Genomic DNA, 57671 nt, shown 5'->3' on the forward strand with positions numbered 1-57671 from the left:
CTCGAGAACCGTGGGTCGGCCGTGCCGGTCGACGGCGGCGAGTTCGCGGGCGAAACCAACGGTTCGGCCAACAGTCTGGCTCCCGCTTCCTTCGCCAAGGGCGGCAAGTAAACTGGTTCCCGGGTCGCGCGACGCAGCGCGTCGCGTGATTCGGGAACGCCCAGTTTCGTCGGGCTGCTCGGTTGGCTTTGGGAGTCACCATGCTCGTCTTGACGCTTGTTCTTGCGGCAATCGGTTTCGCACTGTTGGTCGCAGCGCTCGCCACCGGTTCGGTGGTCTGGGCGTGGGGATGCATTCTGATCTGTGTGGTCGGTGCCGCGAGTTTGCTCGTGAGCGCACTGGCCACCCGAAAACCCGAGAGCGAAGCGGCCCCACCCGGCCGACACGCCCGGCGGAACTGAACGGGCGCGAAATATCGGCTGGACGCGCCCGGTTAGAATATCGGTACACATGACGTTGATCCGGCTATCACCGGGGAGTCTTCGGAAGAACAGCGTTCGCGCTCAGTAGAACCGAACGGGTGAGCCCGTCACAGCTCACACAACGAGAGGCCCGGCCTGTTCCTTCGGGAAAAGGCCAGGCAAACGGGGTGGTACCGCGGTACGGCGCACCGGCGCCGACATCGTCCCCGTGCCCACATTCCGCGCTCACGGCGCGGCGGCACGAGGAGCAATCCGCGATGGCGGACGAGACAACTACCGGTAGCGCATACCCCCGGGTCGACTTCGGCGCGGCCGCGGGCGCGTCCTTCCCGGAGCTCGAAACCCAGGTGCTCGACTACTGGGCCCGCGACGACACCTTCCGCGCCAGCATCGCCAACCGCGACAGCGACGAGGAGTTCGTCTTCTACGACGGACCCCCGTTCGCCAACGGCCTGCCGCACTACGGCCACCTGCTGACCGGCTACGTCAAGGACCTGATCCCGCGCTTCCAGACCATGCGCGGCAAGAAGGTCGACCGCCGTTTCGGCTGGGACACCCACGGTCTGCCCGCCGAGATCGAGGCCGAGAAGCAGCTCGGCATCACCGACAAGGCCCAGATCGAGCAGATGGGGCTGGCCGAGTTCAATGCCGCCTGTAAGTCCTCGGTGCTGCGCTACACCAACGAGTGGCGTGAATACGTCACCCGCCAGGCCCGCTGGGTCGACTTCGACAACGACTACAAGACCCTGGACCTGGACTTCATGGAGTCGGTCATGTGGGCGTTCAAGTCGCTGCACGAGAAGGGCCTCATCTACCAGGGATTCCGCGTGCTGCCCTACAGCTGGTACGAGCAGACGCCGCTGTCGAACCAGGAGACCCGCCTCGACGACGCCTACAAGATGCGTCAGGACCCCGCGGTCACCGTCGACATGGTGCTGTCCGTCCCCGCCGAGCACCCCCTCGCCGCCCTGGACGGCGCGAACGCGCTGATCTGGACCACCACCCCGTGGACCCTGCCGTCCAACCTCGCGATCGCGGTCCACCCCGACGTGCGCTACGTGCACGTGCGCGGCGCCGACGACAAGCGCTACCTGCTTGCCGCCGAACGTCTTTCGCACTACAGCCGCGAACTGGGCGACGAGCCCGAGGTGCTGGGCGAGTACGACGGTGCGGCCCTGGCCGACCTGTCCTACGCCCCGCCCTTCGACTTCTTCGTCGGCCACCCCAACGCGCACCGCGTGCTCACCGCCGACTACGTCACCACCGACTCCGGCACCGGAATCGTCCACCTCGCACCGGCTTTCGGTGAAGAGGACATGGATGTCGCCACCGCCAACGGCATCGAGATCGTGCAGCCCCTCGACCCGGCGGGCAAGTTCACCTCGATGGTGCCGCCGTACGAGGGCCTGATGGTGTTCGACGCCAACCCGGTGATCATCAAGGATCTCAAGGCCGCCGGAAAGCTGTTGCGGCACGAGACGATCGAGCACTCCTACCCGCACAGCTGGCGTTCGGGCCAGCCGCTGATCTACATGGCCGTGCCGTCGTGGTTCGTCGCGGTCACCAAGTTCCGTGACCGGATGGTCGAGCTCAACCAGCAGATCAGCTGGGTGCCCGAGCACATCCGCGACGGCCAGTTCGGCAAGTGGCTCGAAGGCGCGCGCGACTGGAACATCAGCCGAAACCGCTACTGGGGCAGCCCGATCCCCGCCTGGGTGTCGGACAACCCGGCCTACCCGCGTGTGGACGTGTACGGGTCGCTGGACGAACTCGAAGCCGACTTCGGCGTGCGCCCCACCGACCTGCACCGCCCGCACATCGACAACTTCACCCGGCCCAATCCCGACGACCCCACCGGGCAGTCGACCATGCGCCGGGTACCCGAGGTGCTCGACTGCTGGTTCGAATCGGGCTCGATGCCCTACGCCCAGGTGCACTACCCGTTCGAGAACAAGGAGTGGTTCGACAGCCACTTCCCCGGCGATTTCATCGTCGAGTACAACGGGCAGACCCGCGGCTGGTTCTACACCCTGCACGTGCTCTCGACCGCGCTGTTCGATTCCCCGGCGTTCAAAACCGTTGCCGCGCACGGCATCGTGCTGGGTGAAGACGGCCTGAAGATGTCGAAGTCGAAGGGCAACTACCCCGACGTCAACGAGGTGTTCGACCGCGACGGCTCCGACGCCATGCGCTGGTTCCTGATGAGCTCGCCGATCCTGCGCGGCGGCAATCTCATCGTCACCGAGCGTGGCATCCGCGAAGGCGTGAGCCATGCGATGCGGCCGCTGTGGAACGCGTGGACTTTCCTGCAGCTCTACGCCTCGAAGCCGGGCGTGTGGCGCACGGATTCGCCGAACGTGCTCGATCGCTACGTCCTCGCCAAGCTGGCGGTCACCCGCGACGTGGTCACCGAGGCACTCGAGACCTACGACATCGCCGGTGCCGCCGACGAGCTGCGTGGTTTCGCCGACGCGCTCACCAATTGGTATGTGCGCCGGTCGCGTTCGCGGTTCTGGTCCGAGGACCGCGACGCCGTCGACACCCTGCACACGGTGCTCGAGGTGGTCACCCGCCTGGCCGCACCTCTGCTGCCGCTGATCACCGAGGTGATCTGGCGTGGGCTCACCGGCGAGCGTTCGGTGCACCTCACCGACTGGCCGACCGAGACCGAGCTGCCGCACGACCCCGAACTGGTCGCCGCGATGGACGAGGTGCGCGTGGTCTGCTCGACCGTGCTGAGCTTGCGCAAGGCCCAGAACCTGCGGGTGCGCCTGCCGCTGGCCGAGGTCACCATCGCCGCGGCCGACGCCGAGCGGTTGGCACCGTTCACGGACCTGATCGCCGACGAGGTCAACGTCAAGAAGGTCGACCTCACCACCGACGTGTCCGCGCACGGCCGCTTCGAACTGGTCGTCAACGCGCGTGCCGCCGGTCCGCGCATCGGCAAGCAGGTCCAGACGGTGATCAAGGCCGTCAAGGCGGGGGAGTGGAGCGAGTCCGCCGACGGAGTAGTGTCCGCCGCCGGGATCACCCTGCTGCCCGAGGAGTACACCCAGCGCCTGGTGGCCGCCGAACCCGAGTCCACCGCCGCCCTGCCCGGCAATGCCGGCCTGGTGGTGCTGAACTCGGTGGTCACCGAGGAACTGGAAGCCGAGGGCTGGGCCCGCGACCTCATCCGCGACCTGCAGGAGACCCGCAAGTCGCAGGGTCTCGAGGTGTCCGACCGGATCAGTGTGGTCCTCGACGTTCCCGCCGAGCGGGCCGAGTGGGCCGCGACCCATCGCGACCTGATCGCCGGGGAAATCCTCGCCACCGCACTGACTTTCGGTGACGCGGGCGCCGATGCCGCCGAGATCACCGGCGGCGTCAAGGTTTCGGTCGCCAAGGTCTAGATCGGCACAGCGAAACAGGGGCGAGACCACACGGTCTCGCCCCTGTTTTCGCGTGAAAAGCGTTACTCCACAACCAGTTCCACCGGGATGTTGCCCCGGGTGGCATTGGAGTACGGGCACACCTGGTGGGTGGTCTCGATGAGCTGCTGCCCCTGCTCGTTGTGTAGGTGCTCGGGCAGCTCCACTCGCAGCACCACCGAGAGCCCGAACCGGCCGCCCTCGAGGGGATTCAATCCGACCTCGGCCGTCACCGACGCATCGTCGGCATCGACCTTCATCCGCTTGGCGACCAGCTGCAGCGCACTGGCGAAACAGGCCGAATAGCCGGCCGCGAAGAGCTGCTCCGGGTTGGTGCCCGCGCCGTCGCCGCCCATCGCCTTGGGGCGGGCGAGCGTCAGATCGAGCACGCCGTCATCGGTGTACGAACGGCCGTCGCGGCCGACCGAGGTGGCGATCGCGGTGTAGATGGGAGCCATGGGTGTCCTCCTAGACAGACTTGTCTGTTCACTTGCGATCGAGAGTAGACAGACCTGTCTGCTACTGTCAAGGAGTGAGCGCAGCCCGTGTCCGTCTACTCGAAACCGCCACCCGGTTGTTCTATGCCGAGGGTGTGCACACGGTCGGCATCGACCGGATCATCGCCGAGGCCGGTATCGCGAAGGCCACGTTCTATCGGCACTTCAAAACCAAGGAAGACCTGGTCGTCGCCTATTTGGAGCGTGAATACGGGCGCCAGCGCGAGGCGCTGGAATCGGTCGAGGCGCACGGCTTCGACGGCATCGTCACCATCTTCGGCACGCTCCGCGACATCAGCTGCGGCCCCGGTTTCCGCGGCTGCCCCTTCCTCAATGCCGCCGTCGAATTCCCCGACCCGACCCATCCGGTCCGCCGCGTCGTCGACGACTACCGCACCTGGTTCCGCGAGCTGATGGCCGAACGTCTCCGCGCGGGCGGCCATCGGGCGCCCGACGAAGCCGCCCGTGTCCTGCTCATGACCCGCGACGGCGTCACCATCAGCGGCGGCGTCGGCGACAGCGAGACGGTCCGCGCGGGCATCACGGCGGCGATGAACCAGATCGCCTGATCGCGGGCGCGTCGCTTCCAGTGGAAACACTTGCGCGGCAGCGGTTTCCGGCGAATTCGCGCAGCGGCCGATGAATTCTCGCCGTTGGGCGCGTCAGAACGTGCATGACGACGCACACACTCGAACTCCCCGACGCAACGCTCACCTACGACGTCCACGGGCCACTCCCGACCGCCGATGGGCGCCCGCCGCTGGTCATGATCGGTCTGCCGATGGACGCGAGCGGCTTCACCGCGCTCGCCGCGCATTTTCCCGATCGGACGGTCGTCACCTACGACCCGCGCGGCCTCGGGCGTAGCGTCCGCACCGACGGTGAGGTCGACAATGTCCCCGCCGTCCACGCCGGCGACGTGCACGCCATCATCGAGGCCATCGGCGCCGGTCCGGTCGAGATGTTCGCCAGCAGCGGCGGGGCGATCGTCGCGCTGGCGCTCGTCACCGACCATCCCACGGATGTGTCCACCCTGGTGGCGCACGAACCGCCGCTGCTGACGGCACTCCCCGATGCCGCGGCGGCCGACCGCGCCGCGTCCGGATATCGCGACGCCTACGCGGCGAAAGGCTTCGGCGCGGGCATGGCGACGTTCATCGCGATGACCTCCTGGCAGGGCGAATTCACCGAGGAGTACTTCGACGCGCCCGCCGCGGACCCCGCGCTGTTCGGCCTGCCGGTCTCCGACGACGGCGTCCGTGACGACCCGCTGCTGTCGCAGCGTTCCCGACCGGTTCTCGGCTACCGCGCCGATATCGCGGCGCTGACCGCCGCACCGACCCGGATCGTCCTCGGCTACGGGGAGGAGTCGAAAGGCACGGTCACCGAACGCACCTCGTCGGCACTCGCCGACCAGCTCGGCCACCAGCCGGTGCTGTTCCCCAGCCACCACGGTGGCTTCACCGGTCCTGAGTCCGGCTACCCGGGCCGGCCGGAGGCTTTCGCCCGCACCCTCCACGGCGTCCTCGACCGGATCAACTGATCTTGTCCGGATCCCTCACCAGCGAAGAGTCGCGACGAAGCGAAAATGATGCTGGAAAGTTGCTGAACTTTGTGACATCGGCGAACGTATCCGGCACAATCGTGATGTTACTGCTGATGCGCATGGAACCGCTGAGGTGACAGTAACTGCTCGTGACGATTGTCCTGTGGAAACGGTGCCGCGCCGACGGTAGTGATACCTCGGCGCGCCACCGGATCAGTGGGTGGTCCATTCGTGAATCAGGCGATGCCGCCCGATAGCCGACCAGCCGGAAGCCTTGCTACCGGCCGTGAGGAAGGGCGCGCACTTGAAGCGAAAAGTTCTGCGACGATTAGCCTTCGGATTCGTCGCCACCATCGCCACCACTCTTTTGATGGCAGGCCCCGCGTGGTCACAACCCGGTAGCTCGTCGGGTTCGGGCGAATCGGGCTCGTCATCGGGCAGCTCCAGCGGCTCCGGCATGATCCCGTTCCCCAGCGCCACCGGTATCGGCGCGCTCACCGCCGCCATGACCCAGATCGGCAAACCCTACGAGTGGGGCGCCAACGGCCCACACGCCTGGGACTGCTCCGCCCTGGTCCAGTGGGCGTTCCGCCAGGTCGGCGTCACCCTCCCACGCACCACCTGGGAGCAGGCGAAAGTCGGCCTCCCGGTCACCTTCGGCGGTCTGGCCCCCGGCGACGTCGTCATCCTCAACGGCGACGGCTCCCACGTCGGCATCTACGCAGGTGGAGGCCAACTCCTGGACGCCCACGACTGGGGCGTGCCGGTCGGCCTACATCCTCTGCGCGAATTCGACATCTTCGCGATCAGAAGGTTCTGAATTCTTGGCGGCTGGCCCCGCAATCGCGGCCCTTCGGGCCCCGATTCTTCCCTCCCGGCGGGCACTCCTTCGTCGCACCCTCTCCTCTGGTCAGTCCAGAATCGGGCGGGCCGCGAGAAAGACCTCAGTCCACCAGCGCGCGCAGTAGCGGCCCGTATTCGGGGTGGGCCAGGGCCGAGGCGAACTGGGCCACCAGGTAGTCGGCCGGGTTGCCGGTGTCGTACCAGCGACCCTGGATGACCTGGCCGTACACCGCGTGCTCGGCGGCGTAGTTGTTGATCGCGTCGGTGAGATACACCTCGCCGGTCTGGTGGGTGTACCAGTTCTCGGTCTGGGTGCGCAGTTCATCGATGATGCCCGGCGTTACCACGTACCCGCCGATCGCCGCGAAGGCCGACGGCGCGTCCTCGGGCTTGGGCTTCTCCATCAGGCCGGAGATGCGCAGCAGCCCGTCGTCGAGGTCCTCGCGCACCACCGGCACGCCGTAGCGCTGCGACTCACCCGGCGACATCGGCAGCAGCGCCAGCACGGGACAACCGGTGGATTCGTAGGCGGTGATCAGCTGCTGGGCGCGCGGTACCTCGGCGACGAACACGTCGTCGGGCCACAGCACCAGCATCGGTTCGTCGCCCAGATGCCGTGCGGCATTGAGCACCGGCGTGCCGTTGCCGTAGGGGCCGTGCTGGTCGAGGTAGGTGATGTGGCCCTCCCTGGAGAGCTCACCGACCTCCTCGACGGCGTCGGCGTAGGCGGACTTGCCGTCGGCGCGCAGCTGGGCGACGAGCGCCGGATTCGGCCGGAAGTGATCCTGGATCAGCGACTTGCCGCTGCTCACGACGATGGTGATGTCGGTGATCCCGGAGGCCACCAGCTCACGCACCGTGTGCTCGATGACCGGTTTGTCGCCGACCGGCAGCATCTCCTTCGGCGTCGCCTTGGTCAGCGGAAGCAGCCGGGAGCCGATTCCCGCCGCCGGAATGACAGCCTTGCGGATCTTCATCCCTCGATCATCACATATTCCGCGGTGTCATCGGTGTGCCACGGCTGGTAACGGCCTGCGCGGAGTTGTCGGTGGCCCGGCGTAGATTGCGCCTCGTGAGCATCCACACCCCGGCCGCCGGCGCCCCGGCCAGGCCCGATGCGGCGGTGACCGCCCGTCGCTGGGTGCTGCACATCGATATGGACGCCTTCTTCGCCTCGGTAGAGCAGTTGACCAGACCCACACTGCGTGGCCGCCCGGTCCTCGTCGGCGGGGCCACCCAGCGCGGGGTGGTCGCGGGGGCCAGTTACGAGGCGCGGGTCTACGGCGCGCGTTCGGCGATGCCGATGCATCAGGCCCGGCGCCTGATCGGTGTGTCGGCCGTGGTCGTGCCGCCGCGTGGCGCGCTGTACTCGGTGCTGAGCGGGCAGGTGTTCGACGCGCTGCGCAGCTGTGTTCCGGTGCTCGAGACGCTGTCGTTCGACGAGGCCTTCGCCGAACCTGCCGAACTGGTCGGCGCGAGTGTCGCCGAGGTCGAGGACTACTGCGCGATGCTGCGCGCGCTGATCCTGTCGCGGACCGGCCTCACCGCCTCCGTCGGCGCGGCCACCGGAAAACAACTCGCCAAAATCGGCTCTGGCCTGGCCAAACCCGATGGGATGCGGGTCATTTCACCCACGGAGCAGGGCGAACTACTCGCCGCGCTGCCGGTGCGAAAACTGTGGGGGATCGGCCCGGTCGCCGAGAGCAGGCTGCGCAGCCTCGGCATCGAGACGGTCGGCGCGTTCGCCGCATTGCCGGAATCGGAGGCCGCCTCGATCCTGGGTGGCAGCATGGGTGCCGCTTTGCATCGGTTGGCGCGCGGGATCGATGACCGACCCGTCACCGAACGTGCCGAGGCCAAACAGATCAGCGCCGAGAACACCTACGAGCGCGACATCGTCACCATGGCCGAATTGCGTGCCGCCGTCACCGCGATGGCCGCGTCGGCGCATCGCAGGCTCGAACGTGACGGCCGCGCCGCCCGCACCGTGGTCCTCAAACTCAAGAAGTCGGATATGGGCATCGTGACCAGGTCGTTCACCCTGCCGTACGCCACCGCCGACCTGACCACCCTGGCCGCGGCCGCGCAACGCTCCGCGATCGACCCCGCCGAGCTCGGCCCGATCCGCCTCGTCGGCGTCGGTTACGGCGGATTGTCGTTGGTGCGCCAGGAATCGCTGTTCCCCGAACTGGATCAGGCCGTGCCGGAGGATCTGGGAACCGTCACCGAACCACCGCCGGAAGAACAGCCGAATCTGCCTGCGGGACTGTGGTTTCCAGGCATGGACGTGAATCACCCGGAATTCGGGCACGGCTGGGTGCAGGGCGCGGGCTACGGCGTGGTGACCGTGCGTTTCGAGACCAGCTCGACAGGTCCCGGTGCGGCGCGTACCTTTCCAGCCGACGACACGGGGCTGACACGGGCCGATCCGCTCGCCAGTCTCGCCTGAGGAGTAGCCTCGGCTACCGCGATGGAACGACTCCCCCTCGAACGCAAAGGACGAGCAGTTGAAGCTTCGTACGACCGGACGTGTAGCGATCGCCGGACTGGCTGTGGTCGCCGCCCTCGGCCTGAGCGCGTGCAGCGACGACAAGGGTGACAAGCCCGCCGCCAAATCCACCACCAGCATGAAGACATCGGTCGCGCCGACCGCGGAGCTGCCGCCCGTGCCGACCGTGGAGCAGCTCAACGAGCAGCTCAACACCGCGCTCGACCCGTCGATCCCCAACGATCAGAAGCTGGACTTCGTGCAGGGCGGCGAAGCCGACCCGGAACTGCCCAACCGCCTGGCGCAGGCCGCGAAGGACGCCAATGTCCAGGTCCAGGTCACCGAGGTGACCTCCTTCGGTGACAGCGTCAACGCGAAGGCCAACTTCACCGTCAACGGCCAGACCAATGTCGTCGACGTGCCGTTCGTGGCCGAAAACGGCAAGTGGAAGGTCCAGAAGTCGTGGGCCTGCACCATGCTGACCAACTTCGGGCAGACCTCGGTCGCCTGCCCCTGATCCACCCCGCTCGAGCCCCGTTCGGACGTTTCCGGACGGGGCTTTCGCGTACCGGTCGCGATGGTGTTTCGCCTGCTGTCGACGACGCGGCTACTATCGGGCCCCGTGGTAGAGACGATCGTGCGGCAGGGGCATCCGCCCAGGGATGTATCGGAGCCGGCGCGACGTGATCGCGCGGGATGGGCGCGCATCGTCGCGATCGTCGCGGGACTGATCGGCATTCTCAGTGCCGCGGTGATCCCGTTCCTGCCCGTCCGGGTCGACGCCGCCACTGTGTCCTGGCCCCAGCAGGGCTCGCCCGCCGCGGTCGAATCCCCGCTCATCGCCTACGCACCCGCCGCCCTGACTGCCACGGTGCCGTGTGCCTCGCTGAGTTCCCTCGCGGCCACCGGTGGTGTCGCGGTCTCGACCGTGCCGCGTCAGTCGGCCGACATGGAGAAGTACGGCTTCGTTGTCAAGGTGGTCGCCGATACCGCCGAACGTCCCGGCCGGGTCGACGTCGTCTCGCGCTCGACGCTGATCTGGACGGCACCGCTCGCGCAGGTGGTCGGGAACTCCTGCGCGCTGGCGATCGCGATCACGCCGCAGGAATCCACCGTCACCACAACAGGTCTCGGTGAAGGCGCCGCCGTGGCCACCGATCTACGTCCCCAGGTCGTCGGCGTGTTCAGCGAACTGACCGGCGCCGCCCCCGCCGACCTCGCGGTCCGCGTCGACGTCGACGCCCGCTACACATCGTCGCCGACCTGGCTCAAACTCGCCGCGATCGTACTGTGCCTGCTGGCCACGGCGCTGTCGCTGTTCGCCCTGCACCGCCTCGACACCCTCGACGGCCGCGCCGCGCGCCGATTCCTGCCGCAACGCTGGTGGCGGCTGCGCCCGGTCGACTGGCTGGTGTTCTCGGTCCTGGTCGTCTGGCATTTCATCGGCGCCAACACCTCCGACGACGGCTACATCCTCGGAATGGCAAGGGGCGCGCAGAGTTCGGGCAACATGTCCAACTACTACCGCTGGTTCAGCGTCGACGAAGGCCCGTTCTACACGCCCTACGTCGACATCATCGGCTGGCTCACCCACATCTCCGCGGTCAGCCCGCTGGTCCGCCTGCCCGCCCTCGGCGCGGGCATCCTCACCTGGTGGTTGATCAGCCGCGAAGTCCTGCCCCGCCTCGGCGTGGCGGTACGCCGCGAACGCGTCGCCACCTGGACCGCGGCCTTCGTCTTCCTCGCCTTCTGGCTGCCCTACAACAACGGCCTGCGCGCGGAATTCGTTGTCGCGCTGGGTGTTCTGGTCACCTGGGTCTGTGTGGAACGAGCGATCGCGACCCGTCGCCTGCTGCCGTTCGCCTTCGCGGTGATCGTGGCCGCGTTCACGCTGACCGGTGCGCCCTCGGGCCTGATCTGTCTCGGCGCGCTGGTCGCCGGTGCGCGCATCGTCACCGCCGTGATCGTGAAGCGAGCCGAGACGGTGGGCTACCTCGCGCAGTTGCTGCCGATTCTGGCGGCGGGCGCGGTCGTGATGACGGTCGTGTTCGCCGACCGGACGTTCGCCGGTGTGCGCGAGATGTTCGCCGTGCACGCCGTGATCGGTCCGAGGGAATCCTGGTTCATGGAGTTCATCCGCTACCAGTACCTGCTGCAACTCAACGCCGATGGTTGGTTGACCAGGCGATTCGGCGTCTTCACCATGCTGATCGGCATCATTGTCTGCATCGCCGTCATGTTGCGACGCGGCGGCCATATTCCCGGCATCGCCGTCGGCCCGACCCGGCGCATGCTCGGCATCACGATCGCCGCGATGGTGCTGATGATGTTCTCGCCAACCAAGTGGACCCACCAGTTCGGTGTCTTCGCCGGTCTGGCCACGTGTGTCGCCGCGGTGACCGCGGTCGCGGTGAGCTCGGAAGTGCTGCGGCCGATGCGTAATCGCGCGCTGTTCGCCGCGGGTATATTCTTCGCGCTTGCGATGACCTGGGTCGGCGCCAACGGCTACTGGTACGTCTCCTCCTGGGGCGTCCCCTGGTGGGACAAGCCCCCGACCGTCGCCGGTTACGGTGTCTCGACCTTCTTCGTCGGCCTGACCGTCCTCGCGCTCGCTGTCGCCGCTTGGTTCCACGTTCACCCGAACCCGAGCCGGAAGACGACGGCCAGGGTGGGGCGGCTGGCTGGGTTGCCCGTTCTCGCGGTCGCGGCCGCGATGATGGTGCTGTTCGAGTTGGCCACCTTCGCCAAAGCCAATGTCTCCCAGCACCCCTCGTACTCCCTTGCCGGCTCCAACTTCGCCGCAGCTTTCGCGGGTGGGTGCGGAATGGCCGACGAGGTGCTCGTCGAAACCGACCCGAACGGCTCGATGCTCGCCCCGCTCGCCGGTGACATGACCACCACTATGACCGGCGAGTCGACCGGCTTCCGGTCCGACGGCGTCGCACCGGTCCTCACCTCCGACGAGGTGGAATCGACTACCGGCCAAGCGAATTCGGTGTCCGACGATCCCGACAAGCTTCGCGACGCCTCCACCTCCGCAGGCTCGGAATCCCGCCAGGGCTCCCTGCAACTCCCGTTCGGCCTCGACCCCGCCACCACTCCCGTCCTCGGCAGCTACCGCGCAGGCGACCAGGAACCCGCCGCCCTGACCACCGGCTGGTTCCGCCTGCCCGAAGGTCCGCGCGGCCCACTGCTCGCGATGTCGGTGGCCGGCCGAATCCGCACCGTCGACTCCGACGGAATCGTCCACCCCGGCCAGGAACTGGCAGTCGAATACGGCACCGCAACCGACGCTGCCGATGTCGCCGTGACCGGCCAGATCGCGCCGATCGATATCGGCCCCGCCCCGATGTGGCGCAACCTGCGCGTCCCCCTCGACCAGCTCCCCGCCGAGGCGAATGTCGTCCGCCTGGTCGCCGCCGACAAGGACCTCGGCCCCGACCAGTGGCTCGCGGTCACCCCGCCGCGCATGCCGCAGACCACCACCCTCAGCGCCCTGGTCGGCCGCGACGCACCGGTCCTGCTGGATTGGGCTGTGGGACTGCACTTCCCGTGCCAGAACCAGATGCCCACCTACAACGGCATCGCCGAACTCCCCGAGTACCGCATCCTCCCCGACCGCAACGGCGCCACCATCACCAACCTCTGGCAAGGCCACGACGGCGGCGGCCCCCTCGGCTGGACCCAACTCCTCTTCACCGCCCGCACCCTCCCCACCTACCTCAACAACGACTGGGACCGAGACTGGGGCTCCCTCGAGCAATACCTCCCCCTCGACACCACCGCCACCCCCGCAAAAGTCGCAGTGAACCCCCAAACCCACTGGGGCACCTGGACCCCCGGTCCCACCATCACCGCCTGGTAGGCCACATTTCAAGATCACCATGTAATGGTGCTGTTCGGCTCTCGGCCGATTCTCGCACCATTACATGGTGATCACACGTCCAGCTGAGCGCCTCGGGATGCGAGGGCGGTGTGGACTCGGTCCAGGAGGATGTGGGGGCGGTTGCGGAGTAGGTCGGCGCCCACCCGGATGATCTGCCAACCGTGGTCGGACAGGGCTGCGTGTCTGTCGATGTCTTCGGTTCGTTGCCTGGTGTCGGTCCAGTGTTGGGCACCGTCGTATTCGACGGCTACTCGCCACCGTTCCCAGCCCATGTCGAGTCGGGCGATGAATTCACCACCGGTGGTTCGGACCACGAGCTGGGTGGTGGGTGCGGGTAGACCGTGATCGACGAGGAGTAGCCGGGTCAAGGACTCGGGGGGTGATTCTGCACCGGGATCGATCAGCGGCAGCAGTGCGCGCAGCTGCCCGCAACCGCGCGCGCCCGGGTGTTCATCGGCGAACACCGAGACCGTGTTCGGTGTCAATGTCGTTGCCCGGCACAGTGCGTCGATGATCGGGACGGCGCGGTCGCGGGGGAGCCGACGTCCGAGGTCGAACGCGGTCCGCACCGGCGTCGTCACCGCGAACCCGTCCACCTCGCACCGTTCGTGCCGGGCGATCCGCGCCTGGATCACCCGGATCCCCGACGGTGCCTTGCGCGATATCGGCAACGCCACCTCGGCCGGCGAATCCGCCTCGATCCACTTGGTCCCCAACACCGCCGCCGCCGACAACCCGACCAGAACCCCAGCCCCCTTGGTCCAATGCACCGCAGCCTGTGCGCGCCCCACCGCGTCCAGCGCTACCCCCCGCCGCGCATAGACATCGGGTGCGATCCGCAAGAAGTCGTGCACCAACTGCCACCGCGTAACCATGCCCGCCGCAACCGCCCATGACCCCACAAATGGCCCCACCAATTCCCCCATGCGGCCCAATAGTGCCCCACCCTACCGACACTCCACCCGCCGCCGACACTGGACATTTGATCACCATGTACTGGTGCAAGCATCGCCCGAGAGCGAAACTGCACCAGTACATGGTGATCGGTGGTCCAGCTGGATTGCCGCCCGGTCAGTGGGAGTTGGTGGCTATGCGGAGGGCGAGGTCGGGGAGGTCGGCGCCGGTGAGGCCGGGGTAGCCGTGGAGGAGGGCGCGCCAAGGGGCGGGGACGGCGGAGGCTCCCCAGCGGGCGCCGAGGAGGCCACCTGCGATGGCGGCGGTGGTGTCGGTGTCGTTGCCGGCGCGGACACACGCTTCGAGGGCGAGCGGAAGGTGTTCGGGTGTCGACTGGTCGGTGTTCGTGATCGCCCACCACGCGGTCTGCAGCGCGTGCACCACCCATCCGTTGTTCGGGAAGTCGGCGGGCGTGCCCTTCTCCGCCTCGTCGAGTCGCTCGGTCCAGTACGCGGATTGCGGTGAGCCACTCAAGTATTCGCGAACCCCGTCGAAATCAGCGTTCAGCACAGCGTGCCGGATCGCATAGGTCCACATCTTGCACGCCTCGACCGCATGCTCGTCATAGTGCGTGAGCAACCCGACCCGCCCGGCCGCCGCCACGCATTCATCGGCATCATCGAGATAAGCCAACGCCACCGGCGCCGTCCGCATCAGCGACCCGTTACCACCGGTTCGCCCCGTCAGCGACATCGCCACGGCTTGCATATCCAACGCGGAGGAAGGCCTGGCGGACAACACAGTTCGAGTCTGATTCCCGATGTCGGGCGGCTTCGAGTCGAACCAGGACACGAACCCCGCCGCGACCGCATCGAGATCGATCCCCGGTCCACCCGCAGCAGCCACTGCGACCGCCAAAGCCATCGACGTATCGTCGGTCCACTCACCCGGCGCCCAGTCGAACACCCCACCACCGACCATGTCGATCACTACATCCGCCCCCGGATGCGTGAACTCGTACCCAGCCCCCAACGCATCACCCGCCGCAGTGCCCACAAGCACCCCGGCAACCCGATCCGTGTACCCCGCGTCATGCACGAAAACCCACCCCTCTCGGGCGCCCACTATCCGATTGTCCGAGTGACAACCCTACCGGTCGGCTTGTGCGCCCGACCCGTTCCAGACCGGGTGATACCAACTTGTCGCGCGCGCGTCACCGGGGAATCGGCCGTGAACCTGCCAAGGTGAGTGCAACCGACCACCGGAGGTCACCGATGTCCGAGCCCGTCTCGCTCGAGGTTCGCGCCGCCATGGAACGTCTGGAGTTGCTGTCCGCGCTGGATGTGGTGCTCGGCGACCTCTCCGGCTTTCTCGGACTCGTCGCCGATTGTGACGATCAGGACGAAGCGATGGCGCGGCTCGCTGCGGCTTACGGGTTCACCGAGCAGCAAGCGCTCGTTGTCCTGGATATGCAGGTCCGGCGCCTGACCCGACACGACAGAGCCAGAGTCGCCGAGCAGCTCGCCGTACTCACCGACCAGGTGGGGCGCCACACTACGCAGCCCCGGTCGGCGCGCAGCACCTACACCATCGACCTCGCCACACCCGAGCTCTACATCGAACCCGCCGACTACCCCGCACCGCCGACCGTCGACAGGCGGGGACCCGGCACGCTGCTCGGGGTCCAGCGTGACGAGCTCGGCAACGAGAACGCATGCATCTGGGTGGGCTGGACCTACGGTGTCGTGGAGGTCAGCGTCGAAATATCCTCCGAAGCACCGGCATTCGACGATCTCGACAGCTGGGAGACCGTTGAGGTGGGGACTATCGACCTGCCTGCCTCGGCAGTGCTGACTCGGGTCGCCGAGGACTCGACGTGGCCGCGGGCGGTGGATCACGTGGTGCCGTTACCCGAAGGACGACACATCATCGCGGTGAGTGCGCGCGGTCGCGACCGGCACCGAGCCGACGTGGCGATCTCGATTCGGCTATGGCCCACCCGGATGCCGGTGGCCGTTCGGCCGGTCAAGCGCGGAGATACCTTCGACCTGGGTGTCTATGACAGCAGCCGGGCAGCGATCGTTCGTCACACCCCGGCGCAGACCGCTGAGGCGGCGAACATGTCGACCCGGATCCCCGCATCACAGACCGCGGCAACATCATTGACGGACGCCTGGTCGCGGATCCGGCGAATCATCGAGCAACGATGTGATCGCTCGGTATGGCCCATGTTGGCAGCAGGCGGCGTCGGCTGGGCCGCGATCGAGGATGCCGAACAACGCAGCGGCGTCATCTGGCCCACCGAACTACGGGAATGGTTCACGCTGCACGGTGCCGGTACCGGCGAACTGCTGCCCGGCATGTGGTTGCTCGGTCTCGGCGAGATGCTCGAGATCCATACGATGCAGTGCGAGATCTGGGCCGACATCGACCCGGATCCGACCGACCCCGCGCCCGCCGGGACAGAAGCCGGTCGATTCCTACCGCAGTTCATCCCCATCGCCGAACGCGACGGCACGATGCTGATCTGCGATACCCGCCCCGGCCGATACCGCGGATGTGTCACCGAATTCGGCAAGGACACCGCCGACATGTCCGCCCCTGGCTGGGAATCGTTGAGCGCGTTGATCACCGACCTCGGCGACAGCCTCGAGCACGGTACGCCGTTCGCAGTGCACTACACCCCGTCGCTCGACTCGGACGGGATCAGCTGGGAGTTCCATGAAGGCCCTACCGGGCAGTGACGTCGCCGACAGGCTCGGATGCCGGCCGGTCCAGACGAGTCCGGCGCGCTCGCAGCAGGGCGTCGGTGGTGAATACCGCGAGGGCTGTCCAGATCAGGGCGAAGCCGGCCCAGCGGGAGGCGGGCATGGGTTCGTGCATGACCGCTACGCCCCAAGCCATCTGGAGGGCGGGGGTGAGGTATTGGAGGATGCCCATGGTCGAGAGGGGGACTCGTTTGGCGGCGACGGCGAACAGGAGCAGCGGGAGCAGGGTGACGGGGCCGGTGGCGAGCATGAGGCCGAAATGGGCGGGGCTGGAGGTCATTTCGCTGCAGCCGGTGGCCATCAGGACGATCAGGAACGCCAGCGCGAACGGCACCGCCACGATGCCCTCGGCCGCGATGCCGGGAAGCGCGTCCAGGCGGATCACCTTCTTCACCAGCCCGTAGGTGGCGAACGAGCAGGCCAGGATCAGCGCGATCACCGGCGGCCTGCCGTAGTCGACGGTCAGTACCACCACTGCCAGTGCGCCGAGCCCCAACGCCACCCACTGCGCCCTGGTGAGTTTCTCGCGGAACAGCAGCACGCCGATGGCGACGGTGACCAGCGGGTTGATGAAGTAGCCGAGCGCGCATTCCACGATGTGGCCGGTGGTGACGCCGAAGACGTACACACCCCAGTTCAGCGACAACGCCGCCGAGGCCGCTGCGGCCAGCCGCCAGGTCCTGGCATCGATTCCGCGCAGGCTGCCCAGCCGTCCGGTCAGCGTGAGCACGGCCAACACCACGACCAAGGTCCAGACGATCCGTTGCGCCACCACTTCGGCGGGTGAGGCAAACGCCAGCAGCCCGAAGAAGGCGGCGAACGACCCCCAGATGAGATAGGCCCCCGCACCGAAAACGACACCGGGCGGGGACGGGCTGCGCTGCATTCATCCCATGATACGACCGACTAACCTGACGGTCATGTCCATTTCCGTGCAGGAGCCCGCGGCCGCCGGGCTCACCGCCGCACAGGTCGACGAGCGCCGCCGCGACGGGCGCACCAACGACGTCCCGGCCAGGGCGAGCCGTTCGGTCGGCGAGATCGTCCGGGCGAATGTCTTCACCCGCATCAATGCCATCCTCGGTGTGCTGTTTGTGCTGGTCCTGTCGACCGGTTCGATCATCGACGGCATGTTCGGGCTGCTCATCGTGGCCAACAGCGCGGTCGGCATCATCCAGGAGGTGCGGGCTAAGCGGACCCTGGACGAGCTGGCGATCGTCAGCCAGGCCAAGCCGACGGTGCGCCGTGACGGGGTGGCGAAGCAGGTCGCGCCCGGCGAGGTGGTCCTCGACGACCTGATCGAGCTCGGCCCCGGCGACCAGATCGTGGTCGACGGCGAGGTCGCCGAAGCCGCCGCACTGGAAATCGACGAGTCGCTGCTCACCGGCGAGGCCGACCCGATCGACAAGGGCATCGGCGCGCCGGTGATGTCGGGCAGCTTCGTGGTGTCGGGTTCGGGCGCCTACCGCGCCACCAAGGTCGGCAAGGACGCCTACGCCGCGAAACTGGCCGAGGAGGCCAGCAAGTTCACGCTGGTGCACTCCGAACTGCGCTCGGGCATCGACAAGATCCTGAAGTTCATCACCTACCTGCTCATCCCCGCAGGCCTGCTCAGCATCTACAACCAGCTCGTCTCGAGCGGCGAATCCTGGCGTCCGGCCGTCACCGGCATGGTCGCCGCGCTGGTGCCGATGGTCCCCGAGGGCCTGGTGCTGATGACCTCGATCGCCTTCGCGGTCGGTGTGGTGCGCCTTGGCAAACGCAAGTGCCTCGTGCAGGAACTGCCCGCGATCGAGGGCCTTGCCCGGGTCGACGTGGTGTGCGCCGACAAGACCGGCACCCTCACCGAGAACGGCATGCGACTGGCGCAGGTCGAACCCCTCGGCACGTTCGACGAAGCACAGGTGAAGGCGGTCCTGGCCGCACTCGCGAGCGACGACCCGCGCCCGAACGCCAGCGTCCAGGCCGTCGCCGAAGCGCTGCCCGACTCGCCCGGCTGGTCGCAGACCGCCATCGCCCCGTTCTCCTCGGCCAAGAAGTGGAGCGGCATTTCCTATGGCGCCCACGGTGATTGGCTGCTCGGCGCCGCCGACGTGCTTCTGGACCCCACCTCCGCCGACGCCGCCCATGCCGAGCAACTCGGCTCCTCGGGTCTGCGCGTGCTGCTGCTGGCCCGCAGCGACCGTCCGGTCGACGCCGACGACGCGCCCGGTCAGGTCGAGCCCGCCGCGCTGGTCGTCCTCGAACAGAAGGTCCGTCCCGACGCCAAGGAAACCCTCGAATACTTTGCGAGCCAGCAGGTTTCGATCAAGGTGATCTCCGGCGACAACGCGGTCTCGGTCGGTGCGGTCGCCTCCTCGCTCGACCTGCCCGGCGGTGACCATGCCGTCGACGCGCGCACGCTGCCCGACGACCAGGCAGCCCTGGCCGACGTGCTCGATCACGAAACCACCTTCGGCCGTGTACGTCCCGACCAGAAACGCGCCATGGTCGGCGCCCTGCAGTCGCGCGGCCACACCGTCGCCATGACCGGTGACGGCGTCAACGACGTGCTCGCGCTCAAGGACGCCGACATCGGTGTCGCGATGGGCGCGGGCAGCCCGGCCACTCGCGCGGTGGCGCAGATCGTGTTGCTGGACAACAAGTTCGCGACCCTGCCGTACGTGGTGGGGGAGGGCCGCCGGGTGATCGGCAATATCGAACGCGTCTCGAACCTGTTCCTCACCAAGACCGTGTACTCGGTGCTGCTGGCGTTCCTCGTCGGCATCGCGGGCGTCGGTTCGCAGATCTTCGGCTACGACCCCATCGGCTATCCGTTCCTGCCGCGCCACGTCACCATCGCGGCCTGGTTCACCATCGGCATCCCCGCGTTCGTCCTCTCCCTCGCTCCCAACAACGAACGCGCCCGCACCGGCTTCGTCGGTCGGGTGATGCGGCTGGCGGTGCCCTCGGGCGTGGTGATCGGCATCGCGACATTCGTGGCCTACCTCATCGCCTACGCCGGCCCCGAAGCCACCGAAACCCAGAAGGTGCAGGCGGGCACCACCGCGCTGATCACGCTGATCATGATCGCGGTCTGGGTGCTCGTGCTGGTGGCGCGGCCGTACGTGTGGTGGAAGGTGGTGCTGATCGCGGTCTCGGTGCTGGCCTACGTGGCGCTGTTCACGATCCCGTTCACCCGCGAATTCTTCAAACTCGATCCCTCCAACCCGCGGCTCACCCTGGCCGCGGTGGTGTGCGGTGTGATCGGCATCGCGCTGGTCGAACTGGCCTGGTGGGTGCAGGCGCGGCGCACCGCCGGTGCGGGCAAGCTCTTTCCGCCGGTGGGTGCGCAGGGGGCGTGATCGATCGCTGACCCGGACCGGAGCGTCTTCGAGAACCCTTGCGCCGGACGAACATTCGGTGTTGGAGTACCTTTGCCGGTTATGGAGGTAACGCTGTCGTGCTCGCACCGTCTCGGGACCACCCGGTGACCCCCGACGAACTGGACGATCTGTTCTCCGACCTCATCGGACAGATCGATCGACTCGACGTCGATGCGCTGGAGTTAATGGCGGCGGCTTACGACCAGGCCGGCGATGTGGACCGGGCGCGTGCGCTGTGGGAGCTCGCCGAGACGCGCCGCGTGATCTGAGCGGACCGGGGTGCTGTGCGGGCCGATGTTTCAGCGGTGCGGGGGCTTTTCGGCAGTGCGGTGATCCGCGTTCGAGCATGTCCGACTCGGCGATGCGGCGCAAGACTACTCAGTGGGAACAGGTCCGTCGTCCGGATTGGGCGTCACGACGTCGCTGCTGCCCGGCAGGAGCGCACTCACCGCGAACCGCCCCGCGATGGCGTCGGACGGTAACGCCTGCACCGCCCGGACGTCAGGTTGTGTTGCGAGATCACGCAATTGGATCAAGGTGCCGCGCACCACGATCCCGGCCGTGCACGCGCAGCTCGCGCGCAGCCGGCTCTCGGTCACGCGGGCGATGTCGGCGCTGCGCTGATCGCGGAACTGTTGGGTCGCAACCAATCCCGCGGCCGCCTCGCCGGATCGCACCGCCGGTTCGTCACCGCCCGGCGTCGCGACGGTGATCACCGGTGTCTGGACGCGATCGATCGGCACGTGCTGGATCACTCCGGAGATGCGTAACCCGTCGGACACAGTCGGAAGCTGTTGGGGCGTCACATATTCGGTGAACGACACCAGTGCCCAGTGCTGGTCGGTGTCGCCACCGTCGAGGGAGGCGCGTGCGTCGGCCAGGTACTGCTCGACCTGCTCGCCGGGTGCGGGCCCCAGCCGATCGGTGGCCACCGCCGAGGCGGGTGCGGGTTCGCGGAACGCGACAACCAGCAGGATCACCGCCCCGATCGCCGTGATCGCGTAGATCACCGCGTTACGCGGCGAAACCCGTCGCGGCTCCGAGTCCTGCTCCACGGCAGCCGACTCCGCCGGCATGTTGCCGAGCGGCTCGCTGTTCGCCGGGAGATCTTCGGCCGGTGAGGCCCCGCGGTCGTCCGGCGCCGTATCCGGCGCCGGTTCGGACGACCGCGGGTCGTCAGGCATTACGTAATACGTCCAAGGCGCCCGCCAGATCGGCGGGGTACTCGCTGGTGATCTCGAGCCAGCGACCGTCGGCGGGATGGTGGAAGCCGAGCTGACGCGCGTGCAACCACTGCCGTTCCAGGCCGAGACGCTTGGCCAGCGTGGGGTCGGCGCCGTAGGTGAGGTCACCCGCGCAGGGGTGGCGCACCGCCGAGAAATGCACGCGGATCTGGTGCGTGCGGCCGGTTTCGAGGTGCACATCCAGCAGACTGGCCGCCTGGAACGCCTCGATGGTGTCGTAGTGGGTCACGCTGGGGCGACCGTCGCCGGTCACCGCGAACTTCCAGGCATTGCCCCGCGCACGCCCGATCGGCGCGTCGATGGTGCCGCTGCTCGGATCCGGGTGTCCCTGCACGAGTGCATGGTATTGCTTGTCGACCGTGCGTTCCTTGAAGGCGCGCTTGAGCATCGTGTAAGCGTGTTCGGATTGTGCCACCACCATCACACCGGAGGTGCCCACGTCGAGCCGATGCACGATGCCCTGGCGTTCGTGCGCGCCCGAGGTGGAGATGCGGTAACCCATCGCCGCCAGCCCGCCGACCACGGTCGGACCGGTCCAGCCCACACCGGAGTGCGCGGCGACGCCGATCGGCTTGTCGACCGCGACGATGTCGTCGTCGGCGTAGAGGATGTTCATCCCCTCGACCGGGGTGGCCTCGACGGTGAGTTCGCGCTTGGGTTCGGGGAAGATCACTTCCAGCCACGCGCCCGCGGTGAGCCGGTCGGACTTGCCCGCGGCGACCCCGTCGATCTGCACCGAGCCGTCCTCGGTGAGCGCGACGACCGCGGTCCGCGACAGCCCGAGCAGCCGGGCCAGACCGGCATCCACCCGCATCCCGTCGAGTCCGTCGGGCACGGGCATGGTCCTGGTTTCTCTCAATGGGTCTCCTCAGAATGTTTGCGACCGCTGCGGGTGCCGTCCGGTTCGAAACCGAACACGGTGAGCGCGACCAGCAGGATCGCCCCGCACACGATGGCCGAGTCGGCGACGTTGAAGACCGGCCACCAGCCGATGGCGACGAAGTCGACCACATGGCCCTGCAGCGGGCCCGGGTAGCGGAAGAGCCGGTCCACCAGGTTGCCCAGCGCGCCGCCGAGGACCATGCCGAGGCCGATGGCCCACCACAGCGAACGCAGCGTGCGCCCGATCCGGATCACACCGATCACCACCGCGGCGGCGATCAGGGTCAGCAGCCAGGTCATGCCGGTCGCCATCGAGAACGCCGCGCCCGGGTTGCGCACCAGGGTGAACCGCGCGAAATCACCGATGATCGGCACCGATTCGCCCGGCTGGATGAAAGCCACCGCGAGACACTTGGTCAGCAGGTCGAGCCCGAACAGCACGGCGGCGATGATCAGCAGCATCGGCAAACGGCGGCGACCAGCGGGTTTCGCCGTCTCGGTGGCCTCGGGCACAGCAGCGGCCGACTGCGGGGCTGCGTCGTCGCCGGTCTCGGGGACGGCAGCGTGGTCGGTTGGCCGGTCTTCACTCACGCGTCCATCATTCCCTAGTGCTGATCTGGCCTGCGCCGCGGTGCCGAGGAGTCCCAGGTATTACTCAGGAAGCGGTCGTACCCTGATGCCTGTGACGGTGTTGTCTAGATCTCGCTTACCCCGCATCGCGCGCCCCGGGGTGTTACTCGTGGCGCTCGTGCTCGGGTTCGCGACCTTCGGCGCCGGGTGCGCCGACCGCTCGGCCCCCGCCGCGGAGGTCGACGGCACCGAACCGCTCGGCATCGGCAAGGAAGTGACCGTGCCGATCTCGGCGGCGGTCACCACGATGATCTCGCCCGGCGAGGAGCCGCGCGAGTTGCTGCGCCCGCGCTACGGCGCGGGCACCACCCAGCAGGTGACGCTGCGCACCGACTACCGCATCCAGCAGCAGGTCAACGATCAGCCCGTGCGCGACTTCTCGCCCGCCGCGCTCACCATCCCGATGACCGCGCGCGCGAGCGCCGGTGGCGTCGACCTCACCGTCGGCGCGGTCACCACCCCCGACCCCGCGCTCAACAAGGCGTTCACCGCCGCCGACGGTTCACAGGCCGGGCTGGGGATGAGTGACCTCGGCGCGATCACCGAACTACGCATGGCTCCGTCGCCGGATACCCCGAACAATGCGCGGGCCGCGCTCGAGCAGGCCTTCTACCAGGCGGTGTACCAGTCGATCGCGTTCCCGGACCAGCCCGTCGGAGTCGGTGCGGTGTGGACGGTGCATCAGAAGATCACCGGCGGGGTCACCCTGGACCAGATCGCCACGGCCACCCTCACCAGCCGCGAGGGCGACCGGCTCACCATCGATCTGCAGGTGAGCCAGACCCCCACCGACCTGGTGTGGGAGCTGCCCAACGACGCGGGTGAGCTCGATATCGCCGGTTACGTAATGGAAGGCGTCGGGTCGATCACCATCGATCTCGGTATGCCGCTGCCGGTTTCGGGTTCGATCGAGATCGGTGGTCAGCAGACCTATCGCGACGCGCGCAGCGTGAGCACCCTGGTGCAGACGCAGTCGACGCGCGTTTCCTGGGCGGAGTAATGCGGGGGAGTGCGCTGCGCGCGAGCGCGGTTGTTTCGGCGTGCGTGGGTTTGTCGGTGCTCGCGGGCTGTGGATCCGACTATGAGGAGTGTCCCTCGGGGGCTGCGTGCGTGCCGTGGACCGGGCCGGTAACCGCTGCGCCCGGCAACGGCAATGTCGTGCGGGACCCGGCACAGCTGTCGGCGGGCCTGCTCGCCGCGACGGATCTCCCCGGTGATTTCGCCGTGGTGCCGCCGAGCACCGAGCCCGACGGGCCCGCGGTCCCGGAGAAGGCGCTGACCGACCCGCCGGACTGCGCGCGTCTGCTGTCACCGATTTCGCAGCAGTGGCCCGGATCGGCTGCCGCCGCGTCGGTGCAGTTCGCGGGACCGAGTTTCGCCACCATCGACATCGATGCCGCGAGCTATCCGGACACTGCCTTGGCACCCGCGTTCGACGCGCTGCAAGCCCAACCTCGGCGCTGTGCCAGCTATTCGGGTGAAGACGAGGATGTGCGCATCGAGTATCGGGCCGCCGCGTTGAGCCAGCCCTCCGCCGGTGACGCCGCCACGGCCTTCACCGTGACCGCCACCAGCGAGGGCCTCACCCTCACCTCGGCGGCCTCGATCGTCCAGGTGGGCAACACCCTGGTTCAGGTCGTGGTCACGGCACCGGAAGTCGTCGACCCCGGCGTCCTGTCCGATCTCACCGCAGCTCAGGTGCGCAAACTCCGCGGGTGAGATTCTGATCATCGACTACTTGGCGAATGTCATGGGCCGATATCGGTATGGCGATCCAACGCGGCAATTATTCTGTCGAAGTCGCGGACGGACTTCTCGCAGAATTCAGGGTCCGTCTTTGATAGCAAATCCACCGCCTGTGCTTCTGTTGCCAGATTGTGAAGTTCTTTCTCGGAAATCACTCGCGATGGGGTGAGTACCCAGTTCCGTCTAGTGGTGTCGAATAGCCAATCGATTTCTCGTTCATTGGAGATAACAGAAATGCGTATCAACTCGGCGAGTTGAGTTGGTTGGGGAGCTGGAAATCGCCACACAATAACGGGGGGTATCGGGGTTCCGTCCACGCCGATTCCACCGGCATGTCGGTACCACTCAAGGTCGCCGAACTGTTTCAATCGTGAGATAAAATCCTCTGAATTCATCTGCCTGCCCTATTTGATCGTGGCACCTGGGTTGTCTCCGAGGATAGTCTTTCGCCATTGTTCGATTGGGATTGGGTTTGAGCTGTGGCGAGGGTCGTAAACATACTTTCCGTCCGAGTAAACCTCGTGGTATAGGAATGATTCACGAAGCCCATACTCTTCAACGGTAACCTGCTGTCCTGGTGCGGGGTCAACCCTGAGTATTTCTCCTGCCTCTTCTCCTGCCGCTTCAGCTATCGCCTCCAATCTCTCTGCGATCTCGGAACAGTCTTCTCCCGGATGGATTCCCTGTCGCAGCATCCGTGCCATCTCCTCGCTGACCGCTGTAGACGGAGTTGCTGAGGAGTCGTCCTGTGCTGAGCCGTCCGTGTCGGACCCTGCAATGTACACAGCCATGCCGGCGATCGCTGCCACCGCAGCGTTGACACCGGAATTGGTCAGATCGGGGATCGCGGTGAATCCACCGGAAGCACTGCCCGCCGCAACGACGGCACCGAAGATCAAAAGTAGGCGGCTCGCGGTCACCGTGTTCTTGATGATCAGGGCGGTGCTCTCGACGATCTCGATCGTGATCACGACCCCGCCCGCCGCCGCACCACCAGTGGCGATTCCGGCAGTGACGATCGCGGTGACTGCGACGACAGCGATCGTGATCCCGATCGCAGCAGCGATCTCCAGACCGGCTTGCGCTACAGAGGATTGAATCTGCGTACGCATATCCGACAGGGCGGTTTCGTGCTCGGAGATAGGTGTAACAATACCTTTCGCCGCGTCCGCCACGAGCCTGGCAGCCCTTTCGAGAGTGGCGAGTTTATCCTCGATGTCGATGATGTTCGGTGCGGTGCTGCCCACGAACTTGGCATTCACACCTTTGATTCGGTCTGCGGCACCGGTGATGTAGCCGCTCTCCGCGAATTTCTTCCAGGCGTTGTGTGCGGCGGCGAGCTTGACTGCGTCCCCGTTGGGGATCTTGCCGACTTTTTCGAGCAGCCCGACGACAGCACCCTCGTCCAAGCCGGCACCATTATCGCCTCTGGCGGTGACAGGTAGGGCCATCCCGGAGTCGTAGAGCGGTTCGGACGCAGTCGGGCGCGGTGGTTCGACGCCGCTCGCAGCGGTGCGGTTGGAATGCCACCAGTTATACCCGGAAGCCTCGAGCACATCACCGAACCTGCGAAGCGCATTTGCCAATGTTGCTGTGAGAGTGACGATATCAGCGGCGTGACGGTCGTAAGTAGTCGTCCAGTTGGCGCATTGCTCGTGGTCGCCTGCCATTCCGTCGCAGTCGCGCTGAAGGGTGGCGTTGAGGGGTCCTAGAGCAAGGCTGATGTCGTCAGCGAGTAGATGGCATTTCTTCGCCGCGTCATAATACATGCCCGAATCGATGGTCCAGGTCATCGATTCACCCTTGCTGCAGCATTCTCTTGTTGATATCGGCCGCTCGGGTGTATCGGCCGTGCGCAGTCTTGGCTGCGTCGCTCATGTCGGTGACGCCTTCGGCGAAGGTACGCGCCCCGATACTCCACTGTTGGTGTGCGACTTGGTAAGCCGTCGCAGCGAGACCTTCCCAATTGGTGCCGTTCAAGGTTGCGACACGATCATCGATCTCGTCGAGGTGTTGGGTCACGAAACCGGCCAGACCGGCCAAGCGGGCAACGATCTGGTCGAGTTGGTCCATGTCGACGGAGAATTCGGATCCCATCACAACCCCGGCAGATCGAGGCCGACCAAGCCTAGAGCGGCTGCACTCGACGTGTCTTGGTTCTGGTAGCTCTGCGCGGTAACGCCCAGCTTTTCGGCCATTTCGGTCAATGCTGTGCAGATCTGTATTCCGCCGGTGTTGGTTTCGGTCCAGCCTGTACCGAACTCTGTGGCCAAGTCGCCGGTCCAGCCCCCGCTGATCAGGGCCTCTACTTCCCGACTGGCCGAGTTCAAGGCATTACGCAATGTCTCGGCGAGTCCGTAGACATAGGTGCCGACGTCACGGACCTCGTCGGGTACTACCGACAGCGACTGATCGTCGCTCCCCCCAGGAGTGCTCATGTCTGGGGACGCTACCGGAGGGTAGTGCTCGCCGCCATCGGAACCGTGTCGCGCAGGTGGAAGTCGGGAACTATTCGGGCGGTGTGATTCTTTGTCCAAGACGGGCCATGTATCCACGCACCTCGTCCGCGCTGCGGTTGGGGAGTCCGAAGACCACCTCGGTGACGCCGAGGTCGGCCCAGCGGGCAAGTTGCTCGCCGTCGTGACGGCCTGCCAGCGCGACCACCCGTGGGATGCCGTCGCGGCCCACGTCTTTCCAGACCCGGTGCAGGAGTTCGATTTTGGCGCCGAGGTCGCCTTCGGTCGGCGTGGTGATCCACCCGTCCGCGTTGGCCGCCAGCCAGCCGAACGTTTTCTCGGTGCCGCCCGCCCCGAGCAAGACCGGTACCCCCGCGCGCACCGGCTTCGGCCATGACCAGCTCGCGCCGAATTCCACGAAGTCACCGGCGAATTCGGCCTCCTCCTGCGACCACAGCGCCCGCATCGCGTCCAGGTGCTCGCGCAACACCGTGCGCCGCTTGTTCGCGGGCACGCCGTGGTGTGCGAGTTCGTCGGTGTTCCAACCGAATCCGACACCCAGCTCCACCCGCCCGCCGGACAGGTGATCGAGGGAGGCGATGGTCTTGGCGAGGGTGATCGGGTGGTGCTCGGCGGGCAGCGCCACCGCTGTCGACAGGGTGATCCGCTCGGTGACCGCGGCGGCAGTCGCCAGCGCGACCCACGGGTCGAGCGTGCGCAGGTAGCGGTCGTCGGGCAGCGAGGAGTCGCCGGTCTGCGGATGGGCCGCGGCCCGCACGACCGGAATGTGAGTGTGCTCGGGCACGTAGAACGCGTCGAACCCCGCCTCCTCGGCCGCCTTCGCCGCATCGGCGGGCGTGATGCCCCGGTCACTGGTGAACAACACAACCCCGTACCGCATGTCCGGCCTCCGACATCGACAGCAAAACTGAAACAGGTTCTATAACCTGACCCAAGTTCTACCAGTCGCGCCGCCCGTCCGAAAGGCCACGGCTACGACCTTTCCCCGGCCATGGCGGGGGAATAGGCTGGGGGTCGTCCGAGCATCATCCTCGACACGGAGGTGTCCGATGTCCGATGTTTCCCCTTTCCCCGAAGGTTATCCGCGGATCTGTCCCGGCCTGGCGTGCGTGGGCGCGGCCGCCGCGATCGACTTCTACATCGAGATCTTCGGCGCCACCGTGCGCATGAAGATGGACGGCCCCGGCGGCACCATCGTGCACAGCGAACTGCTCGTCGGCGACTCGGTGTTGATGGTCGGCGACCCCGTTCCCGAGATCGGATTCAGCGACCCGAAGGCCGTCGGCGGCTCCCCGGTGAACCTGATGGTCTACGTCGCCGACGCCGATGCCGCGTTCACCGCGGCCCTCGCCGCGGGCGCCACCGCGATCACCCCCATGACCGACCAGTTCTACGGCGACCGCAGCGGCGCGTTCGAGGATCCGTGGGGTCACCGCTGGACCGTGGCCACTCACATCGAAGACGTCTCGCCGGAGGAAATGGACCGGCGGATGGCGGAGATGATGGACGCAGGCTGATCGGATCGCCACGCCGTGTCGTTGTGTGTTCGCCTTATGCGGGCACGATCGAGTCCCCTTCGACGCGAACAGGTTTGGGTGCGAGAGGCTCGTTCGCGGGGCCGTTTTTCACGGTGCCGTCGAGATTGAAGCGGCTGCCGTGACACGGGCAGTTGATGGTGCCCTTGGCCACGGTCGCGACCTTGCATCCGGCGTGCGTGCAGGTCGACGACAGGCCGACGAAGGTCCCCGCGGTCGGTTGGGTGACGACGGTGTCGCCGACGATCACCCCACCGCCGACGGGCACATCCGCGGCCTTGCTCAACGCGCCCGCCGGTGCGCCGGGCGCGGGTTCAGGCGCCGGGGCGGGCTCGTTCTTTCCGTAGGTGCTGCACGCGGTGAGGGTCGCGGCGGCGGCCAAGGCGCCCGCACCCACGACGACGGTGCGGCGGTTCATCGAGAATTCGTTGGTGGTCATCGGTTTCTCCGATTCAGAAGGTGAGGCCGTTGTTCTGGAAGAACCACAGCGACGAGGTGAGCCACAGACCGGTGAGGCCGGTGAAGGTGAGGCCGCCTGCCACCGGAACAACCCAGCCGGGCAGGCCTTTTCTGGTGAGCAGCAGCATCTTGGTGACGAAAATGCCATAGAAGAAGCACCCGAACAGTGAATGCGCGAGTACCCGGGTGGTCGTGTCCTGAAAGCCGAGCGCGTACAGGCAGTGCACCGCCACCGGCACGCTGACCAGCACGGCGAGCCGCCCCGCCCACGCGTGCACTCCGCCGATCCACGACGGTGCGGCGATTCCCGCCTTCCCGTACATGATCAGCGCCGAGACCACTTGGCCGATCGCGAGCAGGACCGCGACCGACCCCAGCCACGATTTCACCGCGACCGGGCTGGAGAACCCGGCCACATTCACCGAGAAGAACTGCGGGTCGTGCACCTTGCCGTACACGCCGAGTAGCACCGTCACCGAGACACCGACCAGCACCGCGAGCGCGATACCGGGCCCTGCGCTACGCGCCTCACCCGACATGATCAGCCCCGCTCACCTTGGTAGCGCTCACCAGCACGTCACCGATCACTGCGGTCGCGTCGACCCCGAGACCCGGTGCGGCGGAAGTGCTTCCGTTCGCGGCCCGCTGCACCCCGGTGACCTGCCCGCCACCGTCGACGATCCAGCTCTGCCGCACGCCACCGGACTCGTAGACATACAGCCCCGCCGGTGCCTGCACCGGTTGGGCCGTGAACGCCCACTGCTTCGCCCCGATCGTCAGCGTCCCCTTCACCGCCGCCTCCTCGAGACGACCGTCCAGCTTCGCATCGTTCTTCCCGGTCAACTGCAGTGTTCCGCCGCTCGCTGACCCCTGCGACCAGCTCTCGACGTTCGCACCGTCGCAGGCATAGGCGACCGCCTTGTCACCCTCGACGGTGATCGACACGGTCATCGTGCCCCCCGACGCCAACCCGATCGTGCCGACATAGTCGGCCTTCGCAGGGAACTCCGTTGTCGCCGTGGGCTTTTGCGCGGGAGTCGGCAACGCCCCTGCCCCACCGGTCCCCTTCGGCGAGACCGCCGAAGCAGTCCCCACGGCCCCCGTCGGACCGTCCTCCTTCGACATGTTCACCGCCACCAACGCGCCACCCAGAACGGCCACCGCCGCCAACGTGACCCAAGGCCCCACTCTTGCCATCGATCTCTCCTGAATTCACGGCCGCGCTCCGACCATCTCCTTCCCTGTCAACGGCACACACCCCCACCCGGTTCGACCGAAATCCGAAATTCTGTGAGCGACTCTGTGAGCGTTCAGCGCTTCCTTATTAAAGGTTAGCTGCTAACCTTTAATAAGGAGGTTCGCGTGGCCGAGCTATTGCAGTGTCTCTGGGAGAGCTCTCTCGATCGTGGCGGGTTGTCCCGTCGTGATCGCAGCGCAGGCTCGTTCGACGCGTATGTGCCGGATCTGCTGGTGGGCAGGACATTCACGCTCGACGGACCAACCGCGGCCGACGTCGCGGATGCCGAGATCGCCATTGCCCGGCTCGATCGGGACGCGACCGCGCTGGCTGACACCGAGGTGCTGTCACGACTGTTGTTGCGGGCCGAGGCGGTCGCCTCCTCCCGAATCGAAGGGCTCGAGATCGGCGCGCGACGACTACTCCGAGCCGAGGCCGCCGCGTCCTTCGACGGCCGTTCCACCGATGTCACCGCGGTGGAAGTGCTGGCGAACATCGACGCGATGGCCTCGGGAGTGCGGTCGGTTTCGCGTGGTCAGGAGATCACCGCCGAGGTGTTGACCGACGTGCATCGGCGACTGATGGTGGGCACGAACCTCGTCTCCCACGGCGGCAGGTACCGCGAACAGCAGAACTGGATCGGCGGCAGTTCCTACAACCCGCGTTCCGCCGCCTATGTGCCGCCACCCTCTGGCTACGTCGAGGAGTTGATGGCGGACCTGATCGCCTTCGTCAATACCGACGACCTGCCCGCGGTCGCCCAGGCGGCGATCGCGCACGCGCAATTCGAGACGATCCACCCCTTCGTCGACGGCAACGGCCGAGCGGGACGAGTCCTGATCCACCTGGTGCTCCGCCGTCGTGGACTCTCCGAGCGGGTGATCGCTCCGGTTTCGCTCGTGTTGGCCACGGCGACCCGCAGCTATATCGATGGCCTCACCGTTTTCCGTCATCTTGGTCCACCCGACACCGCAGCGGCAATGGAAGGCGTGAATGCCTGGATCGGCCGGTTCGCCGCCGCGTGCACGCAGGCGGTCGCCGACGCCGCGGTGTTCGAAGCGAGGACCTCTGCGCTGCTGACACGATGGCGCGAGCGAGTAGCACCGCTACGCGCGGATTCCGCCGCCGCCCTACTGCTTCCGCATCTCGTCGGCGCGCCGATTATCACCGCCGCAACCGCCGCCGCTCTGGTTCAGCGCAGTTTTCCTACTGCCAACACCGCGATCGAACGACTCGTCGACGCCGGAATTCTTCGACAACTGACCGTCGGCCGCCGCAACCGCGCATTCGAAGCCCCCGAGGTATTCGAAGCATTCGGTGCGCTAGAACGGTGTCTGGCGAATCCCGCCGGCGAGACGCGTTCGCCGCAGCGTCCGGTACCACGCGGGTAGTTTCGAACCCGGCGTGAAATTTCGGCACCGACTACCGTCGACTGCTCGAATGAGCCTCATAGTTCCCGCATTCGGCCGTGATCTCGGCCGTCGCTTGCGCCGCGGCGAAGAAGTCGTCGGTCAGCGGTGAGGTGCGTGCGGTCGCCATCGCGAGGCATACCTGGTCGGGCGCGAGTTCCGGGATGGGTACGTAGCCGATGTCCGGGCGTGAGTAGAACAATGTCTCCGATCGCGCCATGAACGAGATGCCACGGCCTGCCGCGACGTGCTCGAGCTTCTCCTCCACGTCGCGCACCCGGAGGCCGGAGTCGGGGTGCGGGTGCCTGGTGGGGTGTGTGCTCGGGTCGGCATGCCAGACCAGCGGCTCACCGGACAGGTCGGCTTCGACGACCTCCTCCTTGCCTGCCAACCGGTGGCTCGCGGGCAGTGCCACCAGGAGCGGCTCGGTGAACAGCGGGGTTACCCGCAGACCGGTCTCGTCGATGGGCAGCCGCACATAGCCGATGTCGATGCGGCCGTCGAGCAGCATCGGGGCCTGGTCGTCCCATTCGATCCGCTGCACGTCCACGACCACGTCCGGATGTCGGGCGCCGAACGCCTTGGCCGCCGGGATGACCGGGATTCCGGTCCGGAAGCCGACAGTCAGCCGCCGACTGCCGCCGGCGGCCACGGTCACCCTGCGGCGGACCGCGTCCGCGGCGGCGAGCAGCGGACCGGTGTCGGCCAGCAGCTGTCGGCCCGCGTCGGTCAGCGCAACGCCGTGGCGATCCCTGGTGAACAGCGAGGCGCCGAGGTCCTGTTCCAGCGCGCGGATCTGCCGACTGAGCACCGGCTGCGCGATATGCAGTTCTTCGGCGGCGCGGCCGAAGTGCAACCTGTCGGCGACGGCGAGGAAATAGCGCAATTTGCGCGGGTCCAGATCCATGGAGACCTCCCGGTCCGTGATGCCTTCAAGGTATCACCACGGCCGAAAAGGGTCTTGGACACCAGCGCGAGCCGATGGCATCGTTCATGGGGCGCAAGCGAATTGAGCCCGTTCCTCCCGTCATTCGACGGTGAATCCGGTGTAACCGAAAACCGAATTGTTTCGGATATTCAATCCATTGAACGGAGTGATCGTGGGAAAGCTCGATGGCAAGGTAGCGGTAATTACCGGCGGGTCCACCGGAATGGCACTGGCCGGCGCCCAACTGTTCGTCGCGGAGGGTGCGCACGTCTTCATCCAGGCGCGGCGGCAGGGCGCACTCGACGACGCCGTGCGGCTGATCGGCCGCAACATCACCGCGGTCCAGGGTGACGCGGCAGACCTGGACGATCTGGACCGCTTGTACGACACCGTCAAACGGGAAAAGGGCTCGATCGACATACTGTGGGCCAACGCGGGGATGGGCGAACCCGCCGTCCTCGGCGAGATCACCGAGGAACAGTTCCACCACGCCTTCTGGCTCAACGAACTGCGCGACCGCAAGATCCGGGTCAACGTCCTGACTCCCGGCCAGGTCGCCACCGCCAAGCAGGAAGAACTGTTCGACGAGGCCGCCAAGGCCGCATTCGAGTCCCTCATCCCCCGCGGAAAGATGGGCCGCCCCGACGAAATCGCCACTGTCGCACTGTTTCTCGCCTCTGACGACTCCAGCTACGTCAACGGCCTCGAACTGGTCGCTGACGGCGGCACCACCGCGCTCTGAACCACACACCAGCGAGAGAGAGCACACCTCATGAGCAGCATCACCATCATCGGTACGGGGAACATGGCTCGTACCATCGGCACGCTCGCGGTAGCGGGCGGCAACACCGTCGAGATCATGGGCCGAGATCAGTCCAAGGCCGAACACCTTGCCAAGGCTCTCAGCGGCGACACGACGGCAGGAAAGTGGCGCGCCGTCCCGGCCGGGGACATCGTCATCACGGCCCTGCTGCACGACGGTGTCGTTCCGGTCGTCGCCGAGTACGGAGCCGCACTCGCGGGCAAGGTCATCGTCGATATCAGCAACCCGTTCAACGCCACGTTCGACGGATTGGCCCACCGCGAGGAGACCTCGATCGCGCAGAAAGTCACCGAGGTGGCTCCGGCCGACACCAGCGTGGTGAAGGCATTCAACACCATATTCCGCAATGTCTTGGAGAAGGGCAGGCCCAATGTCTTCATGGCCGGCGACAATGCGTATTCCAAGGCGGACGTGGCGGCATTCATCGAGAGCCTCGGGCTGCGCCCCCTAGATGTCGGCGGTCTGAAAATGGCGCATTGGCTGGAAGGAATGGGCCTGGTCACGATGGGGCTCGCCGGAAACGGGGTCGGCCACTGGGATTTCGCCCTCGGCGTCAACGAATTCACCGGCTGAGCACACCCGCACCACTCGCGAGAAGGACAGCAGCATGCGCGTTTTCGTCACCGGCGGGACCGGCCATTCCGGTTCGTACATCATCGGCGAGCTCATCACCGCCGGGCACGAAGTCACCGGCCTGGCCCGGTCGGACACGGCCGCGGCGACCTTGTCCGCGCTCGGCGCGAAGGTACGTCGCGGCGACCTCGAGGATCTCGACGGGCTGAAGGAGGCGGCCGCGGATTCCGACGGTGTCATTCACGTCGCGCACCGGCAAGACCTACTTGTGTCCGGCGGGATCGACGCCGTGGCCGCCGCGGAGCTCCCGATCATGCTCGCGTACGGCGAGGCGCTCGCGGGAACCGGAAAGCCGCTGGTCGCGGCGGGGAGCATCGGCTCGCCCGGAAATCTCGGCCGACCGGTCACCGAGGCGGACCCGGCACTGCCCGGCGGCAATGAACACAAGGGCACCCTGCGGGTTCGCAACGTTGTGGAAACCGCCGTAGTCGGCCTCGCCGAGCAAGGAGTGCGGTCGTCGGTCGTGCGGATTGCCAATATCGCGCACAGCACGACGGATCGCGCCGGGTTCCTCGTGCAGCTGATCGCGCTCGCGAAGGAGAAGGGCTACGTCGGTTACCCCGGCGACGGCGCGAACCTGTGGAACGCCGTGCACGTCCGCGATGTCGCGTCCGTGTTCCGCTCGGCGCTGGAGAAGGGCGAGGCAGGAAAGTATTGGCACGCGGTCGGGGACGGGGCCATCCCGCTCCGCGATATCGCCGAAGCCATCGGCAGCCGTCTGGGCCTGCCCGTCGTGAGCGTTCCCGCCGACGTTCTGATGGTGCCGGGATACTTCGGGTTCCTCGCGAACATCGTCACGCAGAGCTACCCGGCATCCAACCTCATCACCCGCCGAGCCCTCGGCTGGGCACCCACCCAGCCCGGCCTGCTGGCAGATCTGGACAACGGCCATTACTTCGCCGCCGGATGACGGCAGATTCTCCGCCGCGCATCGGGGGTTTCCCTGATGTGGGTGGGGGTTCGGGCGCCTAGCGTTGGCGGGGTGAGGGCGATTGTGCAGCGGGTATACGGGTCATCGGCGATGTTGAGCGTGGCGGAGGTCGAGCAGCCGGTCGCTGGGGCGGGGGAGGTGTTGGTTCGGGTTCGTGCCGCTTCGGTGAATGCGCGGGATTGGCATGTGATGCGGGGGGATCCGAAGATCGCGCGGTGGATGGATCGGTCGGTGTTCAGCAGGAAAGGGCCGGCGAATCCGGTGCCGGGCGGGGATTTCGCGGGCACGGTCGAGGCGGTCGGGGAGGGGGTGACGGATCTGGCTGTCGGCGAGGAGGTGTTCGGGGAGGGGAACAGTGGGGCGTTCGCGGAGTTCGTCGCTGTGCCGCGGGCCTTGCTCGATCGGAAACCGGCGAATCTGAATTTCGAGCAGGCAGCGGCGGTGCCGTTGGCCGGCAATACCGCCCTCACCTGCCTGTCCCATCTCGGCGACAGCGAACGGGTGCTGATCATCGGCGCCTCGGGTGGAGTCGGTACCTTCGCGGTTCAGATCGCCCGGGCACGACATGCTGAGGTCACCGCAGTGTGCAGCACCCGCAATGTCGAAGCCGCCCGAGCTCTCGGCGCCGAGCATGTCTTCGACTACACCCGCGAAACCATCACGGGCCGCTTCGACACCGTCCTCGACCTGGCCGGAACACGTCCCCTGCGCGAACTGCTCCGCCTGGTCGAACCCACCGGCACCCTGGTGCTGTCCGGGGGCGGCAACTTCGACGGCGGCAGCTGGTTCGGCCCGGTCGGTCTGCTCGCGCGCGGTCAGCTGGCTCGACCGTTCCGCCGCGAAACACAGCGCCGCCACCGATCGACCCGGTGAACAGCCACGAACGCGCCGCTGTGCCTCACAGCAAGCGGAACTCCATCATCGCGATCGCATCGTCGACAGCGGCGGTCAGCGCGGTGAGCCGACTGTGTGGGTCCGGCGCGGACAGGGCCGACTGGCGGTCGGTCGGGCCGATCGGCAGGCGGGCCGCGAGCTCGTAGGAGCGGGTGGTCGGGTCGTCGGACAGCCCGTCCAGCGATGCCGACGGCGGTGGGCGACGGATGCCGTTGCGGCGCGCGAACTGGGCGGTGAGGGTGTGCAGGCGGTCCGCCCGTTCACGCAGGCCCGCCAGCAGCGCACTGTCGTCGGCACCGGGACCGTCCGGCCAGAGCTCGGTGTCCGCCCGGGGATACGGGTCGTCGTCGAGCCACTTGTCGATGCGAAGACGCTCGGTTCCCTTGCAGCGCAGGCGGTATCGCGAACCGGGCAGTTCGATGACCTCACTGATCCGCGCCAGGGTGCCCACCTCCGTGCGCACCTCACCGCCGCCCACCTCGTGCCCGCGCGCGATCAGCACGACACCGAATTCCGGCTCCCGCAGCCCGTCCATGCAGTCGCGCACCAGTGCCACATAGCGCGGCTCGAAGATCTGCAACGACAGCGGCTCACCGGGTAGCAGCACCGCACCCAGCGGGAACATTGGTATCTCCACCGTCCCAGCATGCCCGGTGGCACGCGGACTACGCCCATCCGGCGCGCTCACCTTGTGCCCTTTCGGCATGTTCGGGCCCGCTCGTCGGTGATGTGCGCCAGCCGCCATCGTGCGCGCCCTGCGGTGGTGGTGGCTGTCGTCGCGCCCCTCACGCGGTGGCGATCGACTCGAAGACTGTCGGGTCGACCAGCGTGGAGGTGTCGCCGAGTTCGCGCCCTTCGGCGACATCGCGCAGGAGCCTGCGCATGATCTTGCCGCTGCGCGTCTTGGGCAGCTCCGGCACGATATGGATCTCGCGGGGGCGCGCGATCGGGCTGATCTCCAGCGAAACCGCCGCTTTGAGTTCGGGGACGAGCGCCTCGGCCGCGTGGGCGGACCCGGTGAGGATGACGAAGGCGACGATCCCCTGCCCGGTGGTCTCGTCGGACGCACCGACCACCGCGGCCTCCGCGACCGCCGGATGCCCGACCAGCGCGGATTCCACCTCGGCGGTGGAGATGCGGTGCCCGGACACATTCATCACGTCGTCGACACGCCCCAGGATCCACAGGTCACCGTCGGCGTCGAGCTTGGCGCCGTCACCGGCGAAATACCAGCCCTCGGAAGCGAAACGCTGCCAATAGGTTTCGCGGTAGCGATCCATGTCGTTCCAGATGCCGCGCAGCATCGACGGCCACGGCTGATCCAGGACCAGCAGCCCGGATTCGTCGGGTCCCAGCGGTGCGCCGTCGTCGTCGACGACCTTGGCGGAGATGCCGGGCAGTGGGCCCATCGCGGCGCCGGGTTTGGTGGCGGTGACGCCGGGCAGCGGCGAGATCATGATGGCGCCGGTTTCGGTCTGCCACCAGGTGTCGACAATGGGAGTGGCGTTGGCGCCGAACACTTCTCGATACCAGCGCCACGCCTCGGGGTTGATCGGCTCACCAACCGAGCCGAGCAGTCGCAGCGTGCTCAGATCGTGCGCGTCGGGGATTTCACGTCCCCATTTCATGAACGTGCGGATCAACGTGGGCGCGGTGTAATAGATCGTCACGCCGTACTTCTCGATGATCTCGAAGTGGCGATGCTCATCGGGGAAATTGGGAGTTCCCTCGTAGACGACCTGAGTGGCGCGGTTGGCGAGTGGCCCGTAGACGATGTAGCTGTGCCCGGTGACCCAGCCGATGTCAGCGGTGCACCAGTAAACGTCTTGTCCCGCTTTGTGATCGAAGACGTTGTGATGGGTGTAGGCAGTTTGGGTGAGGTAGCCGCCCGTGGTGTGCAGGATCCCCTTGGGCTTTCCCGTGGTGCCGGAGGTGTAGAGGATGAACAGCGGATGCTCGGCGGGGAAGGCCTGTGCTTCATGCGTTGGTGAAGCGACAGAAACGGTTTCGTCCCACCACAGGTCGCGAACCTCGGTCCACGGCACATCCAGGCCGACCCGGCGCACCACCAGCACATGCTCGACGCTCGACGGATCCGAACCCAGCGCCTCGTCGACGGCATACTTCAGCGCGGCGGGCTTCCCGCGCCGCCACTGCCCGTCGGTGGTCACGATCAACCGGGCCTGCGCGTCGTCGACCCGCTGACGCAAGGCGGTGGGGGAGAACCCGGCGAACACCACCGAGTGCGTGAGCCCCAGCCGCGCGCACGCCAGCATCGTCACGATGGCTTCGGGCACCATCGGCATGTAGATCGCGACGCGATCACCGGCGACGAGCCCGAGCTTGGTGAAAGTATTTGCCGCCCTGCACACGTCGTCGAGGAGTTCGGCGTAGGTGATCGCGCGCGAGTCGCCCGGTTCGCCCTCCCAGTGGATGGCGACCTGGTCGCCGTGCCCGTCGATGACGTGGCGGTCGACGCAGTTGTAGGCGACATTGAGCTCACCGTCGCCGAACCAGCGCGCGACCGGTGCGTCGGACCAGTCGAGCACCTCGGTGAAGGGCTTGTGCCAGTGCAACCGGTTGGCCTGCTCGGCCCAGAAACCGTCGCGATCGGCGCGCGCCCGCTCGTACAGCCAGGCATCGGCATTGGCCAGCGCGGCGAACTCGGGGGCAGGCGGGTAGCTGGTCACAAGAAACACTCCTTCGAAAAGCTGGGGGGTACAGCCCGTGCCGGTGGGGCGAACCACCGGCAGGGGCAGGGGCAGGCGCTAGTGCGAGATCGCCTTCTCCGCACCGACGCCGGTGAGCGACCGGACTTCCATCTCCGCGGCCTTGGCCTTGTCGACCTGCTCGCCACGGCCACCCAGGTAGGTGCCGAGCACGCCGAGCAGGAAGGCCAGCGGAATGGACACGATGCCCGGGTTGGCGAGCGGGAACCAGTCGAAATCGGCGCCCTTGATCATCGCGGTCTTGTTGCCCGACACCGCGGGCGAGAACACGATGAGCACGATGGTCGAGATCAGGCCGCCGTACATCGACCACAGCGCGCCGGTGGTGTTGAACCGCTTCCAGAACAGCGAGTACAGGATGGTCGGCAGGTTCGCCGCCGCCGCCACCGCGAAGGCGAGCGCCACCAGGAACGCGATGTTCTGGCCGTTGGCGAGAATGCCGAGTCCGATCGCGAGCACCCCGATCACCACCGCGGTGATCCGCGAGACCCGCACCTGCTTGACCTCGTCGACCTTGCCCTTCTTGAGCACGCTGGCGTAGATGTCGTGGGCGAACGAGGTCGACGCGGTGATGGTGAGCCCGGCGACGACCGCGAGGATGGTCGCGAACGCCACCGCCGAGATCACCCCGAGCAGGATCACGCCACCGAGTTCGAACGCCAGCAGCGGCGCCGCCGAGTTCTGTCCACCGGCCGCGGCGAGGATCTTGTCCGGGCCGACGATGGCCGCCGCGCCGTAACCGAGCACCAGGGTGAACAGGTAGAAGGCGCCGATCAGGCCGATCGCCCACACCACCGATCGCCGGGCCTCTTTCGCGGTCGGCACGGTGTAGAAGCGCATCAGCACGTGCGGCAGACCCGCGGTGCCGAGCACCAGCGCCAGACCGAGCGACAGGAAATTCAGCTTCGACATGCCGCTGCCGCCGTACTGGGCGCCCGGAGCGAGCACATCGCGGGCGGCAACGGCCTTGTTGGTCGACTCGCTCACCGATTCCTGTGCGGCACCGAGGATGTCGGAGAAGTTGAACCCGTACTTCGACAGCACCATCACCGTCATCAGGCCCGCACCCGCGATCAGCAGCACCGCCTTGATGATCTGTACCCATGTGGTGCCCTTCATGCCGCCGACCAGCACGTACACGATCATCAGCACGCCGACGGCGGCGATGACCACGGACTGTCCCGCGCGACTGGAGATATCGAGCAGCAGTGCCACCAGGCCACCCGCGCCCGCCATCTGCGCGAGCAGGTAGAACAGCGAAACCGTCAGGGTGGTCAGCGCGGCCGCGGTACGCACCGGGCCTTCCTTGAGCCGGAAGCTCAGCACGTCGGCCATCGTGAATTTGCCGGTGTTGCGCAGCATTTCGGCTACCAGCAGCAGCGCGACGAGCCAGGCGACGAGGAACCCGATCGAGTACAGGAACCCGTCGTAGCCGTAGACGGCGATCGCGCCCGCGATACCGAGGAAGCTCGCGGCCGACAGGTAGTCACCGGCGATGGCGATGCCGTTCTGCGGACCCGAGAACCCGCGCCCGCCGGTGAAATAGTCCGCGGCACTGGCGTTGTTGCGGCTGGCACGGATCACCACGACCATGGTGACCGCGACGAACAGCAGGAAGATGGCGATATTGGCGATGGGATTGCCCACCGTCGACGACGCGGCGAGGGTGCTCATACCTGCACCTCGCTGACGCTCGGCTCCGGCATGACCACCGTGGCGGCTGTGTCTATCAGCCGCTCGCTGCGCTCGCTCATGCGCGCTCCCCTTCGAGTTCTTCGCGAATGGCCGCGGCGCGCGGATCCAGCTCACGGTTGGCGAAACGGACGTAGAGCCCGGTGATGAGGAAGGTGGAGGCGAACTGCCCGAGTCCGAGCAGCAGGCCCACATTGATGTTGCCGAAGACCTTCTGCGCCATGAAGTCGTGCGCGTAGGCGCCGAGCACCACATAGCTCACGTACCACACCAGAAACAGGGCGGTCATCGGGAAGATGAAGCGGCGCAGCCTGTTCCGAAGATCTTGGAACTGCGGACTCGCCTGTACCGCGAGCCATTCGTCGGCACTCGGCGTGCGCGGATCTGGCGCCTCGGTGTCGGTTTCGGTCATGCCGGTCGTCCTAGCGTGAAGGGGGGTCGTGCGTGGAGATGACGGTAGGTCCCCGGACGTGGGCGCATGATGGTGTGGCGTGGGTCACTCGGTGAAGGTGGCCGCCCGTGCGGTGAGCGGTCGGTGTGGTGCGACGAACGGTCGTCGCGAGATCAGTGCGCAGCGGCGGTTTCGGGGTCGCGGTCGGCGCTCATCCCGAGCCGTTCGGGGGCGTGCATGCGCAGGAAAACCCCCGCTACCGTCCGAGGATCCTGGCCGGTGGTGGCGAGGCTGACCAGGATGGTCACCGCGAAGGCCAGTGGCACGCACACCGCGGCCGGATAGTCGACGATCGCGGCGGGCCAGCCGTTGGCGAGGTCGGGGGAGACGCCGCCCAGCACCGCCAAAACAGTGGCGCTACCCGCGGTGATGCCGCCGGTGAGCATCCCCGCTGCGGCGCCGGTCGCGGTGAGCCCACGCCACCAGATCCCGAGCACGAGCAGCGGGCACAGTGTGGCGGCGGCCACCGAGAAGGCGAGTGCGACGGTGCGTGACAGGTCGAGGGACGCGACAGTCACCGCGAGGGTGAGCGGGACCAAGCCCGCGACCAGCGCGGCGAGCCGGAAGTCCCGGATTCGCCCGCGCAGTACATCGGTACTGAGCACCCCCGCCAAACTGACCAGCAGACCCGACGAGGTCGACAGGAACGCCGCGATCGCCCCGGCCGCCGCCAACGCGGCCAGGAGTTGCCCACCGAGGCCGCCCAGCACCGCGCCGGGCAGCAGCACGACCGCGGCATCGGAGGCGCCGGTGATCAGCAGTTGGGGCACGTAGAGGCGGGCGAACACGCCGAGCAGGATCGGGAACAGGTAGAAGACGCCGACCAGTCCGATCACCGTCAGCGCGGTCCGGCGCGCGGACGGTCCGTCGCGGTTGGTGTAGAAGCGGACCAGCACATGCGGCAGCCCCATGGTGCCGAGGAAGGTCGCCACGATCAGCGAAAACACCTGGTACTGCGGATGTTCCCCGCCGAATCCACCCCCGGGCGCCACCCAGCTCGCGCCGTCGGCCGGTGCTCCGGCGACCACCGGAACGGCCGAACCCGGGGCGAGGACCAGTTCGGAACCTGCGGCGAGGGTGTGATCGCCCGGAGTCAACACGACCGGCCCCTCGACAGGCTGTCCGTCGAGTGTCCCGGTGATGGTGACCTGTTGCGAAACATCCAGATGCACTACGACATCGGTGGAGATGGCGACGGTGGTCCGCTCGTCGACCGTCGGGGGCGCTGGTGCGCCGACCGGTCGTTCGTCGCCGAGGAAATGCATCCCGAGCACCAGCGCGGGCACCGCGACCGCCGTCAACTTCAGCCAGTACTGGAATGCCTGCACCAAAGTGACAGAACGCATTCCGCCGCCGATCACATTCGCCAATACGATCGCGCCCACCGAGACCGCGCCCACCCAGGCGGGCACGCCGAGCAGAATGTGCAGCGTGAGTCCGGCGCCTTGGAACTGCGGAATCAGGTACACCGCACACACCAGCACAACGAGACCGGCTGCCATGCGCCGCAATCGAATAGACCCCAACCGGAATTCGGCGAAGTCGGGCACGGTGTACGCACCGGACCGGCGCAGCGGGGCGGCCACGAACATCAGCAGGCCCACATAGCCCGCGGTGAAGCCCACCGGATACCAGAGTGCGTCGGCGCCGTATTTGGCGATCAATCCGGCGACGCCGAGAAAGGAAGCGGCGGAAAGGTATTCACCCGAAATCGCGGCCGCGTTCCACCGCGAACCCACTGTGCGGGACGCGACGAGGAAGTCGGAAGTCGTGCGGGACAAGCGAACTCCGTAGAACCCGATGCCCACCGTGGCGAGCGCAGCCAGCAGCAGTGCGGCGACCGTGAGCGCGGGGGTACCGGAACCCATCAGTCCCCGGCCAATTCCAGGAAGTCGTCCTCATTGCGTTGCGCGAGGCGAACATACAACCACCCCACCGCATACAGCGTCGGGAACGCGAGCACGCCGAGGATCAGCCACGGCAGCCGGATCCCGAGCACCGCGGCCTCGGCGATCGCATCGATACCGAACAGCACCGGCAGCGCGCCGAACCCGACCGCCACCACCAGCCCGAGGCGCAACGCCAGCCCCAGCTGCGCCCGGATCAACCCACCGATCAACGCCGCACCCAGATCGGTCTGCTCGACCATCTCGGTCCGGGTCCGCACCTGCCGCGCGCCCCGCCGCTGCGCCAACACCACCCGCTCGCGCGGCGGACGCTGTGGACCGGTCACCGCTGCGACCAATTCTGTCGCGGCCCGTGCACCAGCCGCTGCTTCAGTTCCCGCACCTGCCGCCGACTCACCGGCAACTCCACCGCACCGGCCGCCCCCTCCGCGCGTAGACACACCACCGTCGCGTTCCCCGCACTCCGCAACCCGGTCACCAACCGCAACGCCACCAGATACGACCGGTGCACCCGTAGAAAACCGGCATCCTCCCACCGTGATTCCAACGCCGACAACGGAATCCGCACCAGATGCGACCCACTCCCGGTATGCAATCGCGCGTAATCCCCATCCGCCTCGACCCACGCCACATCGGCCCGATGCACCAACGTCGTCACCCCACCGAGCTCGACCGGAATCACCTCACTCGGATGCGCCGACTCCACCACCGCCGCCGCGGGTACCGAAACCCGCCCCGCCAGAATCCGCCGCACCGCCTCGCCCAACCGCGCCTCCCGCAACGGTTTCAGCAGATAGTCCACCGCCCCCAGATCGAACGCCGCCACCGCGTGATCATCGTGCGCGGTCACGAAAACCACCGCGGGCGGCTCCACGAATTCCGACAGAATCCCCGCCAATTCCATCCCGGTCAGCCCCGGCATATCGATATCGAGAAACACCGCGTCAATAGGGTGCGCCCGCAACAACCGCAACGCCCCCGTCGCTTCCCCCGCCCGATGAATCTCCCCGACCCCCGCCTGCGCGCTCAACAGATACACCAGTTCATCGAGCGCCGGTTTCTCGTCATCGACAGCAAGCACCCGCAGCGCGGTCGAGGGTTCGTCAGTGTTCCAAGTCACAACCCGTCCATGGTAACCGGAATACTTTCTGTGTTCCTGAGGTAGGCGGGAGGACTCAGGTCTGGTGCGGTTGAGGATCGGAGTCGGGGCTCGTGGCTGCCACGATCGAAGGGGGCGGATTCGCCGTCGCCGATGACGACAGGAATGCACATGAGCACAATGCGGGTACTGGCTGTGGCGGTAGCAGCGGCGGCGGGAATCGCGGTGGCCGGCGGCGGCGTCGCCACCGCGGACACCGGCTCGGCCAGCGGTTCTGCGGAAGTGAAGAAGATGCTGGGCGGCCTGACCAGTGGTTCCGGCGAAAAGGACGTATCGAGCGCGGAGTCGGGTTCGGGTTCGGGGTCTGCCGAGGAAGAGGTGTCGAGCGCGGAGTCGGGTTCGGGTTCGGGGTCTGCCGAGGAAGAGGTATCGAGCGCGGAGTCGGGTTCGGGTTCGGGGTCTGCCGAGGAAGAGGTATCGAGCGCGGAGTCGGGTTCGGGCTCGGGCTCTGCCGAGGAAGAGGTATCGAGCGGCGACGGTTCGGCCTCGGGCTCCGCTGCGAGCTACCTCGAACGGGTCGAGGCATTCGTGCAGAGCCTGACCAGCGGTTCGGGGAAATAGTCCCGATATCGAGATCCAGCGGAGGGAGTCGCGCACCAATCGGTGTGTGGCTCCTTTCTTATTTCGGTGCGCGCGCCGGGCGGTTCAGGCGCGAATTCCGGCACGGAATTTGGGGACTCGCATGCTGACTTTGGTGCCCGCGCCCGGTGCGGTTTCCACGATCAAGCCGTAGTCGTTGCCGAACGCGGCGCGCAGGCGGTCGTCGACATTGGCCAGGCCCACATGGGCCGCCTCGCCGGTGCGGGCGGGTCCGGAATCGGTGTCGACGGCATCGAGCGCGCCAGAGCGCAGCAGGTCGGGGTCCATGCCGATGCCGTCGTCCTCGACGCTGATCAGGCAATCGGTGCCCGCGTCGGTGGCGACGATGCTGAGTTGGCCGCCGCGGCCACCGCCGGCGAGGCCGTGCCGGACCGCGTTCTCGACCAACGGCTGGAGAGCCAGAAACGGCAGGACGACGCCGAGAACTTCCGGTGCGATCCGCAATCGAACATCCAGTGCGTCACCGAAACGCGCCTGTTCCAACGCCAGATACCGCTCGATATTGCGCAATTCGTCGGCCAGCACGGTGAATTCGCCTGCGGCACGGAAGGAATAGCGGGTGAAGTCGGCGAATTCGAGAATCAGCTCCCGTGCTCTGTCCGGGTCGGTCCGGACGAACGACGCGATCGTGTTGAGCGCGTTGTAGATGAAGTGCGGGCTGATCTGCGCGCGCAACGCCCGCAATTCCGCCCGATCGACTCGAGCCCGCGAGGCATCCAACTCGGCCAGCTCCAACTGCCCACACGCGTACCGCGCCACCTCCGCGGCCGCCCCGAGCATCCCCGGCCCCGGCTTCCCGGTCGTCACCATGCCGAGCGCACCCACCGCCGCCCCCGCGTCGATCAACAACGGTTGCGCGATCAATGTGTGCTCGTCACCGGCAACCAGCACCGGCCGCTCATCGGCGACAGCGCGTCGCGCCGCATCGGCGAACAACGCCAGCATTCCCGTGTGCGGACCGTCCCACGCCAGCAACGTCGCCTCGGCATCGGCGACGCCGAGCGCCTCGGCCCCGGCGAGCGCTCGCAGATGTGGCGCAGCTTCCGTGGCCGATTCCTCGGTGAGCCCGCGCCGCAACGGCACGGCCGCCAGTGACGCGGTGTGCAGGGCTTGGTGGACGGCACGCTGCGCGGGTGTGGTGACGACCCGCTGGGTCCGCCGCCACACCAGCAATGCCACGATCAGTAGGGCGAGGGCCGCGGCGGTCACGATGAAGGTGGTCAACTACTGGGCCGTTCCGTGTACACCCACCGATTATGTCGGTGACCTTCACCACGACACGCCGCCCCACGCCGAGGTGCGGTTCGGGCGCGCGCGCCGAGTGCGAAATCTGTCGGACCCCCGTGCATAGAATGCCAAGGCCAACCCCCGCCGACTCTATGGGAGGAAGGACCGTCTTGGCTCCGTCCGGATCGTTCGTTCACCTGCACAACCACACCGAGTACTCGATGCTCGATGGAGCGGCGAAGATCTCGCCGCTGTTCGCGGAGGCGGATCGGTTGGGCATGACCGCGGTCGGCATGACCGACCACGGCAACATGTACGGCGCCTCGGAGTTCTACAACAGTGCCAAGAAGGCGGGCATCAAGCCGATCATCGGCATCGAGGCCTACATCGCGCCCGGCTCGCGCTTCGACACCAAGCGTGTGAAGTGGGGCGACCCCGGCCAGAAGGGCGACGACGTCTCCGGCTCGGGTGCTTACACCCACATGACGATGGTCGCCGAGAACGCGACCGGTCTGCGCAACCTGTTCAAGCTGTCGAGCCTGGCCTCCATCGAAGGCCAGCTGGGCAAGTGGGCGCGCATGGACGAGGAGATCATCGCCCAGCACGCCGAGGGCATCATCGCCACGACCGGTTGCCCGTCGGGTGAGGTGCAGACCCGTCTGCGCCTGGGCCACGATCGCGAAGCCCTGGAGGCCGCCGCGAAGTGGCAGGAGATCTTCGGTGCCGAGAACTTCTTCCTCGAGGTGATGGACCACGGTCTGTCCATCGAGCGCCGGGTCCGCGAAGGCCTGGTCGACATCAGCAAGCAGCTCGGTATCCCACCGATCGCCACCAACGACTGCCATTACGTCACCAAGGACCAGTCGGTCAACCACGAAGCGCTGCTGTGCATTCAGACCGGCAAGACGCTCTCGGACCCGACCCGCTTCAAGTTCGACGGTGACGGCTACTACCTCAAGTCCGCCGCGGAGATGCGCGCCATCTGGGACGCCGAGATCCCCGGCGCCTGCGACAACACCGAACTCATCGGCGAGCGCGTGCAGTCCTACGACGAGGTGTGGGAGCACCGCGACCGGATGCCGGTGTTCCCGGTGCCCGAGGGTCACACCCAGGCCAGCTGGTTGCGCAAGGAAGTCCTCGAAGGTCTGGACCGCCGCTTCCCGGACGGTCCGACGCGCGAGTACCTCGACCGCGCCGATTTCGAGCTCAAAGTCATCTGCGACATGGGGTTTCCCGCCTACTTCCTCGTCGTCGGCGACCTGATCAAGCACGCACTGGAAGTCGGCATCCGGGTCGGTCCCGGTCGTGGTTCGGCCGCCGGTTCGCTGGTCGCGTACGCGATGGGCATCACCAATATCGACCCGATCCCGTACGGGCTGCTGTTCGAGCGATTCCTCAACCCCGAGCGCGTGTCGATGCCCGATATCGATATCGACTTCGATGATCGCCGCCGCGGTGAGATGGTCCGCTACGCCACCGAGAAGTGGGGCAGCGACCGTGTCGCCCAGGTGATCACCTTCGGCACCATCAAGACCAAGGCCGCGATCAAGGACTCCGCGCGAGTCCTGTTCGGCCAGCCCGGTTTCGCCATCGCCGACCAGATCACCAAGGCGCTGCCGCCGCCGATCATGGCCAAGGACATCTCGGTCGCCGGTATCACCGATCCCGATCACGAGCGGTACAAGGAAGCCACCGAGGTCCGCGATCTCATCGCCTCCAACCCCGATGTCGCCAAGATCTACGAAACCGCGCGCGGCCTCGAAGGCCTGATCCGCAACGCCGGTGTGCACGCCTGCGCGGTCATCATGTCCTCGGAACCGCTCACCGACGCGATCCCGGTCTGGAAGCGCGCCCAGGACGGCGCGATCATCACCGGCTGGGACTACCCGTCGTGCGAGGCCATCGGCCTGCTGAAGATGGACTTCCTCGGCCTGCGCAACCTCACCGTCATCGGTGACGCCCTGGAGAACATCAAGGCCAACCGCGGCATCGATCTGGACATGGATCACCTGCCGCTCGACGACCCGGCCACCTACGAACTGCTCGCCCGCGGCGACACGCTCGGGGTGTTCCAGCTCGACGGCAGCGCCATGCGCGATCTGCTGCGCCGCATGCAGCCCACCGGCTTCGGCGATATCGTCGCCGTCCTCGCGCTGTACCGCCCCGGCCCGATGGGCATGAACGCCCACAACGACTACGCCGACCGCAAGAACGGCCGCCAAGAAGTCAAACCGATCCACCCCGAACTCGAAGAACCACTGAAAGAGATCCTCGCCGACACCTTCGGCCTGATCGTCTATCAGGAACAGATCATGCAGATCGCGCAGAAAGTGGCCGGGTACTCGCTCGGCCAAGCCGATATTCTGCGCCGCGCCATGGGTAAGAAGAAGCTGTCGGTGCTGGAAGAGGCCTATGCCGGCTTCCGCGACGGCATGCTCGCCAACGACTTCTCCGAACCCGCGATCAAGGCGCTGTGGGACACGATTCTCCCGTTCGCCGGTTACGCGTTCAACAAGTCGCACGCCGCCGGCTACGGCCTCGTTTCCTTCTGGACCGCCTACCTCAAGGCCAATTACCCGGCCGAGTACATGGCGGGTCTGCTCACCTCGGTCGGTGACGACAAGGACAAGGCCGCGATCTACCTGTCGGATTGCCGCAAGATGGGCATTACGGTGCTGCCGCCCGATGTCAACGAGTCGGAGCTGAACTTCGCCTCTGTCGGCACCGATATCCGGTTCGGTCTCGGCGCGGTCCGCAATGTCGGCACCAACGTGGTCGGCTCGATCATCGCCGCGCGCAAGGAGAAGTCGAAGTTCACCGACTTCTCCGATTACCTGAACAAGATCGACGCGATCGCCTGCTCCAAGAAGGTCACCGAATCCCTCATCAAGGCAGGCGGTTTCGATTCCCTCGGGCATCCGCGCAAGGGCCTGCTGCTGATCCACTCCGATGCGATCGACGCGGTGATGTCGACCAAGAAGGCCGAGGCGATCGGCCAGTTCGACCTGTTCGGCGGGCTCGACGACGGCGACGACTCGATGGCGTCGGTGTTCAACGTCAAGGTGCCCGACGAGGAATGGGAGACCAAGCACAAGCTCGCCCTCGAACGAGAGATGCTGGGCCTCTACGTGTCCGGGCATCCGCTCAACGGTGTCGAGCACGTCCTCGCAGCCCAGGTCGACACCCCCATCCCGGCGATTCTGGAAGGCGACGTCAAGGACGGCGCGCAGGTGACCATCGGCGGCATCCTCGCCTCGGTGAACCGCCGCATCAACAAGAACGGCTTGGCCTGGGCCTCGGCGCAATTGGAAGACCTCACCGGTGGTGTGGAGGTGCTGTTCTTCCCACAGTCGTACTCGGTGTACGGCATGGATGTGGTCGAAGACGCCGTGGTGCTGGTCAAGGCCCGCGTCTCGGTGCGCGACGACCGCATCTCGCTGATCGCCAACGACCTTGTCGTGCCGGACCTTTCGGCCATCGGTGTGGCCAAGCCGGTGTCGGTCGTGATGACCACCCGCATGTGCACCCCCGACAAGCTCGGCGAACTCAAGAAGGTGCTGACCCGCCACCAGGGCACCTCGGATGTCTTCATCCGCCACGTCGGTGCCCGCGAGAAGACCACCATGCTCAAGCTCGACGACGCCTGGCGGGTCTCCCCGTCCTCGGCGTTGATGGGCGACCTGAAAGCACTGCTCGGTCCGGGCTGCCTCGGCTGAGCAAGGGTTCACCGACGGTTCTGTGTGGGCGCACAGACCGTCGGCGTCACCCCTGTGGCGGGTCGTGATGGCCGCCCCGCGAACTACGGGCTAGCGTCGAGAGACGTGACCGCCGTGCCACTGCTCGACTCGCTGCCGCCCGCCGGGACGTCGTCTCGGCCGGGTCGGCACGCGTTGTCCAGGCGTGCGGTGGTTCTCGCGACGGTCGCGCTGATCGTGGCTCAGCTGGTGCTGCGCGGCTGGGTGGCCGGTTCCGGGTTCTTCTATTGGGACGATTTTCTGCTGATCGGGCGGGTGAGCAGTCAGCCGCTGTTCTCGACGGAACTGCTGTTCACCAGTCACGACGGCCACGTGATGCCGCTCGCCTTCGTGCTGACGTGGCTGGTCACCGAGGTGGCGCCGCTGAACTGGGCGGCGGCGGTCGTTGTGCTGGTGGCGTTGCAGTTGCTCGCCTCGCTGGCTGTGTTGCGGCTGCTCGTGGTGCTGGTCGGAATGCGGGCCCGGATGCTGGGGCCATTGGTCTTCTACCTGTTCGTGCCGTTGACGGTGCCCGCGTTCGCCTGGTGGTCGGCGGCGGTGAACGCCCTGCCCCTGCAGATCGCGCTGGCCTGGGTGAGCGCCGACGCGGTGCGGTCGGTGCGGACCGGGCAGCGTCGGTACGCGGTCTCGGGGGCCGTCGTGTTCGCGGTGGCGTTGCTGTTCTTCGAGAAATCGGTGGTCGTGCTGCCGGTCGCTTTTGCCGTCGCCGTGCTGGCCGCGCACGTGACGGGCGGGTCGATGCGTGACGCTGCCCGGCGTGGGGCCGCGCTGTGGACGGCAGGTGGTGCGGTGTTGCTGGCGTGGTCGGCGTGCTTCCTGCTCGTCATCCAACGCCCGCGCGGACTCTCGGCCCCGGAACACCCGGGAGCGTTGTGGAGCCGGGCACTGTCGGACGGTTTGGTGCCCGCCCTCTTCGGCGGCCCGTGGCGCTGGGAGCGCTGGCAACCCGCCACCCCGTGGGCGGATTCACCGAGCGTGCTGATCGTGGCGAGTTGGCTGGCTCTGATCCTGTTCGCGGCGTGGACGATTCGCACCCGATGCCGAGTCATCGCGATCGGGGTGTGCACAGTGGCATACGCCATCGGGACCATCGCGCCCGTCGTCATCCTGCGCGACGGTCCGAGCACCGCGGGTCTGCTCCTCCAATCGGTGCGCTATTTCGCTGACTTCGCCGTGATCGCCACCATCGCGCTCACGCTGATCGCACTGGCACTCCGGAAGCGCCGGGCGAGTTCGAACAAGCCTGCACACCAGGAGACTTCGGCGGTCCGCACGCAAATCGCCGGCGGATCGCCCTCGATCGACATGAGACGCGACGGTCGTGCGTGGCAGACAGCGGGTGTCGCGGCGGTCATCGCGTTCCTCGCCAGCGGTGTGTACTCCACGATCACCTTCACCAGATCATGGGAACCGAGCCCGGCCCGCACCTACGTAACCGGCGTTCACGCCGCCCTCCCCGGCGCCGCCGACGCACCGCTGCTACCCCAAGAGGTGCCGTGGAATGTCTTGAACCCCTTGGCTTTCCCCGAGAACATGACCGACCGCGTCTTCGCCCCGATCGCCACTCCCACCACCTTCGCCCTGGCGACCCCACGCCTGCGCATGATCACCGACGAAGGCGCCATCGTCGACGCCCAGGTCTGGTGGAACCGCGCCATCGTCGAAGGCCCCGAACCGCGCTGCGGCCACCGCGTGCCCGGCACCACCGGCGTCAACCTCCCCCTCGACGGCCCCATGCAGATCCGCGACTGGACCGCCCAGCTGAACTACAACGCCGAACGTGACGGCCGGATCGCCCTGTCCTTCGAAGGCGAGACCGAAACGATCGCCGACGTGCGCGCGGGCCTGAACACCGTGTACGTCCGGCTGCTCGGTGGCGGCGACACCTTGCGGATCAGGTCACTCGACGAGCGGCAGTCGCTGTGCATCGGCGCCGGACCCGTCGGAGTCACCGCGCACGCGCAGTGAACGAGCACACCGGCGCGGGGCATGCGATGCTGGGCCGATGAGGCAGTTTCGGGTGTGGGCACCGGAGGCACGAGAGGTGCGGCTGCGACTGGACGGGGTCGAGCACCCGATGCGAAGAAACGGCGGCGGCAACTGGTCGATCCACGTCGACGCAGGTCAGGGGGCCCGCTACGGGTTCCTGATCGACGACGACCCGACCGTGCTGCCCGATCCGCGCTCACCCCGTCAACCCGACGGCGTGCACGAAACCTCCGCCGTCCACGACCTCGACCCCTCGGTCTGGACCGACCGGAACTGGACCGGCAGACCACTGGCCGGCTCGGTGTTCTACGAACTCCACATCGGCACCTTCACCCCGGAGGGCACCTTCGACGCGGCGATCGAGCACCTGGACCACCTCGTCACCCTCGGCGTCACCACCGTCGAACTCATGCCGGTCAACGCCTTCGACGGCACCCACAACTGGGGCTACGACGGCGTGCTCTGGTACGCGGTGCAGGAGAGCTACGGCGGCCCCGACGGCCTGCAACGCTTCGTCGACGCCTGCCACACCCGCGGCCTTGTCGTGTGCCTCGACGTGGTCTACAACCACCTCGGCCCCTGCGGCAACTACCTGCCGCGCTTCGGCCCCTACCTCGCGACCGGCCGCAACACCTGGGGTCAAAGCCTCAACCTCGACGGACCCGGCTCGGACGCGGTGCGCGCCTACATCATCGACAACGCCCTGCGCTGGCTGCGCGAATTCCACATCGACGCACTGCGCATCGACGCCGTCCACGCACTGGTCGATCGCACCGCCACCCACCTGCTGGAAGAACTCACCGTCGAAACCACCGCCCTGGCAGCACATCTGGGCCGACCGCTGACCTTGATCGCCGAGAGCGACCTCAACGACCCCCGCCTGATCACCCCGCGTGCGGCAGGCGGCTACGGCCTGACCGGACAGTGGAACGACGACCTGCACCACGCCGTTCACACCGCGGTCTCCGGCGAAAGACAGGGCTACTACGCCGATTTCGGTTCCCTGGCCTGCCTCATGCAAACGCTCACACACGGGTTCTTCCACGCCGCAACGTATTCCAGCTTCCGCGGCCGCACCCACGGCGCACCGCTACCGCGTGACCTCGTTCCCGGCAGCGCACTGCTCGGCTACACCTGCAACCATGATCAAATCGGCAACCGCGCGATCGGCGACCGCCCCAGTGCCTACCTCACCCCCGGCCAGCTCGCGGTGAAAGCGGCGCTGGTGCTGCTCTCGGCGAGCACCCCGATGCTGTTCATGGGGGAGGAGTGGGGCGCGCGAACCCCGTTCCAGTTCTTCACCTCCCACACCGACCCGGTCGTCGCCGCGGCCACCGCCACCGGGCGCCGCGCCGAATTCGCCGAGCACGGCTGGTCCACCGAGGAGGTGCCCGACCCGCAGGACCCGGCCACCTTCACCCGTTCCAAACTCGACTGGACCGAGGTCGGTCACGAACCGCACGCCCGGTTGCTCGCCTGCTACCGCGGTCTGCTCGCGCTGCGTAAGTCGCGGCCCGAGTTCACCGATCCCTGGCTGGAACGCGTCTGGGCCGACTATGACGAGGCACAACGTTGGTTCATCCTCCGTCGTGGCCGAATAGCAGTGGTGTGCAACCTCGCTGAGGACGAAGTGGTGATCCCGGTGCACGGTCGCGTACTGCTCGCCTGGTCCCCCGCCACGGAAAGTGGTGCGGGAACACTCATTTCGGGCCACAGCTTCGCCGTACTCGAGGAAGGTGACGGCGCGGGCACGGTGATCACGCAGTGATGACGCCCGGCCACGGGTCGGCCACAGTCCGAAACGAGCCGTTGCCGAATGGACATAACGCCGTATAGTCAGATGATGAGCAACGACGCTTACGGGCAGGATAGCGCTGCCCTCCCGGCCGGTGTCGGGGGCTACGCCCCGGCTGGATTCGGCCCGCTGGTGCGCGCATTCGCCACCTTGATCGGCAACCGTCGCGACGCGGGCGGGGCACTCGCGGTCTATCGACACGGTGAACCTCTCGCCCACTTCTGGATCGGCAGCGCAGGCGACCGGCCGTGGAACGCGAACACCGGCCCGATCGTGTTCTCCGCGACCAAGGGCGTCACCGCCACCGTCATCCACCGCCTCGCCGATCGTGGACTGATCGACTACCAGGCCCCGGTCGCCGAATACTGGCCGCGCTTCGCCGCGCACGGCAAGGGTGCGATCACCGTCGCCGACGTGCTCACCCACCGGGCCGGCCTGTCGTCGCTGTCCGCGGTCGCCGACACCGCCGCCGAAGCCCTCGATCACGAGCTGATGGAGGACCGCCTCGCGCTGGCGAAACCCGACCGGATGCTCGGCACCCCCACCTACCACGCCCTGACCTACGGCTGGCTGCTCGCGGGCCTGGCCAGGGGAGTCACCGGCCGCAGCATGAGCGAGCTGATCCGCAGCGAAGTCACCGATCCGCTCGGCATCGACGGCATCCACCTCGGGCGCCCCGCCGCCGACTCGTCGACCGAATACGCCCAGCTCGCGGGCACGCACATGAGCTTCGCCGCGCACCCGCTCGCAGCCGGTTTCCTCGCCAAGGTCGGCTTCCGGTTACCCGGACCGCTCGGCGCGGCCGCCCGCTGCCTGTTCGTACCGGGCCTCGACGCCATCCTCGACGGCGAGAACCCGCCGGTCCTGAGCACCGAGATGCCCGCGGGCAACGGTGTCGCGACCGCCGCCGGACTGGCGAAGATGTACGCCGCGCTGGCCGACGGCGTCACCGTCGACGGTTCGCCGTTCCTGTCGCCGGGCACGCACGCCGCAATCCGCCGGATCCAGACCTACCGGCTCGACCACGCGCTGTTCTACCTCCCGATGATGTGGCATCTGGGGTACCACTCGCTGCCCGTGCCCGGCGCCCGGCACGCTTTCGGTCACATCGGCCTCGGCGGTTCATTCGGCTGGGTCGACCCGCAGTCGGGCCTGTCGGTGGCCTACGTGCACAACCGCCTCGACCAGATCCTGCTGCCCTACGACCAGTTCGCCATGGGCTGGCTGCTGCCGCTGGTGCTGTCGAGTGTGCGCGCGAGCCGCGAACCCCGGCGCCGTGCGGACCGTGCGGCGGCCTGACTACGTGAGGTAGCGGTAGGCGGGGGAGCCCGGTTCCAGGCGTTCGGCCTGGATCGGGGACTCCTCGATGCGATGCATCAGCGAGGCCAGGTCGTCGGTCGCACCGAGTTCGATGCCGACCAGCGCCGCCCCGGTGTCGCGGTTGTTGCGCTTGACGTACTCGAACATGGTGATGTCGTCGTCGGGGCCGAGGACATCGTCGAGGAAGCGGCGCAGCGCACCGGGTTCCTGCGGGAAGTCGACCAGGAAGTAATGCTTGAGACCGCGGTGCACGAGCGAGCGTTCGATGATCTCGCCGTAGCGCGAGACATCGTTGTTGCCGCCCGAGACCAGCACCACGACGGTGCTGCCGGGTTCGACATCGATCTCGGCCAGCGCCGCGGTGGCCAATGCGCCCGCGGGCTCGGCGATGATGCCTTCGCTCTGGTAGAGGTCGAGCATCGCGGTGCAGATGGCGCCCTCGTCGATCAGCATCACCCGGAAAGGTGCTGTGCCGGTAGCGGATTCGGGTGTCGTGAGCAGTGGCAGCGAGGCGTGCGAGACCATCTTTCCGCCGAACGACGCGGCCGCGCGGTAGGGTAGTTCGCCGATGCGGCGCACGGCGGCACCGTCGACGAACGGGTCGATCTCGGGCAGCGTCACCGGGGCACCGGCCACCAGCGCCGCGGTGAGCGAAGCCGCACCGGCGGGTTCTACACCGAGCAGTCCGGTCTGCGGTGCTCGTTCGCGCAGGTAGGTACCGATGCCTGCCAGGCAGCCGCCGCCACCGACCGGCACGATCACCAGGTCGGGCGCGGTGCCGAGCTGCTCGAGGAATTCCGCGGCGATGGTGCCCTGGCCCGCAGCGGTGCGGGCGTCGTCGAACGGGGGCACCATGGTGGCGCCGGTGCGGGCGACATCGTCGGCGGCGGCCGCGGCGGCCGCGTCATAGGTCTCGCCGACCGCGATCAACTCGACGAACTCGCCACCGTGCACGCGGATGCGATCACGCTTCTGCTTGGGGGTGGTGGTCGGCACATAGATGCGCCCGCGCACACCCATCGCCTGACACGCGAAGGCCACGCCCTGCGCGTGGTTACCCGCGCTGGCGGCCACCACACCGGCCGCGCGCTCGGCGGGGGTGAGCTGCACCATCAGGTTGTAGGCGCCGCGCAGCTTGTAGGAGCGGACCGCGGTCAGGTCTTCGCGCTTGAGGTAGACCTGCGCGCCGGTGCTCGCCGACAGTCGCGGGCTGTACTGCAGCGGGGTCGGCTCGATGATGTCGGCAATTCGCTTGGCGGCGGCGTCGATCTCGTCCGCGGTCAGCGGCGGACGGATTACGGACACTTCGGCGACGTCAGCGATGGGGGGCACCTCGACAATGTTACCGAGGCCCTCGCCACGCTCGATCAGTGGAACCACCCGCCGTCACAGTGCCGGCGAGTGGGCTCCCACCTGCGGGTTTCAGCGCGGGGTGAGGACGAAGACCGGGATCACGCGATCGGTCTTCTCGGTGTACTCGTCGTAGTCGGGCCACACGGCGACCGCGCGCTCCCACCACCGCGCACGTTCCTCGCCGAAGACCTCGCGGGCGGTGTAGTCCTTGGTGGTGGTGCCGTCGCGCAGTTCGACGTGCGGATCGGCCTTGATGTTGTAGTACCAGACGGGGTTCTTCGGCGCCCCGCCCAGCGAGGCCACGACGGCGTACTCACCGTCGTGCTCGACCCGCATCAGCGGCGTCTTGCGTAGCTTGCCGGTCTTGGCGCCCTTGGTGGTGAGCAGGATGACGGGCTTGCCTTGCATCGAGGTGCCCTCGGTGCCGCCGGAATTCTCATAAGCCTCGGCCTGTTCGCGTGCCCAGTCCGAGGTGCTCGGTGCGTACTCTCCTGTCAATGGCATGACCTGCACAACGAATCAACGCTATGTGATGTTCCCGACAGGGTCACTCGGGAAAGTTTGGTGGCCCGAACTTCGATGTGCGCCTATCCTGGTCTGCATGGCAGTGCTCACCTCACCGGCAGCATCCGCGACCGTCGACATCGCGGGGAGCGCCTGGCCGGTCTACAAGCTCGAGGCGCTCGTCGCCGCGCTCGTGGTCGGTGCGCTGTTGTTGCTGATCGTCGGGTCGCCGCAGGTCGCGGTGCTGGCAGCGGCCGCGGTTGCTGCCGTCCGCTGGACCGTCGGCGCCACCCGCACCGCGTCACGCAGCTGATCACTCCGTCAGGTCGAGTGCGCTCAACTCGCCGCGCGAGAGCACGCCCAGCTTCGGATACGCCTTGTACAGGTGATGGCCGACCGTGCGGTGGCTCAGGAACAGCCGCGCCGCGATCTCCCGATTCGACAAGCCCTGCGCCGCCAGCCGCACGATCTGTGACTCCTGCGGGGTGAGCGAGCTCAGCGGTCCGCCGTCCGCCCGCGCACCGGTTCCGACCCCGAGCGCCCCGAGTTCGGTGCGGGCGCGTTCGCTCCACCGCGCCGCGTCGAGCCGATCGAACAGGGCCATCGCCTGTTCGAGTTGGGTACGCGCGTCGACTTTGCGTTTGTCGCGGCGCAGCCATTCGCCGTAGAGCAGCCGGGTGCGGGCTTCGTCGAACGGCCGGTTCGCGGTGAGTGCGGTCAGGAAATGCTGTTCGGCGTCCGATCCTTCGGCCAGCAGCGCACGTCCGCGGGCCGCCAGCGCCGCGATCCACTCCTGTCCGGCCCGCTGCGACCAGTGGGTGAGCCGCTCGAGAGCCTCGGCCGCGTGCTCGGTGGCGCCGAGGCGAACCGCCACCTCGATCTGATCGGGGAGTGTGCGCAGCCCGATCACGTGGTGTCGAGCCGGTTCGACCCTCATGTGCGCGAGCTCCGTCCGCGCCTGCTCCAGCCTGCCCTCGCCGAGTGCCAGCAGCGCCACGGCCGCATGCGCCCACGACGCACCGACCGCGCCCGGCCCACCGAACTCCTCGGCCACCGCACGACCGGCATGGTCGCTACACGAGTCCGAATTACCCTGTAGCGCAGCGAGATACGCGAGGAAGGCGTGGATCTGACTGACCCAGTGCGCCTGCCCGATGTCGCGGGCGATCCGCAACCCCTCTTCGGCCGCGATCCGGCTCTCCTTCGGCCGCCCACCGAACAGCAACCCCTCGGCCCGGAAGAA

Annotated in this window: 54 protein-coding genes (2 of these 54 running past the window's edge); 26 read left to right on the plus strand and 28 right to left on the minus strand. The window is 67.2% G+C overall.

Features of this window, described 5'->3' with window-relative positions:
* The 3 genes from ACFWUP_RS18910 to ileS form a co-directional block, all read left to right on the plus strand.
* Positions 1–111 carry the 3' end of a DivIVA domain-containing protein gene (locus ACFWUP_RS18910; protein WP_379235906.1) on the plus strand. It extends 747 nt beyond the left edge of the window, so 111 of the gene's 858 nt are visible here — the last part of the coding sequence; its start codon lies beyond the left edge, outside the window; it ends in the stop codon at positions 109–111.
* Positions 112–200: 89 nt separating this feature from the next.
* Positions 201–401, plus strand: a complete 201-nt coding sequence (locus tag ACFWUP_RS18915; RefSeq protein WP_379235908.1) for a hypothetical protein — start codon at positions 201–203, stop codon at positions 399–401.
* A gap of 278 nt (positions 402–679) precedes the next feature.
* Positions 680–3814, plus strand: coding sequence for an isoleucine--tRNA ligase (ileS, locus tag ACFWUP_RS18920; RefSeq protein WP_379235910.1), 3135 nt, complete (start codon positions 680–682; stop codon positions 3812–3814).
* Between the two features lie 62 nt (positions 3815–3876).
* Here the strand turns inward: ileS and ACFWUP_RS18925 are convergent, their stop codons facing one another.
* Positions 3877–4290, minus strand: coding sequence for an organic hydroperoxide resistance protein (locus ACFWUP_RS18925; RefSeq protein ID WP_379235912.1), 414 nt, complete (start codon positions 4288–4290; stop codon positions 3877–3879).
* A 74-nt stretch (positions 4291–4364) separates the two neighbouring features.
* On the opposite strand from ACFWUP_RS18925, the gene ACFWUP_RS18930 reads away from it, so the two are divergent.
* The 3 genes from ACFWUP_RS18930 to ACFWUP_RS18940 all read left to right on the plus strand — a co-directional run bounded on the left by ACFWUP_RS18930 (position 4365) and on the right by ACFWUP_RS18940 (position 6695).
* Positions 4365–4898: a TetR/AcrR family transcriptional regulator gene (locus ACFWUP_RS18930; protein WP_379235914.1), complete on the plus strand. Its 534-nt coding sequence runs from the start codon at positions 4365–4367 to the stop codon at positions 4896–4898.
* Between the two features lie 104 nt (positions 4899–5002).
* On the plus strand, positions 5003–5872 hold the full coding sequence (locus tag ACFWUP_RS18935; RefSeq protein ID WP_379235916.1) for an alpha/beta fold hydrolase: 870 nt from the start codon (positions 5003–5005) through the stop codon (positions 5870–5872).
* A gap of 307 nt (positions 5873–6179) precedes the next feature.
* Entirely contained in the window at positions 6180–6695 is a 516-nt protein-coding gene (locus ACFWUP_RS18940) for an NlpC/P60 family protein (RefSeq protein ID WP_379235918.1), read from the plus strand.
* 124 nt (positions 6696–6819) lie between these two features.
* On the opposite strand, the gene ACFWUP_RS18945 is transcribed toward ACFWUP_RS18940, so the two are convergent.
* The gene (locus tag ACFWUP_RS18945) at positions 6820–7695 is read right to left on the minus strand and encodes a UTP--glucose-1-phosphate uridylyltransferase (protein ID WP_379235920.1); all 876 of its coding nucleotides are present in this window, start codon (positions 7693–7695) and stop codon (positions 6820–6822) included.
* Positions 7696–7874: 179 nt separating this feature from the next.
* Between ACFWUP_RS18945 and ACFWUP_RS18950 the strand changes: the two genes are divergently transcribed.
* The 3 genes from ACFWUP_RS18950 (at position 7875) to ACFWUP_RS18960 (ending at position 13071) form a co-directional block, all read left to right on the plus strand.
* Positions 7875–9167 carry a DNA polymerase IV gene (locus tag ACFWUP_RS18950; protein ID WP_379236042.1) on the plus strand — a complete coding sequence of 431 codons (1293 nt, stop codon included), beginning with the start codon at positions 7875–7877 and terminating at the stop codon, positions 9165–9167.
* A gap of 58 nt (positions 9168–9225) precedes the next feature.
* Positions 9226–9723: a hypothetical protein gene (locus tag ACFWUP_RS18955; protein ID WP_379235921.1), complete on the plus strand. Its 498-nt coding sequence runs from the start codon at positions 9226–9228 to the stop codon at positions 9721–9723.
* A 105-nt stretch (positions 9724–9828) separates the two neighbouring features.
* The gene (locus tag ACFWUP_RS18960) at positions 9829–13071 is read left to right on the plus strand and encodes an arabinosyltransferase domain-containing protein (protein ID WP_379235922.1); all 3243 of its coding nucleotides are present in this window, start codon (positions 9829–9831) and stop codon (positions 13069–13071) included.
* A gap of 71 nt (positions 13072–13142) precedes the next feature.
* Here the strand turns inward: ACFWUP_RS18960 and ACFWUP_RS18965 are convergent, their stop codons facing one another.
* Together ACFWUP_RS18965 and ACFWUP_RS18970 are read right to left on the minus strand one after the other, a co-directional pair.
* Entirely contained in the window at positions 13143–13967 is an 825-nt protein-coding gene (locus ACFWUP_RS18965) for an endonuclease domain-containing protein (RefSeq protein WP_379235923.1), read from the minus strand.
* A gap of 196 nt (positions 13968–14163) precedes the next feature.
* Positions 14164–15084 (minus strand): ADP-ribosylglycohydrolase family protein, encoded by a 921-nt coding sequence (locus ACFWUP_RS18970; protein ID WP_379235924.1) that lies wholly within the window; start codon positions 15082–15084, stop codon positions 14164–14166.
* 176 nt (positions 15085–15260) lie between these two features.
* Between ACFWUP_RS18970 and ACFWUP_RS18975 the strand changes: the two genes are divergently transcribed.
* On the plus strand, positions 15261–16730 hold the full coding sequence (locus ACFWUP_RS18975) for an SMI1/KNR4 family protein (RefSeq protein WP_379235925.1): 1470 nt from the start codon (positions 15261–15263) through the stop codon (positions 16728–16730).
* Here the strand turns inward: ACFWUP_RS18975 and rarD are convergent.
* Complete coding sequence (rarD, locus tag ACFWUP_RS18980; protein WP_379235926.1) at positions 16717–17640, minus strand: EamA family transporter RarD; 924 nt, start codon at positions 17638–17640, stop codon at positions 16717–16719. The genes ACFWUP_RS18975 and rarD overlap by 14 nt on opposite strands.
* 34 nt (positions 17641–17674) lie before the next feature.
* Here rarD and ACFWUP_RS18985 point away from each other — a divergent pair, with 34 nt between their 5' ends.
* Together ACFWUP_RS18985 and ACFWUP_RS18990 are read left to right on the plus strand one after the other, a co-directional pair.
* Positions 17675–20098, plus strand: coding sequence for a cation-translocating P-type ATPase (locus ACFWUP_RS18985; protein ID WP_379235927.1), 2424 nt, complete (start codon positions 17675–17677; stop codon positions 20096–20098).
* Between the two features lie 125 nt (positions 20099–20223).
* Positions 20224–20388 (plus strand): hypothetical protein, encoded by a 165-nt coding sequence (locus tag ACFWUP_RS18990; RefSeq protein WP_379235928.1) that lies wholly within the window; start codon positions 20224–20226, stop codon positions 20386–20388.
* Positions 20389–20493: 105 nt separating this feature from the next.
* On the opposite strand, the gene ACFWUP_RS18995 is transcribed toward ACFWUP_RS18990, so the two are convergent.
* The 3 genes from ACFWUP_RS18995 to lspA form a co-directional block, all read right to left on the minus strand.
* Positions 20494–21174, minus strand: coding sequence for a hypothetical protein (locus tag ACFWUP_RS18995; protein WP_379235929.1), 681 nt, complete (start codon positions 21172–21174; stop codon positions 20494–20496).
* A gap of 121 nt (positions 21175–21295) precedes the next feature.
* A complete protein-coding gene (locus ACFWUP_RS19000) occupies positions 21296–22222 on the minus strand; it encodes an RluA family pseudouridine synthase (RefSeq protein ID WP_379235931.1) in 927 nt (308 codons plus the stop codon).
* Positions 22219–22836 carry a signal peptidase II gene (gene lspA / locus ACFWUP_RS19005; RefSeq protein WP_379235933.1) on the minus strand — a complete coding sequence of 206 codons (618 nt, stop codon included), beginning with the start codon at positions 22834–22836 and terminating at the stop codon, positions 22219–22221. Before lspA ends, ACFWUP_RS19000 begins: the two co-directional genes overlap by 4 nt.
* 85 nt (positions 22837–22921) lie before the next feature.
* Between lspA and ACFWUP_RS19010 the strand changes: the two genes are divergently transcribed.
* Positions 22922–23875: a hypothetical protein gene (locus ACFWUP_RS19010; RefSeq protein WP_379235935.1), complete on the plus strand. Its 954-nt coding sequence runs from the start codon at positions 22922–22924 to the stop codon at positions 23873–23875.
* Positions 23875–24594, plus strand: a complete 720-nt coding sequence (locus tag ACFWUP_RS19015) for a hypothetical protein (RefSeq protein WP_379235937.1) — start codon at positions 23875–23877, stop codon at positions 24592–24594. Before ACFWUP_RS19010 ends, ACFWUP_RS19015 begins: the two co-directional genes overlap by 1 nt.
* 29 nt (positions 24595–24623) lie before the next feature.
* Here the strand turns inward: ACFWUP_RS19015 and ACFWUP_RS19020 are convergent, their stop codons facing one another.
* The 5 genes from ACFWUP_RS19020 to ACFWUP_RS19040 all read right to left on the minus strand — a co-directional run bounded on the left by ACFWUP_RS19020 (position 24624) and on the right by ACFWUP_RS19040 (position 27978).
* Complete coding sequence (locus ACFWUP_RS19020) at positions 24624–25016, minus strand: hypothetical protein (protein ID WP_379235939.1); 393 nt, start codon at positions 25014–25016, stop codon at positions 24624–24626.
* 9 nt (positions 25017–25025) lie between these two features.
* Positions 25026–26414, minus strand: coding sequence for a hypothetical protein (locus ACFWUP_RS19025; RefSeq protein ID WP_379235941.1), 1389 nt, complete (start codon positions 26412–26414; stop codon positions 25026–25028).
* Positions 26415–26418: 4 nt separating this feature from the next.
* Entirely contained in the window at positions 26419–26718 is a 300-nt protein-coding gene (locus ACFWUP_RS19030; protein ID WP_379235943.1) for a WXG100 family type VII secretion target, read from the minus strand.
* The gene (locus ACFWUP_RS19035; protein ID WP_379235945.1) at positions 26718–27059 is read right to left on the minus strand and encodes a WXG100 family type VII secretion target; all 342 of its coding nucleotides are present in this window, start codon (positions 27057–27059) and stop codon (positions 26718–26720) included. Before ACFWUP_RS19035 ends, ACFWUP_RS19030 begins: the two co-directional genes overlap by 1 nt.
* 70 nt (positions 27060–27129) lie before the next feature.
* Positions 27130–27978, minus strand: a complete 849-nt coding sequence (locus ACFWUP_RS19040) for a TIGR03619 family F420-dependent LLM class oxidoreductase (protein ID WP_379235947.1) — start codon at positions 27976–27978, stop codon at positions 27130–27132.
* Between the two features lie 169 nt (positions 27979–28147).
* On the opposite strand from ACFWUP_RS19040, the gene ACFWUP_RS19045 reads away from it, so the two are divergent.
* Positions 28148–28615, plus strand: a complete 468-nt coding sequence (locus ACFWUP_RS19045) for a VOC family protein (RefSeq protein ID WP_379235949.1) — start codon at positions 28148–28150, stop codon at positions 28613–28615.
* Positions 28616–28649: 34 nt separating this feature from the next.
* On the opposite strand, the gene ACFWUP_RS19050 is transcribed toward ACFWUP_RS19045, so the two are convergent.
* Genes ACFWUP_RS19050 through ACFWUP_RS19060 form a run of 3 tightly spaced genes read right to left on the minus strand, consistent with a single transcriptional unit; the run spans position 28650 to position 30289 of the window.
* Positions 28650–29072, minus strand: a complete 423-nt coding sequence (locus ACFWUP_RS19050; RefSeq protein ID WP_379235951.1) for a ubiquinol-cytochrome c reductase iron-sulfur subunit — start codon at positions 29070–29072, stop codon at positions 28650–28652.
* A gap of 13 nt (positions 29073–29085) precedes the next feature.
* The gene (locus ACFWUP_RS19055) at positions 29086–29631 is read right to left on the minus strand and encodes a DUF6529 family protein (protein ID WP_379235953.1); all 546 of its coding nucleotides are present in this window, start codon (positions 29629–29631) and stop codon (positions 29086–29088) included.
* Positions 29621–30289, minus strand: a complete 669-nt coding sequence (locus ACFWUP_RS19060) for a hypothetical protein (RefSeq protein WP_379235955.1) — start codon at positions 30287–30289, stop codon at positions 29621–29623. Before ACFWUP_RS19060 ends, ACFWUP_RS19055 begins: the two co-directional genes overlap by 11 nt.
* Positions 30290–30454: 165 nt before the next feature.
* Between ACFWUP_RS19060 and ACFWUP_RS19065 the strand changes: the two genes are divergently transcribed.
* Complete coding sequence (locus tag ACFWUP_RS19065) at positions 30455–31720, plus strand: Fic family protein (protein ID WP_379235957.1); 1266 nt, start codon at positions 30455–30457, stop codon at positions 31718–31720.
* Between the two features lie 31 nt (positions 31721–31751).
* On the opposite strand, the gene ACFWUP_RS19070 is transcribed toward ACFWUP_RS19065, so the two are convergent.
* A complete protein-coding gene (locus ACFWUP_RS19070) occupies positions 31752–32645 on the minus strand; it encodes a LysR family transcriptional regulator (RefSeq protein WP_379235959.1) in 894 nt (297 codons plus the stop codon).
* A 193-nt stretch (positions 32646–32838) separates the two neighbouring features.
* Between ACFWUP_RS19070 and ACFWUP_RS19075 the strand changes: the two genes are divergently transcribed.
* The 4 genes from ACFWUP_RS19075 (at position 32839) to ACFWUP_RS19090 (ending at position 35926) form a co-directional block, all read left to right on the plus strand.
* Positions 32839–33408, plus strand: a complete 570-nt coding sequence (locus ACFWUP_RS19075) for an SDR family NAD(P)-dependent oxidoreductase (protein ID WP_379235961.1) — start codon at positions 32839–32841, stop codon at positions 33406–33408.
* A 30-nt stretch (positions 33409–33438) separates the two neighbouring features.
* On the plus strand, positions 33439–34062 hold the full coding sequence (locus tag ACFWUP_RS19080) for an NADPH-dependent F420 reductase (protein ID WP_379235963.1): 624 nt from the start codon (positions 33439–33441) through the stop codon (positions 34060–34062).
* A gap of 34 nt (positions 34063–34096) precedes the next feature.
* Positions 34097–35032, plus strand: coding sequence for an SDR family oxidoreductase (locus tag ACFWUP_RS19085; RefSeq protein WP_379235965.1), 936 nt, complete (start codon positions 34097–34099; stop codon positions 35030–35032).
* 111 nt (positions 35033–35143) lie between these two features.
* Positions 35144–35926 (plus strand): NAD(P)-dependent alcohol dehydrogenase, encoded by a 783-nt coding sequence (locus ACFWUP_RS19090; RefSeq protein ID WP_379236044.1) that lies wholly within the window; start codon positions 35144–35146, stop codon positions 35924–35926.
* A gap of 25 nt (positions 35927–35951) precedes the next feature.
* Here the strand turns inward: ACFWUP_RS19090 and ACFWUP_RS19095 are convergent, their stop codons facing one another.
* The 7 genes from ACFWUP_RS19095 to ACFWUP_RS19125 all read right to left on the minus strand — a co-directional run bounded on the left by ACFWUP_RS19095 (position 35952) and on the right by ACFWUP_RS19125 (position 43846).
* A complete protein-coding gene (locus tag ACFWUP_RS19095) occupies positions 35952–36572 on the minus strand; it encodes an LON peptidase substrate-binding domain-containing protein (RefSeq protein ID WP_379236046.1) in 621 nt (206 codons plus the stop codon).
* Positions 36573–36732: 160 nt separating this feature from the next.
* On the minus strand, positions 36733–38637 hold the full coding sequence (gene acs / locus ACFWUP_RS19100; RefSeq protein ID WP_379235967.1) for an acetate--CoA ligase: 1905 nt from the start codon (positions 38635–38637) through the stop codon (positions 36733–36735).
* A gap of 78 nt (positions 38638–38715) precedes the next feature.
* A complete protein-coding gene (locus ACFWUP_RS19105; protein ID WP_379235969.1) occupies positions 38716–40350 on the minus strand; it encodes a cation acetate symporter in 1635 nt (544 codons plus the stop codon).
* Between the two features lie 76 nt (positions 40351–40426).
* Positions 40427–40780, minus strand: coding sequence for a DUF485 domain-containing protein (locus ACFWUP_RS19110; protein WP_379235971.1), 354 nt, complete (start codon positions 40778–40780; stop codon positions 40427–40429).
* A 152-nt stretch (positions 40781–40932) separates the two neighbouring features.
* On the minus strand, positions 40933–42687 hold the full coding sequence (locus ACFWUP_RS19115) for a cation acetate symporter (RefSeq protein ID WP_379235973.1): 1755 nt from the start codon (positions 42685–42687) through the stop codon (positions 40933–40935).
* Complete coding sequence (locus ACFWUP_RS19120) at positions 42687–43052, minus strand: hypothetical protein (RefSeq protein ID WP_379235975.1); 366 nt, start codon at positions 43050–43052, stop codon at positions 42687–42689. The genes ACFWUP_RS19115 and ACFWUP_RS19120 overlap by 1 nt, the downstream gene beginning before the upstream one ends.
* Positions 43049–43846 carry a LytR/AlgR family response regulator transcription factor gene (locus ACFWUP_RS19125; protein ID WP_379235977.1) on the minus strand — a complete coding sequence of 266 codons (798 nt, stop codon included), beginning with the start codon at positions 43844–43846 and terminating at the stop codon, positions 43049–43051. The genes ACFWUP_RS19120 and ACFWUP_RS19125 overlap by 4 nt, the downstream gene beginning before the upstream one ends.
* Positions 43847–43996: 150 nt before the next feature.
* Between ACFWUP_RS19125 and ACFWUP_RS19130 the strand changes: the two genes are divergently transcribed.
* Complete coding sequence (locus ACFWUP_RS19130; protein WP_379235979.1) at positions 43997–44446, plus strand: hypothetical protein; 450 nt, start codon at positions 43997–43999, stop codon at positions 44444–44446.
* 84 nt (positions 44447–44530) lie between these two features.
* On the opposite strand, the gene ACFWUP_RS19135 is transcribed toward ACFWUP_RS19130, so the two are convergent.
* A complete protein-coding gene (locus tag ACFWUP_RS19135; RefSeq protein WP_379235981.1) occupies positions 44531–45709 on the minus strand; it encodes a sensor histidine kinase in 1179 nt (392 codons plus the stop codon).
* 155 nt (positions 45710–45864) lie between these two features.
* Here ACFWUP_RS19135 and dnaE point away from each other — a divergent pair, with 155 nt between their 5' ends.
* The 4 genes from dnaE (at position 45865) to ACFWUP_RS19155 (ending at position 54550) form a co-directional block, all read left to right on the plus strand.
* Positions 45865–49428 carry a DNA polymerase III subunit alpha gene (dnaE, locus tag ACFWUP_RS19140; protein WP_379235983.1) on the plus strand — a complete coding sequence of 1188 codons (3564 nt, stop codon included), beginning with the start codon at positions 45865–45867 and terminating at the stop codon, positions 49426–49428.
* A 105-nt stretch (positions 49429–49533) separates the two neighbouring features.
* Entirely contained in the window at positions 49534–51435 is a 1902-nt protein-coding gene (locus ACFWUP_RS19145) for a hypothetical protein (protein WP_379235985.1), read from the plus strand.
* Positions 51436–51472: 37 nt separating this feature from the next.
* Positions 51473–53224, plus strand: coding sequence for a malto-oligosyltrehalose trehalohydrolase (gene treZ, locus ACFWUP_RS19150; protein WP_379235987.1), 1752 nt, complete (start codon positions 51473–51475; stop codon positions 53222–53224).
* 75 nt (positions 53225–53299) lie between these two features.
* On the plus strand, positions 53300–54550 hold the full coding sequence (locus ACFWUP_RS19155; RefSeq protein ID WP_379235989.1) for a serine hydrolase domain-containing protein: 1251 nt from the start codon (positions 53300–53302) through the stop codon (positions 54548–54550).
* On the opposite strand, the gene ilvA is transcribed toward ACFWUP_RS19155, so the two are convergent.
* Together ilvA and ACFWUP_RS19165 are read right to left on the minus strand one after the other, a co-directional pair.
* Entirely contained in the window at positions 54551–55903 is a 1353-nt protein-coding gene (ilvA, locus tag ACFWUP_RS19160; RefSeq protein WP_379235991.1) for a threonine ammonia-lyase IlvA, read from the minus strand.
* Between the two features lie 90 nt (positions 55904–55993).
* Positions 55994–56428 (minus strand): nitroreductase family deazaflavin-dependent oxidoreductase, encoded by a 435-nt coding sequence (locus tag ACFWUP_RS19165; RefSeq protein ID WP_379235993.1) that lies wholly within the window; start codon positions 56426–56428, stop codon positions 55994–55996.
* Between the two features lie 97 nt (positions 56429–56525).
* Here ACFWUP_RS19165 and ACFWUP_RS19170 point away from each other — a divergent pair, with 97 nt between their 5' ends.
* Positions 56526–56741: a hypothetical protein gene (locus ACFWUP_RS19170; RefSeq protein ID WP_379235995.1), complete on the plus strand. Its 216-nt coding sequence runs from the start codon at positions 56526–56528 to the stop codon at positions 56739–56741.
* On the opposite strand, the gene ACFWUP_RS19175 is transcribed toward ACFWUP_RS19170, so the two are convergent.
* On the minus strand, positions 56742–57671 hold the 3' portion of the coding sequence (locus ACFWUP_RS19175) for an AAA family ATPase (RefSeq protein WP_379235997.1). The gene runs 1989 nt beyond the window's last position; 930 of the gene's 2919 nt are visible here — the last part of the coding sequence; its start codon lies off the right edge, out of view; the stop codon is at positions 56742–56744.

Origin of the sequence: Nocardia sp. NPDC058658 (assembly GCF_042716665.1) — a bacterium.
In the GTDB taxonomy this organism is placed as follows: Bacteria; Actinomycetota; Actinomycetes; order Mycobacteriales; family Mycobacteriaceae; genus Nocardia.

Bases quoted from the DNA above. Each gene is read 5' to 3' on its own strand.
- ACFWUP_RS18915 (WP_379235908.1), top strand. From the start codon at position 201: ATGCTCGTCTTGACGCTTGTTCTTGCGGCAATCGGTTTCGCACTGTTG.
- ileS (WP_379235910.1), top strand. From the start codon at position 680: ATGGCGGACGAGACAACTACCGGTAGCGCATACCCCCGGGTCGACTTC.
- ACFWUP_RS18925 (WP_379235912.1), bottom strand. From the start codon at position 4,290: ATGGCTCCCATCTACACCGCGATCGCCACCTCGGTCGGCCGCGACGGC.
- ACFWUP_RS18935 (WP_379235916.1), top strand. From the start codon at position 5,003: ATGACGACGCACACACTCGAACTCCCCGACGCAACGCTCACCTACGAC.
- ACFWUP_RS18945 (WP_379235920.1), bottom strand. From the start codon at position 7,695: ATGAAGATCCGCAAGGCTGTCATTCCGGCGGCGGGAATCGGCTCCCGG.
- ACFWUP_RS18950 (WP_379236042.1), top strand. From the start codon at position 7,875: ATGGACGCCTTCTTCGCCTCGGTAGAGCAGTTGACCAGACCCACACTG.
- ACFWUP_RS18965 (WP_379235923.1), bottom strand. From the start codon at position 13,967: ATGGTTACGCGGTGGCAGTTGGTGCACGACTTCTTGCGGATCGCACCC.
- ACFWUP_RS18975 (WP_379235925.1), top strand. From the start codon at position 15,261: ATGTCCGAGCCCGTCTCGCTCGAGGTTCGCGCCGCCATGGAACGTCTG.
- rarD (WP_379235926.1), bottom strand. From the start codon at position 17,640: ATGCAGCGCAGCCCGTCCCCGCCCGGTGTCGTTTTCGGTGCGGGGGCC.
- ACFWUP_RS18985 (WP_379235927.1), top strand. From the start codon at position 17,675: ATGTCCATTTCCGTGCAGGAGCCCGCGGCCGCCGGGCTCACCGCCGCA.
- ACFWUP_RS19010 (WP_379235935.1), top strand. From the start codon at position 22,922: ATGCCTGTGACGGTGTTGTCTAGATCTCGCTTACCCCGCATCGCGCGC.
- ACFWUP_RS19015 (WP_379235937.1), top strand. From the start codon at position 23,875: ATGCGGGGGAGTGCGCTGCGCGCGAGCGCGGTTGTTTCGGCGTGCGTG.
- ACFWUP_RS19020 (WP_379235939.1), bottom strand. From the start codon at position 25,016: ATGAATTCAGAGGATTTTATCTCACGATTGAAACAGTTCGGCGACCTT.
- ACFWUP_RS19025 (WP_379235941.1), bottom strand. From the start codon at position 26,414: ATGACCTGGACCATCGATTCGGGCATGTATTATGACGCGGCGAAGAAA.
- ACFWUP_RS19030 (WP_379235943.1), bottom strand. From the start codon at position 26,718: ATGGGATCCGAATTCTCCGTCGACATGGACCAACTCGACCAGATCGTT.
- ACFWUP_RS19035 (WP_379235945.1), bottom strand. From the start codon at position 27,059: ATGAGCACTCCTGGGGGGAGCGACGATCAGTCGCTGTCGGTAGTACCC.
- ACFWUP_RS19040 (WP_379235947.1), bottom strand. From the start codon at position 27,978: ATGCGGTACGGGGTTGTGTTGTTCACCAGTGACCGGGGCATCACGCCC.
- ACFWUP_RS19045 (WP_379235949.1), top strand. From the start codon at position 28,148: ATGTCCGATGTTTCCCCTTTCCCCGAAGGTTATCCGCGGATCTGTCCC.
- ACFWUP_RS19050 (WP_379235951.1), bottom strand. From the start codon at position 29,072: ATGACCACCAACGAATTCTCGATGAACCGCCGCACCGTCGTCGTGGGT.
- ACFWUP_RS19055 (WP_379235953.1), bottom strand. From the start codon at position 29,631: ATGTCGGGTGAGGCGCGTAGCGCAGGGCCCGGTATCGCGCTCGCGGTG.
- ACFWUP_RS19060 (WP_379235955.1), bottom strand. From the start codon at position 30,289: ATGGCAAGAGTGGGGCCTTGGGTCACGTTGGCGGCGGTGGCCGTTCTG.
- ACFWUP_RS19070 (WP_379235959.1), bottom strand. From the start codon at position 32,645: ATGGATCTGGACCCGCGCAAATTGCGCTATTTCCTCGCCGTCGCCGAC.
- ACFWUP_RS19080 (WP_379235963.1), top strand. From the start codon at position 33,439: ATGAGCAGCATCACCATCATCGGTACGGGGAACATGGCTCGTACCATC.
- ACFWUP_RS19085 (WP_379235965.1), top strand. From the start codon at position 34,097: ATGCGCGTTTTCGTCACCGGCGGGACCGGCCATTCCGGTTCGTACATC.
- ACFWUP_RS19090 (WP_379236044.1), top strand. From the start codon at position 35,144: ATGTTGAGCGTGGCGGAGGTCGAGCAGCCGGTCGCTGGGGCGGGGGAG.
- ACFWUP_RS19095 (WP_379236046.1), bottom strand. From the start codon at position 36,572: ATGTTCCCGCTGGGTGCGGTGCTGCTACCCGGTGAGCCGCTGTCGTTG.
- ACFWUP_RS19105 (WP_379235969.1), bottom strand. From the start codon at position 40,350: ATGAGCACCCTCGCCGCGTCGTCGACGGTGGGCAATCCCATCGCCAAT.
- ACFWUP_RS19110 (WP_379235971.1), bottom strand. From the start codon at position 40,780: ATGACCGAAACCGACACCGAGGCGCCAGATCCGCGCACGCCGAGTGCC.
- ACFWUP_RS19115 (WP_379235973.1), bottom strand. From the start codon at position 42,687: ATGGGTTCCGGTACCCCCGCGCTCACGGTCGCCGCACTGCTGCTGGCT.
- ACFWUP_RS19130 (WP_379235979.1), top strand. From the start codon at position 43,997: ATGAGCACAATGCGGGTACTGGCTGTGGCGGTAGCAGCGGCGGCGGGA.
- dnaE (WP_379235983.1), top strand. From the start codon at position 45,865: ATGGGAGGAAGGACCGTCTTGGCTCCGTCCGGATCGTTCGTTCACCTG.
- treZ (WP_379235987.1), top strand. From the start codon at position 51,473: ATGAGGCAGTTTCGGGTGTGGGCACCGGAGGCACGAGAGGTGCGGCTG.
- ACFWUP_RS19155 (WP_379235989.1), top strand. From the start codon at position 53,300: ATGAGCAACGACGCTTACGGGCAGGATAGCGCTGCCCTCCCGGCCGGT.
- ACFWUP_RS19165 (WP_379235993.1), bottom strand. From the start codon at position 56,428: ATGCCATTGACAGGAGAGTACGCACCGAGCACCTCGGACTGGGCACGC.
- ACFWUP_RS19170 (WP_379235995.1), top strand. From the start codon at position 56,526: ATGGCAGTGCTCACCTCACCGGCAGCATCCGCGACCGTCGACATCGCG.